We start from the raw sequence: 55,710 nt of genomic DNA on the forward strand, positions 1-55,710 counted from the left end.
CGGCGGAAGGCCTGCGCGGCCTTGTTGCCATTGAATGCCAGCAACCGCAGCGACGGTTGCGATGCCAGCAACGATGGCAATGGGTTGGCAACTTCGCTGGCGGGAATGATTGCGGTGTCCAGACTGCCTTGGCGCTCGCATTGCCCAATCACATCCCACAGACCGACGCCGGCGGCGTGCAACTCGGTAACCCGTTGCCGATACGGCAGACCGGCATCGAATCCACATAGCGCGCCCATGACCGGCCAGAACCGGTTGCGCGGATGCGCGTAATACTGCTGCTCGGCCAGCGACTGCGCCCCCGGCATCGAGCCCAGTACCAGCACCCGGCACTGGGCCGGCAGCTGCGGACCCATTCCGCGCAGCAGCGGCGATGGATTCATGCAGACGGGCCCTGCCAAGGCCGCACCACCAGCAACGCACCGCCAATCACAAGCAACGCGCCGAGCACGCGTGTCGCGTCGATGGGCTGCCGCGGATGCAGCACACCGTAATGATCCAGCAGCAGTGACCCCACCAGCTGGCCGAAAACCACCAAGCAGATGAGCGGTGCCGCACCCATCCGCGGAATCAACAATGTGGCCGCGGCGACGTACACGGCGCCAATGACGCCTCCAATCCAAGCCCACCACGGCACCTTGGCCAGTGCCTGCGGATCGAACGAGGGCCTGGAGGCCAGCCACCAGCCAACCAGTACCAAGGTGCCAACCAGGAACGACATCATCGCGGCGAACACAGGGCCAAATGTCTGTCGCCCCAGACTGGCATTGATCAGTGCCTGCAGCGGCAACATCATGCCGATCACAATCGCCAGCATCAGTCCACCTGCATTCATTGCGTCAATCCCGGGTTGGCCAAACCGGACCATACGGCAAATCCCGCCGGGTGCACATCCAGCCGGTGCCGGGTAATGGCAGCAGACCAATGCGCCCTCCGTCGTGGGATGGCCGGGGTCAGATCGCGATCGGGCGCAGCGATTGCCGGCGCAACAATGGAATCGTCAGCAGCAGCAGAGCAATCGGCAGCAGCGACAGATAGAACGCGGTCTGGCCACCGAAGCGGGCGAACACCTGGCCGGTGATGAACGATCCGGTGGTCCCGCCCAGTGCCGAGAACACCACGATCAAACCGGTCATCGCCGCTTGCCGCGGCTTCGGCAAGGCGCTCAGTACCACCGAGTTGATCGCCGGGTAGATCGGCGCCATGAACAAGCCAGTCAACGGCAGCACATACGCCACCGGCGGTGCGTGCTGCCAGCCATCCCGGGCCGGCGGAACGGTCTGCGCCGCCCACGGCAGGACCACGATGATCAGCGCCGCCGTCGCCAGCAGGCACAGGATCAGCAACCAGTGCCACGGCACGAACCGCAGCAGCACGCCCGCGCCCAGCCGGCCAAGCGCGGTGGTGGCCGCGAACAGGCTGGCCAGCTGCACGCTGGTGACCGTGGACAGGTGCAGGATTTCCTTGTTGAAGGTCGGCAACCAGGTGTTGATGCCCTGTTCGATCAGCACGTAGACGAACGCCGAGACGATGAACACCAGCACCAGCGGCAGCGACAGCAGCTTGAACATGTCGAGGAACGACTGGCCCACGCCGTGGCTGTCGCGGGCCCCGGATTCGTCCAGCGTGCTCATCGACAACAGCACGATGACCGCCACCGACAGCGCCGCCAGCAGCCAGTACACCGACAGCCATATCGGGTCCTGCGGGCTCTGCTGCAGATCAATGAAGGCGCCGAACAACCACGGACCGATCAGCACGCCGACCATGAAACAGCCTTCGACCACGTTGGTCAGGCTGGCATGCGCGGCCCGGTCGGCGGTCAGCAATCCGATGCTCGAATACACCGCCACCTTGACCAGCGCGAAGGCAACGCCGGTGGTCGCCAGCATCACCTTGACCATCCAGTAGGCATCCAGCAGCGGCATCGCCGCGCTGGCAACCGCCACCAGCGCCAGGCCCAGGATCATGCCGCGCCGGTAGCCCAGCCGCGGCAGCCACGAGGCGACCAGGAACGACACCAGCGCAATCGGCAGGTCCTTGAACGCATCCAGCACGCTGGTGGCCTGCTTGCTGGCGCCGAAGGCCACCTGTGATTGCAGGATCAAGGTGCCGACGCTGTTGAGCAGCATGGCGAAGATCATGTAGGCCAGGATCATTCCCAGGATCATCCTGGCGCGGTGGTGCTTCATTGCCACTCCTTCATTGCCAGCGGTTGCGGCCGCCGCCATTGCCAGGTGGAAACCACGCCGGCAACGGCGGTGCCGGTTCCATTACCACTTGTAAGCGGCGGACACCAGATAGGACGGACCCTCGATTGGCCGGCCCATGAACACGCCGCTGGCATCGGTGGCATTGCCGATGACGCGGGCGTTGCCTTCGGTCAGGCCGATTTCATCGCTGACATTGCGGCCGCTGAGGGTGAACTCCCAGTGGTCGCCGACATGCGCGCTGGCACCGATGTCCCAGGTCTGGTACGACGGCAGCACCTGGCCGTTGGCCGGATCCGAATAGCGATCACCGACATAGGTGTAGGTGGTGAAGATTTTCAGGTCGCCCCAGGCCATCGGCCAGTAGTAGCTTGGTGTCAGCCTGCCGCGGATCTCCGGCTGCCGCACCACTTCATTGCCGCTGTAGTCGGCGGTCAGGCTGCCAAACTCATCGTAGTTGGCCTTCAACCAGGTCACGTTCCAGGCCAGCTCGAAACCGCCGGCCGGGCGTACCGCGCCTTCGAACTCGACGCCGTAGGCAGACGAATCACCGACCAGCACGATATTGCTGCCGTCGGCCGCGAATGCCTGGAACGGCAGGCCGCTGAATTCGTTGTAGAACGCCGTCAGGTACATGTCGTAGCTGTCGCCGCCACCTTTCAGCCCCAGCTCGTACTGGTCAACCTCCTGGGTGCCGGTGACGTTGTCGCGCAGATTATCGAACGAGGGCATCTTGAAGCCGGAGTTGGCACGCGCGAACAAGCTGTAGTCTTCATTGAGGGTGAAGTTGGCGCCGACCGTCCATGACACGTCGTTGTCGGTCTGGTCGATGCCGCGTGGCGTGGTCGCGACCGAGGTGTTGTTGTCGTACAGGGTGTCGGGATTGCCATCCAGATCGACGGTTACCGGATCCAGCACCAGCCCATCGACCTGCTGGGTTTCGTAGCGGACGCCGGCATCCAGGCGCAGGCGGTCGTTGACTGTCCACTCATCGGAAGCGAACAGCGCGATATTGGTCCCGGTGTAGTCGCCGCGCAGGCCGAAGTTGGTGGTGGCGACCAGGCCATCACGACTGGCGGTCTGTCCATTGGCCAGATCGATGTCGACCCGGCGCGCGTTGTTCTCGGCGGTCAGCAACAGGTTGTTGCCCAGGTGCCAGTTGTCGTGCGACTCATAGCGTGCGTAGTAGCTGCCGACGGTGAAGGTGTTGTTGTCGGTCAGATCCAGGCTCAGGCGGAAATCGTTGGTGAACGACTTGATCTTCTTCTCGACCACCCACCAGCCGGCGGCCAGCACCTGCTGGTCGGGCGACACCGCGCCATCACCATTGCTGAAATAGCCACTGCCGGCGACCCCACCGTAGTTGTCCTCGATGTAGGACGACAGCGTTTGCGGGTTGCCGCCGGTGAACAGTGCATAGGTCGGCGCCTCGCCGTCGAGGAAGTTGAAGCGGTCACTGACTGTCCAGTTGTCTCCATACAGATCCAGCGAGCCACCGAACACCGACACTTCCACGCCACGGCCATTGCCCAGGTCACGGCCGATCATTTCCCCATCCGGGCCGATCGGCAGCGAGATGCGGCGGAAGTCATTGCTCAGCAGCGTGCCGGTAGTCGCATCCAGTCCGGGAAAATCACTGATGTCCTTGCCGTTGTTACGCGAGGTCAGCGGGATCGCGGTGTAGAACACGTTGTCGTCAGCGGTGTGCCGCGCATACAGGCTGAATTCGCCTTCGGCCCAGCGCTTGCTGAGGGTGGCGCTGAGCTGGCCACCCTTGTCGGACGGGAAGCCCGCGTCACGGACGCCGTCGGTTTCGCGATAGAAGCCGCCAACGCTGTAGTACCAGCCGGAATCGGCCTTCAACGGGCCACCGCTGTAAACATCCACGCGTTGCAGGTTGTCACTGCCCAGGGTCAGGCGCACGCTGCCTTCGGGGATGTCATCGCCTTTCTTCTGGATGAAGTTGACGGTTACCCCGGGCTGGCCGTTGGAGAAAATCGGACTGGTACCACCGCGCAAGGCCTCGACCCGTTGCACGGTGTCATCGATGCGGAACAAGGTGCTGTTTTCCAGGAATGAAAGCGTTGAAGGTGGATAGATTGGCGAGCCATCCAGCTGCAGCGTGAAGAACGGCGCATCGCCTTCGGACGGCATGCCGCGCACGAACACGTTGGCACCGGTGCTGCCACCACTGGGCTCGACCCAGACCCCGGGCACGATTTTCAACAGATCGGCGGTACTGGTCGGCGCGGCTTCCTGGATCTGCTCCGGGGTGGCGGTACTGATCGAGAAACTGGCATCACGCTTGCGCAGGCCCTTGAACTTGGCCGTGCCACTGACCACCACCGCATCCAGGGTGGTCGCCTCCTGTTCGCCGGTGGTCGGGGTCGCCTCCTGGGCCTGGACCAGTGGCGCCAGCGCGGTGGCGACGGCCACGGATAACGCGTATCGAATCAGTTTGGTTGTTTTCATGGTGTTCCCTCCACTCTCTCTTTTTTATTCACAGGTTGGTACCGCAGCGCGCGCGTCCCTCCGGCCGCGCGGGCTCAAAACGCAATCAACTGGTGGATGTCGAAGTCGGCGATGGTTGCCAGCACGCGATCGGCGTCGACCAGTTGCGCCGGCTCGCCGATGCCGATCGCGGCCATGCCAGCACGCTTGATCGCCTGGATGCCGGCGACCGCGTCTTCCACGCCGATGCAGGCCTCTGCCGGCACCGCCAGCGCCTGCGCCGCGGCCAGGAAAATATCCGGCGCTGGCTTGGGGAAGGCGACGGCGGCCGGATCGGCGACGTGGTCGAAGGCCGCCGCAATGCCCAGCCGTTGCAGCAACAGCGGTGCGTTGCGACTGGCCGAGGCCAGGCCGATGCGGATGCCGGCCTGGCGCAGATCACGCAGCAGCTTGGCCACGCCGGGAAACAGATCGTCAGGGCCAAACTGGCTGATGGCACTGACGTAATACTGGTTCTTGCGCGCGGCCAGCTGCTGCTTCTCGGCCGTGCTGTACTGGCGCTGGCTGCGTTCGAGGATGATCTCCAGCGAGGACATCCGGTCGACGCCCTTGAGACGCTCGTTGATCTGATGATCAAACGGCACGCCGATCTCGTCGGCCAGCCGCTTCCAGGCCTGGTAATGGGTATGCGCGGTATCGGTCAGCACGCCGTCCAGATCAAAGATGACCGCCTGGCACCGGCGTGGAAAAACGCTGCCAGACGCGTCTGGCGGGTGGTCGCCAGCATGGGCTGCGCGATGGGTCCTGCCCGGCTTCAGCAGCACCAGCTGACCGTGGTGATGGATCGCCAGCGCGTCACCGTCGAGCACGGTATAGAACGCTGCGTCCGCTTCCACCCGCAGCCGCAGGCGGCGACCGCGCCAGCCCAGGGTGAACGCATAAGCCGGCCACGCAGCGGGCAGGCTCGGGGCGAAGGTCAGTTCGCCATCGCGTACCCGCATGCCGGCAAAGCCCTGTACCAGCCCCAGCCAGCTGCCGGCCATCGCCGCCATGTGCACGCCGTGGCCGGTGTTGCGATGCAGATCGTCCAGATCAACGCGCAGGCTTTCATTGAAATAGTGCCATGCCTTGTCGGCGTGCCCGACCTCGCCTGCCAGGATCCCGAACACGCACGCCGACAGGGTCGAGTCGTGGGTGGTCACGGCCTCGTAATAGTCGAAGCTGCGGCGTTTGCAGTCGCCATCGAAATCATCGCCGGCCAGCACCAGCGCCATCACCGCATCAGCCTGTTTGCAGATCTGGTAGCGGTACAGGGTCAGCGGGTGGTAATCCAGCAACAGCGGCCGATGCTCACCCGGTTGCGGCGGGAACGGCCAGTGCGGTTTGTCGAGAAAGCCATCGTCCTGGGCGACGATGCCATGGCGCTCGTCATGCGGCAGGTACATATTGGCGGCCGCCAGCGCCCAGCCCGCGACTTCGTCGGCATCCAGGTGCAGGCGCGTGGCAAGTTCGGCCGCCGCCTGCGGCGCTTTCCGCTGCAGCAGTTCCCAGATCTGCACCGCGCGCCGCAGGTGTTGCTGCGCCATCCGGTTGGTGTAGAAATTGTTGTCGACCATCGCCGTGTATTCGTCCGGCCCGGTCACTTCGTGGATGCAGAAGGCACCGTTGCGGCGCGGATTGAAGTGGCCGACCTGCGGCCAGATGCGCGCGGTTTCGAACAGGATCTCGGCACCGGCCTGGCAGATGAAATCGATGTCGCCGGTGGCATCCCAGTACAGGCCGACCCCATAGGCGACCGCGGCATTGATGTGATAAGCCGCCGACCCGCTGGGGTAATGGGCCGAGCACTCACCGCCGGCAATCGTGCGCCATGCATACAGCGCGCCCGAGCGATGGTTCATTTCGCGGGCATGCGCACGCGCCGCGTCCAGCGTGGCATGCCGGTACTGCAGCATGCTTCGCGCTACCTCCGGTGCGGTAAAGACCATGACCGGCAGCACGAAGGCTTCGGTATCCCAGAAGCAGTGGCCTTCATAGCCCTCGCCGGTCAGGCCCTTGGCGGCGGTGCCGGTATGACCGTCGTGGCCGGCGGACTGCAACAGGTGGAACAGGTTGAAACGCAGGGCCTGCTCGGTACGCGGATCGCCTTCGATGTCGATGTCGGCCCGCGCCCAGAAACGGTCCAGGGACTGCGCCTGCGATGCCGCCATGCCATCGAAACCCTGCGGCATCGCCGCGTCGAGCGCCTCATCCAGGCCCGATGGCTGCGCGCCTCTGGCAGCCGCGTACGCCACCAGTTTCTCCAGCCACAGCGCCTGGCCAGGCTGCAACTGGCCGCGGTAGCGCTGGCTGACGCATTGCGCTTCCACCACCGCGGTGTCAAACGCCAACCCGTCGGCAACGCGATGACGTTGCTGACAGGCGACGCTGATGCCGCTGTGATGGGTACGCTGCAGCAGCGAGGCGGCGAGCGCATCGGCTTGTCCGGCAACCGTGGCCAGGCCACGCACCGAATGCACGCCAATCCTGGGATCATCGCCCTGCCCGGCCAGTTGCCGCTGGCCATCGATCATCGACACCAGGCTCATCGGACCGCTGTAATCGAGCGACTGCACGCGGTAGCGGATGGCCAGCAGCGACGGTGGTTGGTCGCCGGCGCCAGCTTGTCCGGTAAACGGCAGCACGCGTTCGGCGTCGACCAGCAAGCTTTGACCGCTGGCGGTGCGCAGTTGCATCCGCCGGCGCAACACGCCGCTGCGAAAATCCAGCACCCGCTCGAAATACTGGCAATCGGCGCTGGACAGCTCCAGGCATTCGCCGCCCAGCCAGATCTGGATGCGGGTCGCCTCGGCCACCGGTACCCGGGTGTCGGTGCTGCGGGCAAAGCCGGGCAGTTTCTCGTGGTAGTGAATCGGATGCTGTTCGTATACCGAGGCCATGAAACTGCCGCCGCTGTCGGCCCCTGCTTCCTCCAATCCACCACGCACGCCCAACTGGCCATTGGCCAGTGCGAACAGGGTTCCATCGCGCGCCCGGTTCCGCTCCAGCTCCGCGCAGCCTTGCTGCGACAGCTGCCAAGGATCGAGGGATTGCGGCGATTGATTGGCGGCCCACGAATCGCCTGCCATGACTCCACACCTTCTGAAAGACCCGCCCGATTCGGCGTGGTGGGCACGCTATGGCGTCAATGTTATCGATGTCAAGACATCGATAACATTTGTGCTGGCAAACACGATCGCAGCGCGCCCATGTCGGCATTGCACAGGCCAGACTGATGCGAGAATTGAGTAAAAAGTTATTTATTTACAGTAGCTTGCAATTCACTGACGTCGCGTCAGCAATCCCGGCGGCAGGCCAGCGAAGCCGCCTTGCCCATCGCATTGCAACAATCCACAGCGCGGCTGCGGGCTCAGGTCGAGCGCACTACCAGATGGGTCGGCAGCGTCGCCGACTGCACGGACTGGCCATCGATCAAATCGCAGATCTTGCGTGCCAGCAGCACGCCGGCCTCGGTGAAGTTCTGGTGCACCGAGCTCAACGGTGGCACGTACGTCGCCCCCAGCGGGGTGTCGTCATAGCCGACCACGGTGACGTCTTCCGGCACCCGGCGATGGTTTTCAATCAGCGCACGGATCGCGCCGATCGCCAGCAGGTCGCTGGCGGCGAACAGCGCGTCGGTCTGCGGCTGGGTCTGCAGCAATTGGCGCACGACCGCGGCGCCGGCGCTGACGGTGAAATTGTCGATTGCCGGCGTCAGCGCGGTGATGCCGCGCGACTGCAATACGCTGTTGAAGCCTTCCAGCCGCTCGGCGAATTCACCATGCGCCGGATCACCGAGAAACACCGGTCGTTGCCGGCCCAGGGCCAGGAAGCGCTCGGCCACCAGTGCACCGCCGCGGAAATTGTCGCTGCCGACCACCACCTGTGACTGGTGCCGGCTGACCGCGCCCCACACCACCAGCGGCCGGCCCCAGCGCTGCACGCTGTGCATGGCATCTTCATGCGCGCCCTGGCCGAGCAGGATCACGCCATCGGCGGCCTGCACGTTGGGCAGGGTCTCGCCAGCCAGCGAGGTCAGCAACACGCTGTAGCCGGCCGACGTCAGCTGCTGGGTGATTCCCCCCAGCAGGTCCAGCGGATACGGCCCCGACATCTGCCGCTCCGGGGTCGGTTTCATCTCGACCACCACCGCCACGGTCATGCTCCGCCGCAGCCGCAGGTTGCGGGCACTGGCGTTGAATGCATAGCCGTACTGCCTGGCGACCTCGCGGATCCGCGCGCGGGTTTCCGGATTGACCAGCGGACTGTCGCGCAGCGCCCGAGAGACGGTGATCGCCGACACCCCGGCGACCCGGGCCAGGTCGGCCATGGTCGGGTTGTTCCCCAGGCTGTCCTTGTCGACCGGAGTAGCGGGGGCGTCTGATGCACGGCGGGGGGGCTTCATCGGTTCAGTTTCGCATGAGCCATCGCCGGACGACACAGGCCAACAAGCCTTGAATCACATTAACGGCGTGCCGAAGACGTCCAGGGCGCCCACCGACGATGAACGAAGTGGCCTCATTTTCGATTTCCTTCAGCCTGCATGCAGATCGTTGGCGCCCACCGGACGCACATTCGTCGCCTGCATGTTCAGATTTTGTGCGTTGCCGCACGGGTTTGTCGAAGGCCGGTGAAATCCGATGACGATTGCTGAAGCCCGGACCTCACGTTTGCTCGAAATTCATTTCGCAGGGCGGGTTTCATTCATCTGTTAATCCGTACTGTGCGCTCGCCCCTGAAGGGGTTTCTATAAAAACATATGTGAAGGAGTCCCCATGAATTCGATCAATCGTCTGAGCCTGGCTCTGGTTGCGTCACTTGCGTTTGCCCCCGCCGCCTTCGCGTCCGATGCGTTCAGCTGGAATGACGGCAGCGTGCAGAAGCGTTTCGCCGTGGTCGGTGGTTACGCCGTGCAGGACAACTCGTCCGACGCGCTGAAGGAACTGAACAACGCCGACCTCGGCGGTGGCTCCGCTGCCACCCTGAGCTTCAGCTGGTACATCACCCCGGCCATCGCGCTGGAATTGTGGGGCACCGACAAGTTCGAAAATGGCGTGCGCACCCGTGACGCCGGCCACGTCGGCAACATCGACAGCCAGCCGGTCGCCCTGAGCGGCCAGTACCACTTCCGTGCACCGGACGCGACCATCCGTCCGTTCGTTGGCCTGGGCTACTACCAGACCAACTACAGCGGCGGCGGCAACCTGGACTACAGCGCCGACGGTGAAGGTGGCCATCTGGGCCTGGAAGACGGCAAGGGTGCGATCGGCACCGTCGGTGTCGACTTCAACATCAACCCGAACTGGTTTGTCCGCGCCGATGCGCGTTACATGGACTCCAACGCCGACATCACCCTCAACGGCGAAAGCATCGGTGATACCGATCTGAACCCGTGGACCGTGGGCGTGGGCATCGGCGGTCGCTTCTAAGCAACCGTCCCCGCCATACCCAGCAGCAAAGCCGGTCCGCCGGCGATGCTGCGACATTACGGGCTCTTCGGAGCCCGTAATGCTGTCTGGACCCAGTCGAGGTCCGCAGCCGTGCAGCCGGCGTCTGCTGACGCGGACCGCTGCGATGGCGTCAGGGGTGCTCGGCCTCGACGTGCACGCGCTCGCGCCGCAACAGATAGAAGCCACTGGCGACGATGATGCCGGCACCGACCCAGGTCAGGGCATCGGGCAATACCTGCCACAGCAATACGTCCAGCAACACGCCCCAGAGCAATGCCGAATACTCCAACGGTGCGATCAGCGAGGCTTCGCCGCGCCGGAACGCCTCGGTCAGTGCGACCTGGGCCAGCGAACCGGCCACCCCGACCAGGCCGATGATCCAGATGTCGCTGCCACGCAACGGCTGCCAATCGGCATAGGCCAGTGCACTGGCCCCGAGCGACAACAACACCATGAACCACAACACCATCGCCTGGTTGCTGTCATGGCGGGCCAGCACCCGTACGCTGATGGCGCCGCAGGCGTAGCACACCGCCGCCAGCAGGATCGCCAGCCCGCCCAGGGTCGCCATCCCCTGTCCGCTCGGGCGCAGGATCACCAGCACCCCACACAGGCCCAGGCCGATCGCCCACCAGCGCGCCGGTCCGACCCGCTCGTGCAACAGCGGCCCGGCCATCGCCGTGACCAGCAACGGCGCCACGAAGGTAATCGCGTAGGCGGTCGACAGCGGCAATTCGCGCAAGCCGTAGACAAAGCCGGCCATCATCGCCACCCCCAGCGCGCCGCGCAGCAGGTGCAGGCGCCAACGCACCCGCCACAGGCTGGCCAACGGCACGCTGGCCAGCGCCCAGATCACGATGAACGGCAGCGACGACAGCCCGCGCAAGGCCGCCACCTGCATCACCGGATAATGCGGCGCCAGCAGCTTCAGACCGGCATCCATCAACGCGAACAGCAGCACCGCCAGCAACATCAGCAGCATCGGTGAGGCGGGCGTCGGCAGTCGGGTCATCGCGGTATTGTCAGGCCACGGCGCGACCATCGCCAGTCGCGCTAAAATCGCAGGGCATCCCCAAGGAAAACAGCTATGCCCTCTTTTGACGTGGTCTCCGAAGTCAACCAGCACGAGCTCACCAACGCGGTCGACCAGGCCAACCGCGAGCTGTCCACCCGTTTTGATTTCAAGGGCGTCGACGCCAAGTTCGTGCTCGAGGAGCAGGTCATCCTGAAGACCGCGCCCAGCGACTTCCAGCTCAAGCAGATGGACGACATCCTGCGCGCGCGCCTGATCGCCCGCGGCATCGATATCCGCTGCCTGGAGTTTGGCGATATCGAGACCAACCTGGCCGGCGCCCGTCAGAAGGTCACCGTCAAGCAGGGCATCGAGCAGAAGCTGGCCAAGAAGATCGTGGCCAGCATCAAGGAAGCCAAGCTCAAGGTCGAAAGCCAGATCAACGGCGACAAGCTGCGCGTCACCGGCAAGAAGCGCGATGACCTGCAGGACGTGATCGCGCTGCTGAAGAAAGGCGACTACGAGTTGCCGCTGCAGTTCGACAATTTCCGCGATTGACCATGGACGCTGCCTCCACGCCAGAGCAGGACGCGCTGATCACCACCGATCCGGCCGCCGTCGAGGCAGCCACCCGGCGCTGGCTGGAACGTGCCGTGATCGGGCTCAATCTGTGCCCGTTCGCCAAGGCCGTCTACGTCAAACAACAGGTGCGGATGGTGGTCAGCGACGCCAGCACGCCCGAGGCCCTGCTTGAGCAGTTGGCCGAGGAATTGCTGTTGCTGCGCGATACGCCGGTCGAACAGGTCGACACCACGCTGCTGGTCCATCCGCAGGTGCTGACCGATTTCCTCGACTACAACGATTTCCTCGACAACGCCGATGCCGCGGTCGAAGCGCTGGGCCTGCAGGGCATCATCCAGGTCGCCAGCTTTCATCCGGATTACCAGTTCGCCGGCACCGCGGCCGAGGACATCGGCAACTACAGCAACCGCTCGCCATTCCCGACCCTGCACCTGCTACGCGAGGAAAGCATCGATCGCGCGGTCGAGGTATTCCCGGATCCGGACGTGATTGTCGAGCGCAACCTGCAGACCCTGGACCAGTTGGGCGTGGCTGGCTGGCGCAAGCTGATGGCCGACTGAGGCGCCGGGCCGGCGTCAGGCGCTGACGTTGAACAACTGCTGCAGATCCGCGGCGTCCAGTATCCGCCACTGGCCAGCGGGCAGATCGCCCAGGCCGAGGCCACCGACCGCACTACGATGCAACGCCTGGACATGGTTGCCGACGGCGGCAAACATCCGCCGAACCTGGTGATAGCGGCCTTCGGTCAAGGTCAGCCTGGCCTGCGACGGCGAGATGACTTGCATTGCCGCCGGCGCCAGCGGCGTGGTTTCCGACTCCAGCATCAGCTCGCCGCTGGCAAACACATCCACTTCCTCGCCACGCAACGGCTGCGCCAGCTGCGCTTCGTAGACTTTGGCCAGTTTCGATTTCGGCGATACGATCCGGTGCAGCAGGCCGCCATCATCGGTCATCAGCAGCAGGCCACTGGTGTCGCGATCCAGTCGCCCGACCGGCGACAGCAGGGGCGAGCGCAGGCGGAAGCGAGCCGGCAGCAGGTCGTAGATGATCCGGCCAGGATCCTTGGTCGAACAGGTATAGCCAACCGGTTTGTGCAGCATGATGATCAGGCCCGGCGCCGGGTCCAGCGGCTGGCCATCGACACGGATGTTGTCGTGCTCGACCGGATCGTCGGCGTACAGCACCTCGCCAGCGGCGTCGGTGACGCGCCCTTCGCGGAACATCAGCGCCACCTGCTTGCGACTGCCATAACCCAGATTGGCAATGTGCTTGACGATCTTCATGCGCGGGCGGCACGACCGCGCGACGGCGCAGCCTTGATCGCTTCGATGACCTTGAAGCCATCGCGTTCGCCGACCACCCGTACCTGGCCAAAGCCTTCGTTCAAGGTCTGCTCGTACGGCAGATGGCGGTTGGCGACCAGCCACAAATGGCCGCCCGGCTTCAGCGCCTCGGCGGCGACGGCGATGAAACGGCGGCCGATGTCCGGGCGATCTTCGCGCGCCGGCGTGTGGAACGGCGGATTGCTGACGATGAAGTCATAGCGCCGGGACAGGCCGGCGGTCACGTCGTGCCAGAGGAACTCCAGCGTCGTACCGGCCGCCAGCGGCTGCAGATTGGCCTGCGCCAGTTGCAGCGCCCGCGCCTCGGCTTCGTAGACATCAAGCGCACTGATCCGGCCCGCATAGCGCTGCAGCAATTGCGCCGACAGATAGCCATAACCGGCACCCAGATCCGCGCCGACACCGGCCAGCACCGGCGGCAGATGCCCGGCCAGCAGTTGCGACGCCGGGTCGATCCGGTTCCATGCAAACACACCGGGGCGACTGACAAAGCTCCCGCCCAGGATCGGCCGTGGCGCATCCAGTGCCTGCCATTGCCGCTGCAGCCCGGCATCGGCCGGGCCATCCAGCGGCGCGGTCCAGAACACCCGGCAGTGGTATTTGCTCAGTACACCGGCCAGGCCGGCCAGTTGCCTGAGATCGGATTCACCGGATTTGGCCCCCTCGTTGTTGGCCATGCTGGCCACGATCCGTCCGCCCGGCGCCAGCAGCGACAGTGCCCGCGCGAACAACGCACGCGCCTCCTCGCGCTGGCGCGGCGGCAGCAACAGGATCAGCGGATAGCGGCGGCCATCTTCGGCGGCATCGGTCACTACCTCCAGTCTTGCCTGTTCCAGGGCCTGCGCAAACGGCTTGAAGCTTTGCTCGCAGACCACTCCACGGGACGCGAATGGACGCAGTGCAGCGCCATCACGCGCGCGCAGAAACAACACCGGCGCTGGCGGCCACGGCAACTGGCCGCTGGTGAACGGCAGGAACAACGCGTCTAGCGCGGGATCGGACATGGGACTCACGGGAGAATAATCACAATTGTAGATCTTACCCGCTTGGGCGGGTCGCCGCGGCGGCGAAGGCGTCCCGATAGCCTCCGAGCCGCGGCCGGAGGCGCTTTCCCGCGTATCGCCAGCGACGGACCACACGCTTGCCTCTGACGTTATCTGATTAACATTGATAATCGACGGCAGGGTCACCCGCATATTCTGTGCTACGGTAAAAAATCATCTGCGCCGGCTCGCCCGCTGTATATGCGCGGGCATTGACCCCGTTGCCGTAAATGATCACTCCCTGCCCCGCAGGCAATATCACCCTCGTCCGGCGCGATTGATTGATCGCGCTTGGATGTCGTCCAGGAGGCTGTTTTATGGATGTATATTCGCTCTCCCAACAACTCCAGCAAAGCATCGGCACGTATCTGCCGATGGTGCTGGGTGCGGTTGGCATATTCGTCGTCGGTCTGCTGCTGGCACTGTTTACCCGCGGCATGATCCGCAAGGCGATGACCGCCAGCGGCATTGAACAGCGTATCCACCGGCAGACCGAAAGCCATCTGCCCCTGGTGAAGATCGCGTCGCTCATCGGCTACTGGTTCGTTCTGATCCTGACCTTGATAGGGGTCTTCAGCGTGCTCCGTTTCGATGCGCTGAGTGGGCCGTTCTCCAATCTGGTCGGCGAAGTCATGCTGTACCTGCCGCGGATTCTGCTGGCGGCCGGCATCGCTCTGGTCGCCTGGCTGGTGGCGGTGGCCGCGCGACTGGCGATCAACCGGATCATGCAGATGACCCAGTGGGACGAGAAGCTGTCCAACAGCGCCGGCGTCAAGCCGATCGCTTCGGTCCTCGGCCATGTCATCTACTGGCTGGTGCTGTTGCTGTTCCTGCCGGCGGTGGTCACCGCGTTGAATATCGAAGGCATCATGATGCCGTTGACGGCCATGACCCAGCAGCTGCTGGAAGCGCTGCCGCAGGTCTTTGCCGCGCTGCTGATTGGCGGCACCGGTTGGCTGGTGGCCAAGGTGGTGCGTGGTCTGGTCACCCAACTGCTGGCCAGCACCGGCGTTGACAGTCTCGGTGCCAAGGCGGGCATGGGAGAGCCGGGTTCCAAGGATGGCGGCAAGCTCTCCGAGCTCGGTGGCACCCTGGCATTCGTGCTGGTCATCGTGCCGGCGTTGATCGCCGCGCTGGACGCGCTGGGCATCAATGCCATTTCGGCACCGGCCACGCAGATGCTGGGCATCTTCATGGACGCGATCCCGCACGTGCTGGCGGCCGCGGCAATCCTTATTGTGGCCTGGTATGTCGGTCGCTTCGCCGCTGGCCTGGTTACCCGCCTGCTGTCCAACCTCGGCTTTGACGGCGTCCCGGCGCGACTGGGCCTGGGCCATGTATTCGAACAGGATGCCAACAAGACCCTGACCGGTAACGCGGCCAGCGCGGACGGCGCTGCATCGCGTGGCCTGTCCGCGTTCGTCGGCCACCTGTCGCTGTTCTTCGTCATGCTCTTCGCCGCGGTCGAAGCTGCACACCAGCTGGGCTTCACCGGTGCCCGCGAACTACTGGAAACCTTCATCGCCTTCGGTGCCGACCTGCTGCTGGGTGCGGTGATCCTGGTGGTTGGTTACTGGCTGGCCGATGTCACCGCCAGCGCCATCCAGCGCGCCAACCCGAACAAGGGCATCGGCCTGTCGCGCATCGCCCGCGTCGCCATCCTTGGCCTGGTGCTGGCGATGGGCCTGCGCGCGATGGGCATCGCCGATGACATCGTCAACCTCGCCTTCGGCCTGATTCTCGGCGCCGTCGCCATCGCCATCGCCCTGGCCTTCGGCCTCGGTGGTCGTGATGCAGCCGGCAAGATTGCCGAACGCTGGGCCCGTGATTATCTGCAGAAGAAAGACCAGCCGTAATCCAGTTGCTGGGCGCACACCAACAGAGCCGCCTCCGGGCGGCTCTTTTTCTGCGCCTTTTGTTGTCCGATTGTTGTTCGACTTCGGGATGAAGCCAGTGTCATCGCGTCCTGATTGCGTCCACTGAGGTGTGTAGCATGTGGAAGTGGAACGCTCGCCGGCATCGGCCAGGATTGGCAAGCGCAGGAAATCAGCCGAGCTGCTATTGCGGCTGGCGTTCTTGCAGTTCAATCTGGGTCGCTTCAAGCTGCGCCTGTGCGGCATGCAAACTGGCGTAGGTCTGCTTCAACAGTAGCAGCCCCCCGGCCAACAGCAATATCAGCAGCAGCGCGGTGCCGGCCACCACTTGCCAGGCCAACAGCACTTTCGGCCGCAAGGCCACTTCGGTGCGCTGTTGTTGCTGCTGGAACATGACCTGCATGGCTTGCTGCAGGCGGGCATGCTCTTCTTCGCCATGGCGGCGCCACACCGCCTGCGATTGCTCGACTTGCTGTTCCAACCGTGCCAGCAGCTTCTCAAATGCGGCGGTAGCCATGGCGGTCTGTTGCAGCCGGTCAGGTTGATTGCGCGGTTCCATCCTGCTTCTCTCCTGTTGATTCATAACTGTTGGCTCAACGCGACAGGCCGCGAGCCGTACTGATCTGTTGTTGTTCCAGCTCAAGCTGCTGTTGCGCTTGAATCTGCTGCTGGACTTCCTGCTCACGCTGCTGGAAGCTTTCCTGCAGTGGCCGCATGCCGGCAACTATCGGGTCCACCTCGATCAGATGGGTCAGCATGTCCCGGTGCGGGTGGCTGCGGCTTATCTGCAGATGGCCGTTGTCACGCAGTTGGATATCGTCGATCGCCGGCATGCCCTTCCGGGTCGCTTCCAATGCAATCACCCCGGCCACCCGCTGCATGTCGGCCAGATCGGTATAGACGGTGGGCTGCGGCCCCAGCTGTTGCAGTTTCGTCATCGCCTGCGCGAACAAAGGCGCGTCACGACTGGCTAATTGCTGTTGCTGCCCTGCCATTTCCCGCCGGCTGTCGGCCATCCATTGCTGGCCGGGCTCGGAGTCGAACAGCGCTATCGATGACTCGCGCATGCCGGCTTCGTCACCGGCCATCAACGCGCGCAGGTAGCGGTCGGTCAGCGCATCGGCCTGCTGTTGCGCGGCTGAAACCGGCACCATCTCTTCCACCGCCGATGCCACCGCATCGGGCATCGGGGGCGGTTTCTGGCCGGCTGTCGGCGTCATCGTCCGCCATTCAAACTGCTGGGCCAACGCCAGGTCCACCGGTTCGCCTCCACGGCAGAGGTCGACCACCTTGCAGTTGGCCAGCTCCTGCTGCAGGTCGCGCTCGCCATCACGGTCCAGGCGCGCTCCCCAGACAGCGGTGGCGCCTTCGACCTGGTAAATCGTGTACTGGCCAGGATCGGCCGGCAATGGCCGCGGCTGGAACAATGGTCGATCGCTCAATGCATTGAGGTAGTCGCTCATACGGTTGAACGCCAGCGACTCCAGGCCCGCCTGTGCGTTGCCGCCGCCGATATTGGAATGGCCGCCAGCGAGCGGTGCGCCCAGGAAGCGCTGGTCCGGGGTAAGTTGCGCCTCCATGATGGTCTGGTGCGCGAAGAACATGCGCTGCTCGTGGTCTGCCAGCAGCGACAAGCCGGACACCACCGACGACGGCCGGCGCGCATCATAATTGGCCGGCAGATTGGTCGCCACCGGGTCGAACAAGCCAAATGCCTGCGCCACCTGGCCCGGCTCCAGCAACGGCGGATGCGGGCTGACCACGGTGATATTGCCGAGTGCGTCGCGACCGAAGCTCAAGCCATCCGGATCAGCGATGCCGTATTCATCGACCAGCCGGGCAAAGCCAGGCACCAGTACCGCGCCTCGGCTGTAGCCGACTTCGACAACGCTGACTTTGGCCTCTTTGTCCAGTCGCTGCCACTCAGCCGTTTGATCTGCCAGTTGCCGGTACATCGCCTCGATTTTTTCGTCCCAGCTATAGGCAAAGGCTTTGTCGGTCAGCCGGACAAGCGGATTGCGCTGGGTGCCAATGCCCGCTATGTAATGACTGCTGACACGACTACGGGGATCCAGCTCCAGCTGGTCGGCCTGGACGGATAGATGCCCGATATTGGTTGGCAATTGCTTTGGATTGTTGACATCCTGGCCGGTGCCATCGAACAGGGCGAAGAACAGGTATTCGTGCGGATGGTCGTGGCGTTGCAGTAACGGCACAAGAAGATGACGCTGCTGCCGGCGCAGTTGTTCGTACAGCTCCAGATCGTCGGTTCCCGCTTGGCGATGGCTGCCGCCTGAAAACACGTCTCCCATGATTCGCCTCCTTGCTCAGTAGGTGTACGTCTTGACCAGAATCAGGTCATAGCGACGATCGTGGCGCAACTGACCGGCTATTGGAACCTGTTTCTTCAACGGAATTCGTTGTCGCATATACACACGGATAGTGTGGTCATTTACTTCAAGAAGAATGTTGGCTACTGAGCCGATTTTCCCCTCCGGTTGGTCCGCAACTTCCTCTCGCGGTACATTGTGCCGGACCATCTGGTCACGGAAGATCTCGCCGATATCAATCTCGGCCTGGTGCCATTGGCCGTCTTTGGTCTGCCATTTGACTTCCGCAGGCGGCGGAAAATTGTCGAATATCTGACTACCATTCCAATTGTCCAGATAGCCCGCGCCATACTTGGAGGAAGGCGGTGCAGCATCGTGATTGCCGCGCTCCATGCCGCCATACCAGACACTGCAGCTCAAGGTGTCATAGCAACGCACGCCAAAGTTATGCCGCTCGAACCGCAGCGGCCATTCCACCGGCTGGTAGTTCATCTGTGCCTTGATGGCGGCCTGTTGTGGGCTCATGACGGGCTCCTGCTCGGCTGGTGCGGCGGCGTGGGTGGGTGATTGGGTGCAGGCCGCCAGACCCAGGCTGGCGGCGATGGCGAAAAGATTCCATTTCATGTTCATGCATTTCCTTGTGCGACCGTCCAAGGGCTTTCCTGTCTAGTCTGTCGAGTGCCCATCTGCCAGCCCGGCCGCTATTGCCGGTCAGGCAGACATCGGCGTGGCCTGGCGCCAATTCCGTGTTCCGTGTTCCGTGTTCGAGCCTAGCAAACGCTCGACAGCGAAACCAATCCGGCAATATCTGTGACTTCCTGCTGGAACCTTGTCCGCAATCGCAGCCAAACGATGTCGTCCATTCGGTAATGCTTGAAGGAACTGCGTCAGCCCTGCAGCTCGCGCAGGGTGACCGCGGGCGGGGCGTCCAGCACTTTGCGGGTGGCAAACAGGCCGGCCAGCAGCGCGGCCAGCATGCCGAGCAAGGCGCCGGTGATCGCCATCTGCCAGTTCAGTCGCCACGGCAGATCGAACACCTGGCTGGCGATGACCGCGGCCAGCGTCGAGGCGGCAATGGCAGCCACTACGCCGGCAATCAGGCCGATGGTGGCGAACTCCGAGGCCTGTGCCAGGCGTAGTTGCCGGCGGCTGCCACCGAGTACCCGCATCACCGCGCCTTCCAGCAGGCGTTCGTCCTGGCTGGCACTGACCGCTGCCAGCAGCACCAGGATTCCCGCTGCCAGCGAAAACCAGAACACCACCTGCACCACCGTCGACACCTGATCGGCGGTGCTGCGCACCTGCTTGAGCACGGCGTCGACATCGATCACCGAAACATTCGGGAACGCTTCCACCAGCGCGCGGGTGAAGCCGCGGTTGCTGGCCGGCACGCTGACCGCGGTGATGTAGCTGGCAGGCAGATCCTGCAACGCGCCGGGCGACGCCAGCACGAAGAAGTTGGGCCGGAAACTTTCCCAATCGACCTTGCGCAGGCTGCTTATGCGACCGCTCAGGGTTTGCCCGGCCACATCGAAGGCCACGGTGTCGCCAATCTTCCAGCCCAGTGATTCGGCAAAGCCTTGTTCAACCGAGAACTCGGTCCCTGCCAGTGGACGGCTGCCCCAGAATTGACCAGCGGTGACCACGTTGTCCTCGCGCAGCTCGCTGGCGGTGGACAGATTGAATTCGCGATCGGCACGCCGCTGAGCACGCTGATCGTCGGCCTCAGCATAATCCTGGCCGCTGACCAGTTTGCCGTTGTGCTGTTGCAGGCGGCCACGGACCATCGGGTACAACGTCGGTGCGGCCAGGCCTTGTTGCTGGATCAATCTGGCAACCGGCTGCATCTGCTCCGGCTGCACGTTGATGATGAAACGATTCGGCGCCTCGGCAGCCAGCGCCAATTGCCAGCGGTCCAGCAAATCGGTGCGGACGAAGGTCAACAGCAACAGCGCCATCAGGCCCAGGCCAAGCGCCGAGATCTGGGCGATGCTGGTCGCGGCACGGCGGCTGACATTGGCCAGACCGTAACGCAGGCTGCCACGCAGTTGGCTACGCAGGCGCCGCACGCTGTAAATCAGCAGCCACGCCAGTAACGCCAGCACCAGCAAGGTGGCGGCAATGCCCAGCAGCATCGCGGTCGCCAGCACCGGCGATCCCGCCTTCCACCACAGCAGCGCGGCCAGGCCCATCAATCCGGCCAACGCGACCAGCCATGCCGAAGGCTCGGTCGGATCCAGATCCCGGCGCAGCACCCGTAGTGCCGGCACCCGGCGCAGGGCCAGCACCGGCGGTGCGGCAAATGCCAGCAACACCACCATGCCGACGCCATAACCCTGCAGCGCGGGCCACAGGCTGGCCGGTGGAATATCCAGTTGCATCGATTGCGCCAGCCACCGGCCGACACCCCATTGCAGGCCGAAGGCGAGCAGCACGCCAACACTGCAGGCCATCAAACCCAGCAATATCAATTCGCCGACATGGATGATCACCAGCGTGCGCTGGCTGGCGCCCAGGCAACGCATCACCGCGCTGGCCGACAGATGCCGCTCGCTATGGCGGCGCGCGGCCATCGCCACCGCAACCCCGGCCAGAATCACCGATACCAGCGCTGCCAGGCCGAGGAAGCGACCGGCGCGGTCCAGTGCCGAGCGGATTTCCGGTCGTGCATCCTGGATGGTTTCCAGCCGTTGTCCGCGTGCCAGCAGCGGCTTGCTGGTGGTCACGAATGACTGCACCGCGGCTGCATCGCCAGCTACCACCAGCCGGTATCGCAGCCGACTGCCTTCCTGGACCAGACCGGTGCCGGGCAGATCGGCCAGATTGATGAACAGCTTGGGCGCGACATTGAGGTAGTCCAGTGCCGCATCCGGCTCCTGTACCACCAGTGCGGTCAAGCGGAATTCCTGATTGCCGAGTCCGATCACATCACCCAACTTGGCGCCGAGAGTGTCGGCCCCGGCCTGGCTCAGCCACGCTTGGCCGGGTGCGGGAATGGCGTCGGCATCGTGATCGCCGGACTGGCCGGCGTCGATGATGCGAAAGCGGCCACGCAGCGGGAAGCCCTGATCCAGCGCACGCACATCGCCGAGCTTGAGGTCGCCACTGGCGCGGATCATGCTGGGGAACTCGACGGTTTCGGTGCGTTGCAGGCCAGCCGCCTGCGCGGCCCGGCGCAGATCATCGGCAATCGGCGCGTCGCCTCGGATGACCACGTCGCCACCGAGCAGGCGATTGGCCTCGATGGTCAGCGCGCGCTCCGCGCGGTCGGTGACGAAACCCACCGCGGTCACCGCCACTACCGCCAACACCAGCGCGGCGAACAGGATGCGTACATCGCCTGCGGCCAGGTCACGACGCAGCTGGCGCCAGGCCAGCATTAGCGCCTTCATGCCGGCACCAGCCGGCCACTATCCAGGCGCAGGGTCTGGCCGCAGCGCGCGGCCAGGTGATCATCATGGGTCACCAGCACCAAGGTGGTGCCGGCCTGGGCGTTGAGCGCGAACAACAACTCGATGATGCCCTGGCCGGTAGCGGTGTCCAGGTTTCCGGTTGGCTCATCGGCGAACAGCAGCGCCGGGCGGGTGACGAATGCACGCGCCAGCGCCACCCGCTGCTGTTCACCGCCGGAGAGCTGGCGTGGATAGTGGCCCAGTCGCTGCGACAGGCCGACATCATCGAGGATCCGGCGGGCCGCGCTTTCGACCTCGGCATCGCCGCGCAATTCCAGCGGCAGCATGACGTTTTCCAACGCGGTCAGCGAGGGCAGCAACTGGAAACTCTGGAACACGAAACCGACTTTCTCCCCACGCAGGCGGGCGCGACCATCTTCGTCCAATGCCGACAACGCGTGGCCATCCAGCAGCACCTCGCCACCGCTGGGCAGATCCAGCCCGGCCAACAACGACAGCAGCGTGCTCTTGCCGGATCCGGACGCACCGACAATGGCCACCGTCGCGCCGGCGGCAATCTCGAAGCTCACGTCCTGCAGCAGGGTCAACTTGCCATCCGGCAGCGCTACCTGCTTGCCCAGGCCGGTGACCGAAAGCGCCGGCGCAGCGGGCGGGGTGGCAACGCCGGCTTCAGCGCGCAGGGGGGAAGAATCGGCCATGATGGTCCTTGGTCTGAGGGTTCGGAGACAGCTATGAAATCAGGTTATGCGGGCAAACGCCGACCGCTTCAATGTGCCATGGGTTGGTGGGCGCTGCCGCTGATGCTGCTGGTCGCGCTGTGGCTGCCATCGCTGGCAAGCGCGCAACAGCCGGCCGCAGAGGCGGGCAACACGCACACGGTACTGGTGATGGGCGACTCGCTGTCGGCCGCCTATGGCCTGTCGGTCAAGCAAGGCTGGGTCGCGCTGACCGCCGATCGCATCCAGCAGCAACAGCCGGGCTGGAAACTGGTCAATGCCAGCATCAGCGGCGAAACCACCGCTGGTGGCGCCTCACGGCTGGCTGGCGAGCTGCAACGCCACCAACCGGCGGTCGTGGTCATCGAACTGGGCGCCAACGACGGTCTGCGCGGATTGTCGCTGAAGCAGACCCGCGACAACCTGGAACGGATGGTGAAGGCGGCGCAGGCAGCAAAGGCCAAGGTGCTGCTGATCGGCATGCGCATCCCGCCCAACTATGGCCCCGACTATACCCGTGGCTTCGAGGCCAACTACCGGGATCTGGCAGGCCAGTACCAGACCGCGCTGGTGCCATTCCTGCTCGAGCCAATCGCCAGCGACCGTGCGGCATTCCAGGCCGACAATCTGCATCCGGTCGCCGCCGCCCAGCCGCAGCTGCGCGATCACGTCTGGCCGGCACTGCAGCCGCTGCTGGATTGAGGTCAGCGGCAACGTGTGGTCAGCCATCAATCCCTGCGATGAGCGCCCGATCGGGCTCGCCAGTCCCCCTCTCGCCGCACCCGGCGAGGCGACCGGCGAGTCGATTTAGGAATTTTCCTACAGCACAGAGCGGCACCGACTGAATGTGAATCCTGGTCCGGGACGGCATCCTTGCCTGGTGCCCGGACGGGCCGCATCACAAGGGGCAAGGACATGCAACGGCTGTTATTCACCATCACCGCCAACGATCAAGGCTGGCAGTTGTACGAAGGGATCTATGGAAGTTCGTGGTTCGCCCAGTTCGGCGAAGCACGCGACAAGGCCAAGCTGCTGGCTGTGACCCTGCACGAGCATCATGGCATCCCCACCGCAGTCATCATGGACACCGGCCGTGAGTCGGTGGAGCTGAGCCGCCACGGTTGAGGCCGCGGCGACCCGCCAGCGCCTCAGGGCGAGGCTGGCGCGGCAATCCCGGACAACTGCCGCAGCGCCTGTTCGAACAACGCTACCGGCTGCCCGCCCTGGATCAGGTGGCGCTCATTGAAGATCACCGAGGGCACCGCGGTAATACCGTGCTGTTGATAGAACAGTTCTTCCGCACGCACCTGCTCGGCGTAGTCGTCCGACTGCAGGATCTTGCGGGCGCCTTCGCCATCCAGGCCCACCGCGTTGGCGCAATCGACCAGTACCTCTTCCGATGACACGTCGCGGCCGTCAGTGAAGTAGGCCTGCAGCAGCGCCAGTTTGAGGTCACGCTGCTGCGACAGTCCCTGCTGTTCGGCCCAGGCCAGCAAGCGGTGCGCATCGAAGGTGTTATGGATGCGACGGCGCTTGTCCATGTTGAAGGTGAACCCCAATGCCTGCCCGCGCTCGCGGATGGCCTGGCCGTTGTCGGCGGCCTGCTCGGCGGTGATGCCGTACTTGCGGGTCAGGTGCTCGATCGCGTCCTCGCCCTCGGCGGGCATGTCCGGGTTGAGCTCGAACGGATGGAAGCGCAACTCCACCTGCAACTCGCCGCCGATGTTGGCCATCGCCTGTTCCAGCGACTTCAGCCCGACCGCGCACCAGGGGCAGGCGACATCGGAGACGAAATCTATCTTGACTGGCTGCGACATGCGGACCTCTGCGTTGACGCCGCCCGCGGGCGGCAAACCCTATCAATGCGGGCGCGACGCGGAATCGCAAGGGTGGCGGCCACAGCCAAACCACCCTTGCCGCCAATCGGGTCAGCGCAACACGTGCAGGAAGTGCAGATGGCGCTGGTACTGATCGAGGACATCGTTGATCAGATCCTGCCTGCTCCAGCCCATCACGTCGTAGCCCTGCCCGCCTTCCTTCAGGTGTACTTCGGCGCGATAGTACTGATCGTCGGCCTTGCCCTTGCGCCGCTGTTGCAGCACGAATGATGGCGGCTCGTAGGCGCGCGGGTGCACCGAATAGAAGAAGTCCGCTTCCTCGCCCTGGCCCACGTCGACCCAGACCCGGCCGTCTTCGCCGCTCTCCACACGCGACGGCATGCCTTGCCGGTTGAGCTCGGCCGCCACTTCGGCAAGCGCCGGCTTGACCTGCTCCTGCAGGTAGGCCATCACTTCGGCGCGACGGGGATGGGCGATGACGGTTTCCAGGCGAGCCTTCCAGTGGCTGCTGTTGGGGCCACCAATCGGCATGACCCGCGCACTACGCGAGGTGGCGCGTTTCAGCACTTCGATGCGCATGGCCCGCAACATGCCCCAGCACATCAGCACCATGATGATCGAGAACGGCAGTGCGCTGGCGATGGTGCCGGCCTGCAGTGCTTTCAGTCCGCCGGCCCACAACAGCGCCGCGGCGATCCCGCCTTCCAGGCTGGCCCAGAAGATCCGCTGCCACAGCGGTGATTCCTCTTCGCCACCGGAGGTCAGCATGTCCACCACCAGCGCGCCGGAATCGGCGGAGGTGACGAAGAAGGTCACCACCAGCAAGGTGGCAATCATCGAAGTGATGCCGGCGAACGGCAGGTGATGGAAGAAGTCGAACAACGCCACCGAACTGTCCTGCGCCACCGCATCGGCCAGGCTGTGGATGCCATCGACCATCACCATGTGCAGCGCGGTGTTGCCGAAGAAGGTCATCCACATGAAGGTGAAGCCCAGTGGCACCAGCAACACGCCGACCACGAACTCGCGGATGGTGCGGCCGCGCGACACCCGCGCGATGAACATGCCGACGAACGGCGACCAGGCAATCCACCAGCCCCAGTAGAACAGCGTCCAGCCACCCAGCCAGCCGGTCGGCTTGTAGGCATACAGGTTGAAGGTCATCTCGAACAGGTTGGAGAAGTACATGCCGGTGTTCTGCACCAGGGTCTGCAGCAGGTACACCGTTGGCCCGGCCACCAGCACGAACGCCAGCAGCGACACCGCCAGGATCATGTTGAGCTCGGAGACCCGCTTGATGCCGGTGTCCAGGCCCAGTCCGACCGACAGTGTCGCCAGCGCGGTGATGCCGGCTATGAGCACCATCTGCAGCGTCACGTTGTTGGCTGGAATGCCCTCGAACAGGTAATGCAGGCCGGAGTTGACCTGGATCACGCCCAGGCCGAGCGAGGTGGCGACGCCGAACACGGTGCCGAGCACGGCGAAGATATCCACCGCGTGGCCGATCGGACCGTAGATGCGATCGCCGATCAACGGGTACAACGAGGAACGGATGGTCAACGGCAGGCCGTGGCGATGCGAGAAGTAGGCCAGCGACAGCGCCACCACCGCGTAGATCGCCCATGCATGCATGCCCCAGTGGAAAAAGGTCACCCGCATCGCCTGGCGGGCGGCCTCGACCGTACCGGGGTCGCCAACCGGCGGCGTGGCGTAGTGCATGAGCGGCTCGGCCACGCCGAAGAACATCAGGCCGATGCCCATGCCGGCGGAGAACAGCATCGCGAACCAGGACGTGTAGCTGTAATCGGGCTGGCTGTGGTCCGGGCCCAGCTTCAGCTGGCCCATGCTGGAAAACGCCAGCGCCACCACGAAGACCAGGAAGCCGGCGACCGCCAGCACGTAGAACCAGCCAGCGGTATCGATGACCCAGGCCTGCACGTTGCCGAACAACTGCTCGGACTGCTGCGGCGCGACCACCGCCAGCACCACGAAGAACAGCACCAGCACCGCCGAGGTGATGAAGACCGGTGCGTTGATCCGGTACCAGCGCTTGGGTCCGGGAGAGGTTGCCTCATTCATTGGATCGTTCCTTTGATGAGGACGGCGCCAGGGGCGCCATCGGATGACAAGAAAATGATGATGGGATGCTGCAGGAAAACCTGCTGTCAGAAATAGAACCCGACGTTGACATTGAGCCGCGAACGCCAGCGATCCGACGCTGGCTCCTCGATGCCGATGCCCGAACCACCCACGAACCACATGTTACGCCCGGCAATCCAGTCGACATAGGTGAACATGGGGCCCTTGGCAAAGCTGCAGCCGGTGACGTTCTGGTAGGAATCGCCCAGATCCGGCGTGCGATCGACAGGCCGGGTCATGCTGAAGTTGTTGTAGCAGGTCATGCCGTCGAACCAACCGCTGCGCGGCACCGCATAGGCGACATTGAATGTCGGCACGTCGGCTTCGGCGGCGATCTCGAACGGAAACAGGAATGCCGACATCGCGATGCGCGAGCCCGGCACGTCGTAGCGGTAACGCGCCCACTGCAGTTGCACCGTGGCCGGCCCCTGCTTCCATTGGCCGTGCAATGCCGCCCCGTACTGGCCGTAGTCGCGTCCGCTGTCGCGGTTCTGCACATGGCCGGCGTAGGCCGACGCACCCCAGGTCAGGCCACCGCCGTCGCTGGCATGTTCGTAGCGCAGGTTGACCCGGCGCCGCTCGCGATACGGCAGTTGTTCGGTCTGCGCCACGTCAAACGAATAGCGGTCATAACGTTTTCCGGTGCCGTACTCGTCGCCGGCAAAGTAGGCCGCGTGCAGCTGGTGCGGCCCTGATTTACGCTGCCAGACGATGCCGGCGTCGTAGTCATCCTCGATGCCCAGGTAGTAACCGGAGCCGAACCAGAAACTCTGCGACGCATACGGCAGCAGGCCGAACGGCACCTGGACCACGCCGGCTCGGATATCCGAATCCTCGCCCAGCTTGACCCCCGCATAGGCGTGATGGACGGCGTCGAAATCCTGGTACCAGCGATATTCCAGCGAATAGAACGCTCGGCCGACATGGCCGCTGGAATTGAAGCGCACCAGTTCCAGATCGAAATCGCCGTCGCCGGCGGTCGGGCCATAGTCGAGCCAGCTGTAGTTGAAACGCACTGCCCCGCCTACATCAAAATCGTAATCCTGCTCCGCCTGCGCGGTTGGAGCCGTCGCGCACAGCAGGGAAAAAGCACCTGCCAACCACCAATACCTGGACAAAAAAACACCACTAACATTAAACGGACAACAACACCCATTGTGGTGTGGATGATCCAGATAAGCAAAAACAAGCGGGATTTCCGCACAATCGCATGCAACATCATGACGCGTGATCATGGTTGTCTCCGTGTAGCGACGCGGACTCGAAACAACTGCGGCGACTGCGTTTGCGATACTGCCGGTGGCAGCTGCCGGGATTGGCATGAACCGTCGGACAATCCGATTGCCCATGTCACCCGGTTAACCATTGCCTGCGCTGGATCGGCGGCGCAGAATGTTAATCATCTCCCATATGGAGTATCACATGAAACGTCTGTTGCTTGTTTCACTTGTCCTGCTCGGCTGCCTGGCATCGGTCGGTGCCATTGCCAAAGTAGTCAAGGTCACCGATCCCTCGCTGCCACGGGCATTGCCGCAGACCCAGCCGGTCAGCGTGCAATGGAACGATCCGTCCGAGTTTGGCGAGATGCGCTACAGCGGCAACCGGCGCGAATCCGAGCGCGGCACCTGGGTCAAGGATCTGGCCCAGTACATGCAGGACAAAGCGACCAGGTACCTGCAGCCTGGCCAGCAGCTGGACATCACCATCACCGACATCACCCGCGCCGGCAGCTACCTGCCAACCGGCGCCAGCCCCAACCTGGACACGGTGCGGGTGATCAAGGATATCTACCCGCCGCGCATCAGCCTGGATTTCAAGCTCAGCGACGGCAATGGCCAGGTCATCTCGGAAGGCCAACGCAAGCTGGTCGATTCGGCATTCCTGATGGGCAGCAACTCGATGGACACCGATACGCTGCGCTATGAAAAGCGCATGATCGACGACTGGCTGCGGCGCGAGTTTGGTGAACCCAAGCGCTGAGGGCGTTTACAGCGTGTAGGCCAGTTCGTAGAAGTGCTGGCCGGCTTCGATGCGGATATCCAGCTGGCCGCGGATACCGGCCAGTTCCCCCCTGCCCGAATCAGGCACGATCTCGACCTGCAGCTGGCGCTGGTCGCCCGACATCACCCCTCTGTGGACCAGCGCGAAGCTGCCCTGGCGACCATGCAGCTGGCCGCTGACGCGCTCGATGGCCACGTAAGCGGCGGAGCCGGCAACCTCGCCCATCGCGGTCAGCATCTGGCCATCGCCGCTGGCCTGCAGATCGCCGCTGAAGGTCTTGCTCAGCAGCATGCGGCCGAGCGTGGCATCGGCGCCTTCATCGCCGGCCACCGGCTGCATTGAGACCTCGAAAGTACCGCGGGCATATTCGCTCATGCACTTCTCCTTGAAGGCGCAAATGTCATTTGGATGATAAACCGGACAGGCCGCTGGGCGGCCTTGCGTGGCCGGCCCTGCATCACCATATAAGGGGAGTATTTCACCCCGTCCAAGGAGCGTCGCATGAGCCAGTTTGATCTCAGCCCCCCCACCGCCGCCCAGCGCGAGGCACTGGTTGCCGGCCTGAGCGACGAAGAGCGCCGGGTGTTGTTGCAACACGGTACCGAGGCACCGTTCTGCGGGGTGTTCCTCGACAACAAGCTGGAGGGCGTGTACTGCTGCCGTCTGTGCGGGTTGCCATTGTTCCGTTCCAGCGCCAAGTTCGACTCGGGCACCGGCTGGCCCAGCTTCTTCGCGCCTTACGACAGCAGCCATGTGCGCGAAATCCGTGACGAGAGCTACGGCATGGTGCGCACCGAAATCGTCTGCGCACGCTGCGAGAGCCATCTGGGTCATGTGTTCCCGGATGGCCCGCCGCCGACCCATGAGCGCCACTGCCTGAATTCGGTGTCGCTGTCGTTCACCGAAAACGGCAAGCCGCTGCCCAATCCGCTACAGCGCGACGGCGCCGAGGCCCAGCTCGCCGACTGACGTTGGCCACCGCCGCAAGCACCGCGACCGCCAGGCTCTGACCTGGCGGTCGCCGTTTGTGCGCCAGCTCCGTATGCTATCGCGATGAAACTGCGCTCGGTCACCGCCACCCGCTATGTCACCCCGCTGCGCGAGGGCGGCTCGCTGCCGGCTGTCATCGAGGCCGATGACGATGGCATGTACGTGCTCAAGTTCCGTGGCGCCGGCCAGGGTCCGAAGGCGCTGGTCGCCGAGTTGATCTCCGGTGGCATCGCCCAGGCACTGGGCTTGCCGATGCCGGAACTGGTGTTCGCCGCTCTGGATGGCGAACTGGCGCGAACCGAAGGCGACCCCGAAATCCAGCACCTGATCCGCGCCAGCGAAGGCCTCAACCTGGCGCTGGATTACCTGCCCGGTGCGATCAATTTCGATCCGGTGGCCGAGCACCCGGACGCCGATCTGGCCTCGCGCATCGTCTGGTTCGATACGTTCACCAGCAATGTCGATCGCAGCGCACGCAATCCCAACCTGATGATCTGGCATCGTCGCCTGCAGCTGATCGATCACGGTGCCTCGCTGTATTTCCACCATGGCTGGGATGGCAGCAGCACCAGTGCCGGCAAGCCATTCCCGTTGATCAAGGATCACGTGTTGCTGCCGTGGGCCGATGCCATCGAGCAGGTCGATGCCGAACTGGCCGGGCGACTTGATCGCCAGGTGCTTGAAGCCATCGTCGGCCAGCTGCCGGATGACTGGCTGCAGGGGCCGGACGCCTTCGCCGATGCCACTGGCCAACGCGCCGCCTACGTCGACTATCTGTGCGCGCGGCTGGCGCAGCGGCAGGCATGGCTGCAGGAGGCGATCCATGCACGGGCATGAAAGCTACGACTACGCCGTGATTCGGGTGGTGCCGCGGGTCGAGCGCGAGGAGTTCATCAATGTTGGGGTGATCCTGTCGTGCCAGCGCCTGGACTGGCTGCAGGCTCGCATCGAGCTGGATGCCCGTCGCTTGCTGGCGCTGGCGCCGGATGCCGATGTCGAAACCATCAGCCGGCACCTGGCGGCCTATCCGCTGATCTGTGCCGGTGGACCACGCGCCGCGCCGATCGGCCTGCTGCCATCGCGCGCCCGCTTCCATTGGTTGACCGCCAAGCGCAGCGCGGTGATCCAGGCCTCGCCGGTGCACATGGGGCGCTGCGATGGCGACCTGGGCCGGATTCTCGAACACCTAATGGACCGGATGGTGCGCAGGTGAAACGCCAGCGGCGCAGGCATTCGATGAGCGCTGCGACATGAGCGTCTACGTTGACGATGCAGTAGTGCTGTGGCGCGGCCAGCGCTGGGCGCACATGATGGCCGACAGCCTGGACGAGCTGCATGCGATGGCCGCGCAACTGGGGCTGCCGCGACGTGCGTTCCAGAACAAGACCAGCGGCGCGCACTACGATCTCACCGCGGCGCTGCGCGAGAATGCCATCGCCCTGGGCGCGGTCGCGATTTCCCGCCATCGTGATCGCGAACAGGTCCGCGCGGTGATCCGCCGCGCCCGCGAACAGGGCCGCCAGGGACAGCCAGCAGCCACCGGCGCAGCCGATTCCAGCTGCCCTCGATAGCGCTGTCGGCACCGCTGCAGCTTGCCTGCGAATGTTGCGTGGTCAGCAGCGGAGCAAGCTCCGCTCTACGTGGGCAGGTTAGAACGCGTCGCTACCCGGGCGTATTTCGATCCCCAGCACCTGGCACAGCTGCTGCATGCCTTCGTCATCGCGGCTGAGCGCTATCCAGCCGGCGTGCGAATCGCTGCCGGTATCCCAGGTCCACAGGCTGTAGCCATGTTCGCGCAGGCGATCGTAGGCCACCGCCATCAGTGCTGGTACATCGGTGCGATCAAGGAACTCCTCGTCACTGATGTCGCCGCCCCAATCGATGTCCAGGTTCCAGCGCTTGATCAGCTCGTTGATCACGTCGACGAAGGTCTCGGTGTCCTTCCAGTCCACGTAGAACCCGGAGGTCCAGTCGATGGCATCCTTCAGCGCCCACTGCGGTTCTTCCTCGTCGGCATCGCCCTGGGCGATGGCGTCGCGGTAGATCGCGAACTGGCGCAACGCGGTTTCTTCATCGCCGGGGTTGATCAGCAGCAGCAGGTTCCAGACCAGCGCCTCGACATCATCGGTATCGATATCGTCGTCATCGTCGTCGTAACCGGGATCTTCGACTTCTTCGAAGTCATCGTCGGGCAGGATCATGGTCGTCTCCTCGCAGGGCAGCCCATTGTAGGCTGTAAGCGGGCATGGCCGGACGCGGCGGCCGGCATGATTTTGGCCTGGACGCGGCCCGGTTTATCCTTGGCGCCCCCGCGGTAGCCCGCATCCATCCCGAGCCTTGCCATGAGCGATACCCCTCCCGACCGCCTTGCCGCTGACCCGCGCAGCCCGTTTTACGACGAAGCCACCTTCGAACGCGGCGTCGGCATCCGTTTCAACGGCGTCGAGCGCGACAACGTCGAAGAATACTGCGTCAGCGAAGGCTGGGTACGGGTGCCGGTCGGCAAGTCCAAGGACCGTCGTGGCAACCCGATGACGCTCAAGGTCAAGGGCAAGGTTGAAGCCTACTTCCGCGATCAGGCCTGATCAGGCGGTCTGCATGTCCATCGATTGCCGCAGGTAGTCGATGAACACCCGCAGCTTGCGCGGCATCTGCCGAGCGCTGGAGTAGTACAGGTAATAGCCGGGAAATGGCGGTGTGTAGGCCTGCAGGACCCGTTGCAGGCGGCCGGCGCCGAGGTCATCGGCGACCACGGTCACCATCGCCTGCACCAGCGTCTGCCCGGTCAGGGCCGCCATCCGCAACAACGAGCTGTCGTTGACGATCAGGCGGCCACTGACTTCGACCACGAAGTCGCGGCCGTCGCGACTGAATTCCCACGCCATCAGGCGACCGCTGCCCGGCAGGCGGAAGCGCACGCAATCGTGGTCGGCCAGATCCGCCGGTGTCACCGGCGTGCCGTGCCGTTGCAGGTACGCCGGGGTCGCCACCACCACCATCTCCTGCGGCGGGCTGATCGGCACCGCGACCATCCCCTGCGCCAACGCCTCACCGAGCCGGATGCCGGCATCGAAACCACCGGCGACCAGGTCAGCCATGCTGTCGTCGGTGTACAGCTCGACCTGCAGCTGCGGATACAGCGCCATGAAACCCGGCAGCAACGGCAGCACCAGATCGCGGGCCGCGGTCCGGGCCAGATTGATGCGCAGATGGCCGACCGGCTGTTCGGACGTGCTCTCGAGATCGGCGAATGCCGCGTCGATCTGGCCCAGGCCGTCGACCACCTGCTGCAGGAAGCGCTGGCCATGCTCGGTCAAGCCAACCCGGCGGGTGGTCCGTTGCAGCAGGCGCACGCCCATTCGCTGCTCCAGGCCGCGAATGGTCTGCGACAGCGCCGACGGCGAGACCTCCAGTTCCATCGCCGCTCGGGTGAAGCTGGCATGCCGGGCGACCCGGGTGAACGCCCAGACCGCGGCATAGGGTGGCGTGGTCATTTTGAAGTCCTGCTAACAAGTCCATGCCAATCATCCGGGTTTTTCCGGATGAATCGCAACCGTACAGTGGCCGCTCCCCTCACCCGGAGACACGCATGAAGACTCGCAAGCTCGGCAACAACGGTCCCACCGTCTCGGCCCTGGGCCTGGGCTGCATGGGCATGAGCGCGTTCTATGGTGGTCGCGAAAGCGACGCCGACTCGATCGCGGTCATCCACCACGCACTTGAGCGCGGCGTCAGCCTGCTCGACACCGCCGATATGTACGGCCCGCATACCAACGAAGTGCTGGTCGGCAAGGCCATCCAGGGCCGCCGCGATCAGGTGTTCCTGGCCACCAAGTTCGGCATCCGCCTGGATCCCAGCGACCCGTCGGCGCGTTCCATCTCCGGCCACCCGGACTATGTCCGGCAGGCCTGCGATGACAGCCTGAAGCGCCTGCAGGTGGATCACATCGACCTGTATTACCAGCACCGGGTCGATGACCAGGTGCCGATTGAAGACACCATCGGCGCGATGGCGCGGCTGGTCGAGCAGGGCAAGGTGCGTTACCTGGGCATGTCAGAGGCGGCCCCGGCGACCCTGCGCCGCGCCCATGCGGTGCATCCGATCACCGCGCTGCAGTCGGAGTACTCGCTGTGGTCACGCGATCCGGAAGACAACGGCGTGCTGCAGACCTGCCGCGAGCTGGACATCGGTTTCGTGCCGTACTCGCCGCTGGGGCGTGGTTTCCTGACCGGTGCGATTACCTCGCCGGAGGATTTCGATGCCGATGATTATCGACGCAGCTCGCCGCGCTTCATCGGCGACAATTTCCAGCGCAACCTGCAACTGGTTGAACAGGTCAGGCAACTGGCCACCGACAAGGGCGTCACCCCGAGCCAGTTGGCCTTGGCCTGGGTGCTGGCGCAGGGCGAGCATATCGTGCCGATTCCCGGCACCAAGCGTCAGCGCTATCTCGATGAAAACCTGGCCGCGCTGGATGTGGTGCTGAGCGAAAGCGAGCTGGACGCGATCGCGGCAATCTTCCCCGCCGACGTTGTTGCCGGTCAGCGCTATGGCGACGGCATGATGCAGATCGTCAATCGCTGAAGCGGCACCGCCCATGCCCAGGCGCGTGCGGTGATGCGCTAGCCACAGGCCTGCGCCCGCGCCAGCATCAGTTGCCTTTCCTGCTGGTTGCGGGTCAGCGCGGCGGCGCTTTCGAACGCCGCACGCGCCTCCTGCAACCGGCCCAGCTGTTGCAGCAGATCACCGTGCACCGCCGGCAGGTGCGGATAGTCCTTGAGCGCGTCATCCCCGATCAGTGCCTGCACCAGCGGCAACGCGGCGGCGGCACCCTCGGCCTGGGCCACGGCCACCGCACGGTTGAGTTCGACGATGGGCGATGGTGTTACCTGCGCCAGTTGCGAATACAGGGCGACAATCCGTTGCCAGTCGGTCTGTTGTGGCTGCCGTGCCCGCGCATGGCAGGCGGCAATTGCCGCCTGCAGTGCATACGGCTGCCGCGCACCGCCCAGCTCGACCGCGCGATCGAGCGCGCCCAGCCCGCGCTGGATCTGCAGCTGATCCCAGCGCGCGCGATCCTGCTGCAACAGCAGCACGGGACGGCCCTCTGCATCCACCCGCGCCTTGTTGCGCGATGCCTGCAGCTCCATCAACGCCAGCAGGCCGTGGACTTCACTGCTGTGCGGCAGCAGCCCGGCCAAGACCCGGCCCAGCCGCAGCGCCTCCTCGCACAAGGCCGGGCGCAGCCAGTCTTCGCCCGAGGTCGCCGAATAGCCTTCGTTGAATACCAGGTAGATCACCTGCAGGACCGCGTCCAGCCGTTGCTCCCACTCGGCCTTGCGCGGCACTTCGAAGGCCACCTGCTTCTGCGCCAGGGTTTTCTTGGCACGCACGATCCGCTGCGCGACGGTCGGCTCCGATTGCAGGAACGCGCGGGCGATCTCGTCGGTACCCAGGCCGCCCAGCAGACGCAGGGTCAACGCCACCCTTGCCTCCAGCGGCAAAACCGGATGGCAGGAGATGAACATCAATCGCAACAGATCATCGCCGACATCGTCCTGCAGTCGGTCATCGTCGTCCGGGCCTGGCTGGGTCTGCATGTCCCACTCGTAGCTCAGGGCCGTCTGCTTCTGCTGGTGGCGCTGGCGTTGCCGGACGTGGTCGATGGCACGGTGCTTGGCCGCGGTCATCCACCAGGCGGCCGGACTGTCGGGCATGCCCTTGTCCGGCCATTGTTCCAGCGCGGTCAGCAACACGTCCTGCGCCAGCTCCTCGGCCACGCCCACGTCACCGACGATGCGGGTGACGCGGGCAATCAGTCGTGGCGATTCCATGCGCCACAACGCGTCTATGCTGCGATGAATGGCGGTCAGATCCATTGCAGGATCAGAGCATCCGCCGGCGTACCTGGCAAGCCACCCCGGTTACTGCACGTGCGCCGGGTCCATGTACAGCACTTCCCACAACTGGCCGTCCAGATCCTCGTAGCCACGCTGGTACATGAAGCCGTAGTCACGCGCCTGCATCGGTTCGCTGCCGCCGGCGGCCAGCGCCTTGTCGAGCATCGCATCGACCTGCTCGCGCGATTCCATCGACAGCGCCAGGATCGCGCCGGTACAAGCCCGCCCGTTGCACAGTGGCTTGTTGGTGAATCCCTGGAAGTACTGCTCCACCAGCAGCATCACGAAGATGCTGTCGCTGATGATCATGCAGGCGGCCTTGTCATCGCTGAACTGCGGATTGAACTGATAGCCAAGCGCGGCAAAGAACGCCTTGGACTTGTCCAGGTCCCGCACCGGCAGGTTGACGAAAATCTGTTTTTGCATTGCAGAGGTTCCTTGAGGGTGGAAAGGGTTACTGGTCAGGCGTGCAGGTGCAGTTGACCATCCACGGCTTGCCGAAGCGGTCGACGACCATGCCGAAGCGCTCGGTCCAGAAGGTCTTCTCCAGCGGCATCCGTACCTCGCCGCCCTCAGCGAGGCTGGCGAACACGCGCTCGGCTTCCTCGATGCTGTCGGTGCCGATGTTGACGAAGGTGCCGTCGCCGGAGGTCGGGCAGTTATCGTTGCCGTCGGCGCCCATCAGCAACAGCTCACCGGCGGCCAGGTTGGCATGCATTACCCGATCATGGCTGGCCGCGGGCATTTCGGCCGCCATCGGCGACTGGCCATAGGTCATCAGGTCGAGCTGGCCGCCAAAGACCTGCTGGTAGAAGGTGAATGCCTGTTTGGCATTGCCGTCGAAGCTGAGGTAGGGATTGAGTTTCATGTACTTGCTCCTTGGTTGAAGATTCTTCGCGTGACCGTACCGGCGACACGGGATTACCGGTGTCGCGGGCCAACCCAGCGCCGACAACAGTGTTTGGATGGAAGGTTCAGGATGCGAGCGGCGGTCGCTGGGCGATCGCCGCGCGCTGGCGGTCTTCCTGCTCGCGCAGTTCGGGGGTCATCGCCTCGCCGAAATCCTCCATTTCGAATATGGGGCGGATTTCGACCTGCATGCCGCCGTCGAACGGCGCCCGCTTCAGCCACTCCACCGCCTCGTCCATGCTGCGCACCTGCCACAGCCAGAAGCCGGCGACCAGTTCCTTGGTTTCGGCGAACGGACCGTCGATGACCTGCCGGCGGCTGCCATCGAACTGCACCCGCACCCCCTTGCGGCTGGGGTGCAGGCCCTCGCCGGCCAGCATCACCCCGGCCTTGACCAGTTGGTCATTGAACTGGCCCATCGCCGCCAGTTCCTGTTGTGACGGCATGACCCCGTTCTCGGAATCTTCGCTGGCCTTGACGATGACGATGACCTTCATGGGACTCTCCTGGCTGTTGTGGCTGAACGGCGGGCAGCCGTTGCGCTGCTGGTTGCCTACCCATGACGAACGGCAGACCGCGCGATCGACAAATCCGGCAAAATGAATTCCCCTGCCGCCGTCGCCAGTGCGCCGGCCATGCACGCCTGGTCATGCCATGGAGCCGTCCGATGCAATTTCTGTTGTTGGTCTACACCGATGAAAGCCTGCTGCAAACGCTGCCCGCGACCGAATACGACTGCCTGATGCGTGGCTGCCTGGAACACGCCGACGAACTGCGCGAGCAGGGTACGCTGCTGCAGTCTCAACAGCTGCAACCGGCATCGCGGGCGCGGGCCGTGCGCCAGCGCCAGGGCAGCACCCGGGTCACCGATGGTCCGTTTGCCGAAACCAAGGAAATGCTGGCCGGCTTCAACCTGATTGAAGCCGAGGACATGGATCAGGCGGTGGCGATAGCGCAGCAGTTCCCGTGGTCGCGCTTTGGCTGCATCGAGGTGCGGCCGGTGCACGACATGGATGCCGAACGGCGCCGGGTCGGCGCGCGTGCGGCGGTATCGGCTGCTGCTGTTGCTCGCGCGGTCAACGCCTGAGCGGATGGACAGCGCGCGGACGCGATAGCGTTCCGCGCACCGCCTGCGGCAACGATTAGACCGCGACTGCTTCCATCTGCGATGGCCGGAACGGCCACTCGTAGGCATTGCCCTGCAGTACCGGCTGGGTATTGCGATAGGCGCGTACGCGCTCTTCGTTGGTGGGTGCCTGCGGAGTCCTGCCGCGTTCGGTATGCTGGATCGACAGGAACGCCAGCGGACCCAGTTCCGCATGCATGGAAGCAAAGTTCTGATTGCTCATCGGGTTCACCTGTTTTATCCGGTTTGCCATCGCCACGTCGCCGCGGCATCGGCATCGACTACCAAATTCCCGCTGCCGCAGGACATCGCGATCCGCCCGCTGGTCGTCAGCACTGACCAGCCGGGTGTCACGAAGAACCGGCAACGTGCGGGGCCATTCCCCCCGTAGGAATCCTTCGCCATCGGCCGCGAAGCCTGCGTGAACATCGCGCACCACGGATCAGGACGCCTGCTACATAAGTGAAACGGACGCCATCACCGGCGGCGGCCACGGCGAACGCTCACCAAGCGACGACCCGGGACGCGTATGCTGGTATCGGCTTCACACTCACCCAGCAGCGCACACCACGCTCCAAGGAGGAACACGACATGACCCAGGCCATCTGGAAGGACACCGTCATCGCCGACAGCGAACGTACCGTCGAAGTAGAGGGCAACCCCTACTTTCCGCCGGCCTCGTTGCAGACGCGTTACCTGCGCCCCAGCGACCACACCAGTGTTTGCCCATGGAAAGGCACCGCACATTATTACGACGTGGTCGTCGGCGACCAGGTCAATGCCAATGCGGCCTGGTACTACCCGGATCCGAAGCCGAATGCAGCGCATATCAGGGATCACGTCGCATTCTGGAACGGCGTGCAGATCCGCTGAGCGGCGCACACAGGCAGCGGATCTGCGGCAGCGTTGGCACGTCTCTGGCATCATGGACCGGCACGATGCCCTCCATCCCCCGCGGAGTGATGCCATGGTTCCAAGGATAGTTGCCACGTTATTGCTGCTGTTGTGCAGCGCCACCAGCCAGGCCGCCGATGTCTGTCCGCGCCTGCGCAGCCAGCAGTACGCCCCCGACGCGGCGACCCGCATCGCCGCGGCCGCCTGCAATGAGCACATGCAGTGGTATCGCCCGTTCATCGATGATCACGGCCGAATCGCCAGCAGCACCGTCGCCGAGGGCGAAAGCAGCCGCCTTGGCAACGGCACCGAAGCCTGGCGGCAAGTCGCGCGCTACTGGCAACAGAGCGGCATGCTGCGGCAATTGTCCGGCTTTGCCGGTGCCAGTGATTGTGGAGCCGCCGCGCAGGGCAGTTTCAGTTCGCCTGCCTGCCGCGCGTTCGTTATCGACAACCCGTGGTCGGCCGCGTTCATTTCCTGGGTGCAGATGAAGGCGCGGATTCCGGGCTTCCGGCCCTCGGCCAGCCATGTCGATTACGTCCGCGATGCCTACCGCGACCCTGCCGCCAATGCGTTCGACCCGCAGGATCCGGCGATCGCCATCCCGGCCACCGGTGACATGCTGTGCTACGTGCGTCAGAGCGGCCGGATCTATGGTTATGCCGGATTGCAATCGGTGGTCCAGCGCACCGACTCGCTGCCGATGCATTGCGAAGTCGTGGTGGCCGCCAATCCGGATGGTGACGGCCAGGCTTACCTGATTGGCGGCAACGTGCAGCAGGGCGTGACCATGCGCCTGCTGGCGCTCAACCGCGCCGGCCGTTTCTGGAATCTGCCAATGCGCAGCGAGACTTCACCACCGTGCGCGCCGGACAACCAGGAAGGCTGCAATTTCAACCAGCAGGACTGGGCGGTGCTGCTCAAGTTGAAGCCGGATCAAGCGCTGGCCCGCCTGGCCGCCCCCTATCCGTTGCAGTTCGCGTCACCGGCACTGCCATCGCCGTCCAGCCAGCAGTGCTGCATCAACTGCGTGCTCGGCTCCGGGGTGCCGCGCTGCCCCAACCCACCGTCGCAATAACTGGCGACGATGCGAGGCTGGCGGCTGCCGCAGCGCCAGCGGTGCCGGCGCGCCGCGGCTGCTAGACTCATCGCTGCTCATTCCGGCTGCAGGGACCCGATGGAATCAGGCATTAAGATCCGCGCACCGTACCGTTCGCTGCTGTCATGCCGGCTGCGCGCGTTTCTGGCGGTCACCGCGCTGACCTTGTGTGCAATGACGGCGCAGGCGCAGGATGCCGCCAGCAAGGTCGAGGCGGCGGTGACGCCGGCGGCCACCACCGCCCCCGATGCCGCGCCCAGCATCATCAGCGTGATGGAAATACCCGCGCGTGCCGACGGCGACGAACAGTTCGCCGAACAGGTGCAGCTGCTGGCCAGCTCGCAAGGCCATCGTGCCCAGTTGTCGCAGCAACTGGATGTCATCAGCCGCTCGGTCAACGGCAAAATCCAGGCCTATACCCAGCAGAAGCTGCGCAGTCTGCCGGTGCTGCGGCTGGAAAGCCTGGAACGCCACTGGGCCTTTGACGAACGCCGCTACCAGCGCTGGCGCGACGATCTGAAAGATGCCACGGCGCCCTACACCGATGCCGCGGCGGGCCTGGACAAGCGCTCGGCGGCATGGGAAGCCACCCTCGCCGCCGATGGTCCCGACGCCATGGCCAGCGCCTTGCGTGACCGTGCCACGTCGGTGTTGAAACAGCTGCAGCAGGCCGAGCAGGCATTGTCGGTGCCATTGTCCAACCGCATCGCGCTGGGCCATCGCGGCAACATCGTCAGTGCCCAGATCAAGGCCGGGCGGCAGTCGGTGGTCGCGGCCATCGATCATATCGACAGCCGCCTGCTGCATGTCGACGCGGCGCCGATATGGGCGGTGCCGGCTTCGGACAAACAGCAATCAATGACCGACAGCGTGGTCGACGGCGTTGCGGTCGAGGCCAACTTCCTGCGTGACTACAACGCCTCCGGCCTGGGCAACCAGCGCGCGCGCGAAATACTGCAGCTGTTGTTACTGCCGCTGTTGCTGTGGTTGACCTATCGCAGCCGCAAGGCGCAGGCGGCCCAGCTCGCCACCAGCCCATCGCCGCCGCCCGGCGAGGACCAGCCTGACGGCGCCCGCCGGGTGTTGGCACGGCCATTGTCGGCCTGGTTGTTGCTGTCGATGCTGGTGCTGTTCCTGCTGGAACCGGAGGCACCGCTGCTGCTGCATCAGATTGCCCTGCTGGTCGCGATGATTCCGGCGATCCGCCTGCTGCCACCACGGGTCTTCCAGCTGGTCGGCCCCTGGCCGTATGCCGCGGCCGGGTTCTACCTGCTGGAGCGACTGGCGTTCCTGTTCACCGGCAGTAATTTCCTCTATCGCAGCTATCTGCTGGGGTTGACCATCACCGCGTTGCTGGCCACGGTCTGGCTGCTGTGGCGTTCCCGCCACCGGCCGATGTGCGGGCTGCAGGGCCGGGCCGGACAGGCGGTGCTGGCGGCGGCGCTCGCCTGCGTGGCGGTGTTGACGATATCGGCGCTGTGCAATGTGTTCGGCAATGTCTCGCTGGCCGAGGTACTGACCACTGCTCTGCTCGACAGCGGTTATCTGGGTCTGGTGTTGTTTGCCACCTACTTCGTCAGCATGGCCCTGCTGCGCGCGTTCACCCTGTTGCCGGGCGTGCGCCGGATGCGCATCGTACGCCTGCATTCGGAACAGGTGCTGTATTTCCTGTCGCGGCTGATGGGGGTGCTGGCGGTGCTGGGCTGGGTGGTGTTCACCCTCAACCGGTTCCGCGTATTCCGGCCGATCTACGCCGCGCTGCATGGCGCGCTGTCGCATGCGTTCGAGATCGGCGAGATCTCGCTCAGCATCGGCCACGTGCTGTTGTTCGTGGTGTCGGTGCTGATCGCGTTCTGGGCGGCCAAGCTGGTGCGGTTCCTGTTGCATGAAGAAGTGCTGACCCACTTCTCGCTGCCGCGCGGGGTCAGCAATAGTATCTCGACGCTGACCTACTACGCGATCATCATCCTCGGGCTGGTGCTGGGCCTGGCCGCGGCCGGACTCAAGATCGGGCAGCTGGCATTCGTATTTGGCGCCCTCGGCGTGGGCATCGGTTTTGGCCTGCAGAACGTGGTCAACAATTTCGTCTCCGGCCTGATCCTGATGTTCGAGCGGCCGATCCAGCCCGGCGACGTGGTCGACGTCGCCGGTGCCTCGGGCACCATCAGCGAGATCGGCATGCGTGCGACCACGCTCAAGACCTTCGAGGGCGCCGACGTGGTGGTACCCAACGGCACTCTGCTGTCCGGCAACCTGACCAACTGGACCTTGCTGGACCGCAACCGGCGCATGGAAGTGCAGGTCGGGGTGGCCTACGGTTCGCGCCCCGATCAGGTCAGCGACCTGCTGCTGGAGGTTGCCAAGGCCACGCCGGGCGTTGCCAGCTATCCGGAACCCTATGTGCTGTTCAACAACATCGGCGCCAGTTCGCTGGAATTCCTGGTCCGCGCCTGGACCCACGATTACGACAACTGGGTCATCATCCGCAGCCAGATGGTCGCCCGCATCTACAACACGCTGGGCCAGGCCGGCATAGAACTGGCGTTCCCGCAACAGGATCTGCACTTGCGCAGCATTTCCGCGGACGCTGGCCAATGGCTGGCGTCGCCGGCTTCATCGCGCACGGACGCCGGAGCCAGCCGCGGGGCCGCTGGCCAGGGCAGTGGCCAGCCACGCGCCGAGACGCCGCTGGATAAACCCGTCGACGATTAGCAGGTAGCCAGCCGGCGCCATGTGCGTGGCGGCTGGCACGAAGCTTGCACCGCGTTGTCCATCGACAGCGATGTGTGAAGGAAGCTGATGGACAGGCGAGTAACCGGTTTGCGCTCGGCCACGTGGCTGCTGCTGGCTTTGCCGTGGCTGGCACTGGCGCACAGCGGTGGCCTTGATCGCCATGGCTGTCACCACAACCGCAAGACCGGCGATTATCACTGCCATCGGCAAGCAGGGACTCGTCCGGCCAGTCCATCGCCTGCTGCCAGTCCGGCAGCCAGCGAGCTGGCCGCTCGGCCAGCCCGCGCCAGCACGACGGCCTATGCCAATTGCGCCGAGGCACGCGCGGCAGGCGCGGCGCCGGTGCGACGCGGCCAGCCGGGGTATGGCGCGCACCTGGATCGCGACAACGACGGTATCGGCTGTGAATGACCGCGGCGTTGCCTTGTTGATGCGGTGATAACACGACGGGATTACGCTGGACACCTTGCCTCCCTCCCCGTCTGGAGATGCCTCATGAAGCTGTTGCCGACCCTCTGCGTATGCTTGGCCACGTGGGCCTGTTCCGGTGCGGCAATGGCCGGTATTCCGCAGCTCAACTACAGCTGTCCGGGCAACCTGGACATCCACGCCGACGAGGGCGGCCCGGTCTACATCAATGGCAAGCAGGCGGCGCTGAAGAAATTCAGCGACAGCTATTACGAAGCTGCCAGTGGCAGCGTCACCGTCAGCCTGACCAGCAGCCCCGATGGCTCGACCCAGCTCAGCTACACCGGCGCCAACGGCAGCAATGGCATCTGCCAGCCGCAACAGGCTGGCCAGGGCGATGCCCTGGTCGGCGGCGTCGCCGATCCGGGCGGCGTCAGTGGTTTCCGCTTCGAGTGTCCGAATGATCTGACCGTCACCGGTCATGCCGACAGTGTCCAGATCAATGGCAAGGCCGCGCAGGTGAAAACCTTCAACGAGAACTACATGGAAGCGCGCAGCGGCAGCAACGTCATCAGCATCAGTCGCAACGCGGATCAGAGCATGGCGGCCAGTTATACCGGTGCCGGCGGCGCCAATGGGGTCTGCAGCGGCGGTTGAGGGCAGGACGACGAGACAGCCGCGCCAGATCGCTACACCCGCGGCCATTCACCTATCGCAGCAGTGCTGCCGCGCTCAGCTGCCGGTCTGGGCGGCCAGCGCTGATTGCCGCTGCCAGCGCGCCACGCCGTAGATCGCCAGACCGGCCAGCGCGGTGGCTGCGCCGACATACCCGGTCGAAGTCCAGCCGTAGCCAGCGCTGATGGCCATGCCGCCCAGCCAGGGGCCCAGCGCGTTGGCGGCGTTGAAGGCGGAATGATGCGAGGCCGCGGCCAATGTCTGCGCTTCGCCTGCGATATCCATCAGATAGGCCTGCAATACCGGACCCAGCGCCCCCATCGTGCCGACCGCGACCACCGCCAGCAGCAGGCTCCAGAGCTGGTGCGCGGCCAACGGGAATGCCAGCAGCAGCAACGCCGACCAGATCAGCACCACCGGCGCGGCACGGACGCCGAAGCGATCAAACAGCCAGCCGCCGGCCAGATTGCCGAGGATGCCACCGACACCGAAGGCCAGCAGGCCCAGCGGTGTCCACGCTTCGCTGACGCCGGTGACGTGGATCATGGTCGGCGCCAGATAGCTGAAGACACAGAACATGCCGGCAAAACCAATCGCGCCAACCGCCAGCGTCAACCACACCGGTGGCCGGTTGAAGTCGCGCAGCTCGCGGATCGGGTCGGTACGTGGCTCATCCGGATCCGGCGGCAGGGTCCAGGCCACCATCACCACTGTCGCGATTGCCAGCAGGCTGACCAGCCCGAATGCGTAACGCCAGCTCAGCTGCTGGCCCAGCCAGGTCGCCAGCGGGTTGCCGATCAACAACGCCACCGCCAGCCCCATCATGACCTTGCTCACCGCCATGCCGCGTTGCGCCGGCGGCGTGATGGAAGCCGCCACCAACGCGGCGACGCCAAAATACGCACCATGCGGCAGGCCGGCGATGAAGCGGAACAGCAACATCGTCGCGTAGTTGGGCGACAGCGCGCTGGCCAGATTGCCGACCGCATAGAAGCCCATCAGTGCCAGCAGCAGTGGCCGCCGTGGCAGCCGTGCGCCGAGGATCGCCAGCAACGGTGCGCCCACCACCACCCCCAGCGCGTAGGCACTGATGACATGGCCAACCTGCGGCTCACTGACACCCAGGCCGCGGGCGACGTCCGGCATCAGCCCCATGATCACGAATTCGCTGGTGCCGATCGCAAAACCACCCAGTGCCAGCGCCAGGATAATGGCGCGGCTGACCGCTGGCGGCAGCACCCGGCTGGCCGGGGCGAAGGGGGAAGAGGTCATGGCGCGGGTCGTCAAAACGGGGACCCGCTATTATTGTGCATTGCACAACCATCAGAAACCCGCCAGGCTGAACCGGAGTGTTCCGCGGCTGTCACCCGGCTGCTCTGCACCCGGTCATGTCCGCTCAGCCGGCCTTGACCCAGCGACCATTGCCCCGCGGCTGGACCTCGAAACGGGCCCAGCCGCGGAACTCGGCGACGCTGCAGCGACTTTGCTGGCCGAGGCCGTCGCCCGCCAGCACCCGGTAGCCGACGCCCTCGGCAGCGTTGACCGCTTCTTCGCCGACCTGGCGCACGCTCCACAGCTGGCCGAGCTTGCCATTGCTGTAGAACCGTCCGGGCAGGATCTCGCGCGGGTGCATGACGCTGCGTTCGGCGTGTTGCTTGGCCAGTTCCAGCAACTCGACCAGGCTCTCGCTGCTGATGTCGACATAGGAGTTGAGCTGCTCCATCGCCGCCGAAAAGTCTTCCTGGGTCAGCTCGTGCACGCGCTCGGCCGGAGCGATCGGCGGCGCGCTGGCGATCCGCTTGTGCAGGTGCGCCGGATAGCGGCGCCATGGAAAGAACGCATTGAACGCCACCGCCATCGACAGAATCGCCGCGACATTGATCAGCACCGGGGTCAGCAGGTACTGGTAGCCCAGCGCATGCACGTCGGCACCGCTGATCACCGCCGCCAATGCGGTCGCGCCGCCGGGCGGATGGATGCAGCGCAGGTAATGCATGCTGGCCACCGCCACGCCCACCGCCAGCGCACCGGTCCAGGCGTGGCCGGGGAACAGTTTCTGGCAACTGACACCGACCGCGGCCGACATCAGATGCCCGCCCAGCACTGCCCACGGTTGCGACAAGGCACCCTGCGGCACCGCGAACAGCAGCACCGCCGAAGCCCCCATCGAAGCGAGCATCATCATCCCGCCGGCGCTGCCCATGAAGCCATGTGGAAACAGGGCATGGGTGATCGCATACACCGCCAGGATGCCCAGCATCGCGCCGATGCCCGATATCCACTTTTCGCCGTGGCTGGTGGTGTTGCGTTCAATCCCCAGCCACTGGCGCAGTGGATGCAGGAGGGAAGACGGAGTATTCATGGACGGCCCGCGGAAGTCAGCGCGCGATTCTAGAGCCTGTATCGCCGTTTGTGGCCCGCCGCCGCGCTTACGGCTGGCAACGCGTCCATTGCTGATCCGCGTACCACAGCGCGCGCCGGGCCTGGTCGTAGGCGTTGTCGGCGCGCCGCGGCAGCAGTTGTTCGGCCATCACCGGATCGGCACCCTGCTTGAAGGCGTGCTCGGCCTGCTGCAGATCCTGCAGGTAGCGGCGCACCGGTGCCAGCAGCTGCTGCCGGCGCGCGTCGCCGCAAGCGCTGGCACGTTGCTGCAGGCTCTGCAGGCGGGCCAGGATGCGGCGACTGGCCTCGCCCTTCAGTCCGGGGGCTTTTTCATGGACGATCGGCGCGGCCTTGTAAGCGTCGCCAGTGGCTTCGCTGCCCAGATCCGATGCTTGCTCGTAGGCATCGGGCTTGAACCCGACATCCGGCGGCGGCCGTGCGCGGACTTCCTGCGGGTCCTCGCCAAAGATGGCCTTGGACACGGCCTGCATGCCGCGCTCCATTTTCTGTGCTGCCACTGCGCCCAGGCTGCCGTCGGTTTTCCAGTCCTTGTCGAAGCGGGTGGTTTGCACATCGATGGGATTTTCGCGCTCGAACGCGCCCGGCTTGGCGTTGGCCAGACCGGGCGGCGGTGGGGCCATGGGATCCACCTGCGCCGACGGCGGCAACTGCAGCCGGCCCTGACGGTCGTACAGGCGGGCGCCCATCGCATTGGCTGCAGCAGCCGGCCCGGTCACAGGCGGGCGAACGGTGGCGGGCGGGCGCTGGCGTGGCGGCGTTGCGGACTTTGTCGTCGTGGCAGGCGACGACGTGGGTTCGCGCTCGGCCGGCGCCACGGCTGGCACTGGCCGGCGTACAGGCGGCGGGCTGCGCGGCACCCAGCGCACGCGCATTTCGGCGCGCGCTTCGTGGGTCGGCAAAGCTGGCACCAGCATCAGCAGCCGTCCCAGCAGCAGCACGATCAGCGCGGCCACGATGGCCGCCGTCATCCTCAAGCCGATGTCGTCGCGATACGCCGGTGTCACGCTGCCTGCATCGGTCATGCCCTGGGGGATCAAACAATCGGTCACATTAGCGACGTGCGCCGTAGTAAAAAGTTATCCATCGATGGCCAGCGCTATCCAGCGCGCTGCTGTTTCAAACCGGTTCATCAGCGCAGCGAATGCGACCGAACCCTGCAGCGGTCACCGCTCCCACGCGCACGAAAAAGGCGGGCCGGAGCCCGCCTTCTGCTCGCATCTGCTGACCGACGCCAGCGACATACCCGCCGGCATCGACAGTTGCTCAGCGTGCTTACGGACGCGGGGTGATGTTGACCGCCACCGCCTCGCTGTAGGTCACCCGCAGCAGGTCGCCGACCTTGACCTTGCGCAGGGCAGCACGCAGATCCTCGCGGGCCACGTCCAGGGTCACTTCGTTGCCACGCGGGCCCTTCAGCGAAATGGTGTTGGCGCTGGTATCGACGGCGGTCACCTCGGTCACCACGGTCGCGGTTTCCGATGCGCTGCCACCCGGCTTGGCGCCGGCTTCGGCGGTGTTGCCGTCATCTTCCAGGGTCGCGGCCAGTTCGCCACTGCCGGCCGGCTGGATGTCGACCGCGATGGCACTGGTGTAGGTCAATGCAATGCGATCACCGACCTGCAACTGATCGAAATTACGCACCTCGTCGGCTGCATACACGTCGTACTCGTCGCCCTGCGCACCACGGATGGTGATCATGCGGTTGGTCTTGTCGACGTGGATAATGGAACCCTCCGCCGACTCCTGATCGGAACTGACGGTGTACGGAGTGCTGAGGTCAGGGCTGCTGCTGCAAGCGGACAACGACAACGCGGTGGCGATGGCGAGAGCGGAACAGATTCGGTTCAGTTGCATATTGGACTCCTTCCAAAAGCGCGGCACGGAATGTGCCAGCCGGTGGATAGGCTCGACAATTCACAGTTAAGGAAGTGTAAAACCCAGCGCGGCGGCGCTGCGCAGACCCCGGCGATGCGTCGCCTGCGCTACCGCGGCCGCTCAGGGACGGGCGCGCGCGCCGCCCAGTTGCGGGGCCAGGAAATCCAGCAGCCGGGTATAGAACGCGCGCCGGTGTTCCTCGGTATAGAAGCCGTGGCCCTCGTTGGCGAAATACAGGGTCTGCACCGGTACGCCCGCGGCCTTCAATGCCTTCTCCATGCGCTCGCTGTGCGCGATGGGGGCGCGCTCATCCTTGCCGCCGGCGGCCAGGAATACCGGCACCTTGATCCGATCCGCCAGCTGGGTTGGTGAACGCGGCGCCAGGGTGCCACGCTCGCCCATCCATTCCAGCGCCCAGGTCTTGCCCGAGCGGCTGCCCTGGGAGGCGTCGCGATGCATCATCTCCAGATCGTAGACACCGACATAGCCGGCCGCGCAACGATACAGGTCCGGCTCGCGTGCCACTCCCATCAGCGCCGCATAACCGCCGTAACTGGCACCGTAGATGCAGATCCGTGCGGGGTCGGCAATGCCTTGCTGGATCGCCCAGCGGGTGGCGTCGGTCAGGTCATCCTGCATCCGCGCACCCCATTCGCGTGCACCGGCCTGCTGGTAGGACCAGCCATAATTGCCGGAGCCGCGGTAGTTGACCCGCAACACCGCATAGCCGGCGGCGGCCAGGATCTGGGCGTCGTCGTCAAAACCCCACTCATCGAATATCCCGTAGGGTCCGCCATGCGGCAGCAGCACCATCGGCCTGGGCTTGGCCGACGCGGCGACCGGTTCGGTCAGGTAGCCGTGCAAGCTCATCCCATCGCGCGCGGCGAAGCTGACGTAGCGGGAACCGGGCATCGACGCCGGCGGAAACCACGAGCGGCGGCTGAACACACGTTCGGCGCTCTTGTCGACCGTGTTGAATATGAAATAGTCACCACTGTTGCGGTCACTCCACACATACAGCAGCACTTCCCTGCCATCGGCGGTGGCCGAGGTCATCGCCACCGCGTCACCGTTGAAGGCCTTGGCCAGGCTGCGATACAGCCGCGAGGTCGGCGCGTTGTCATCGAAGAAGCGCTGGTGGACACGGTCGGTCATGTAGAGCGCGCCAATCGGCGTGTGGCCATCCAGGTCGTAGAGGATGCGATACGGGTCGACCACCGGATCGCGCAGCAACTCGGTGTACTTGCCGCTGGCCGGATCCCAGGACATCAGCAGATCCGGACCATCCTCGCGCTCGACCTGCAGGTAAGCCTGGCTGCCATCGGCGCTGAAACCCAACGCGAACTCGCGATGGCCGCTGACATTCTCATCGTTGATCAGGCGCCAATCCTGATCCTGCGCCGAGCGGTAGTAAAGCTTGGACACGTTGTCGTAGCCGGCGCCCTGGGCAAACCGCACCTGGCCGCTGGCATCGGCGATGAAATCGGCGCGACGCACCGGCGCGCCGGCAATGCGCGTGCGCTTGCGGGTGTAGATGTTGAGCTTCTCGATGCGGATGTTCGGGTCGCTGGACAGCGGCACCACCGACACCAGCACGTTGTCGGGGTCGTCATGCAGCGTGTCCAGCATGTATACCGAGTCCTCCAGCTGCGAGCTGAAGCGGCCGACGATGCCGGGATCGTCATGGATCCCATAGGGGCTGGACAACAGTTTCCCCTGCCTGCCGTCGGCATTGATCGCATGCAGTTCGCCGATGGCATAAGGCTGGTCGCGCGAGCCCTGCTTGCTGGCCATCGACACCACCACCCGCTCGTCATTGGCCCACCAGAAATCCTCGACCACCGAATCCTTGCTGCCGCTGATCTTGGCCGTCGGCGTGTTGTCCGAGCGGCGCACGATGCCCAGCACGGTGCGATCTTCCATCGGCGCGGTGACCGCAAAGTAGCGGCCATCCGGCGAAATCTTGATGCGTTCGTACTGGCCCTGGCGCAGGTACGGAGTCAAGTCCAGCGTTTCATCCTGCGCCTGCGCCGAAGGCGCATGAATCCCGGCCAGCACCACGACGGCCAGACACACGCCGGCCCGCATCATTGCATGCAACATCCATCGTTCCTTGTGATTTCCCCTGCGCCCATACTGGCAAATCCCACATGCCGATGTCCATCGGTATCTGCACCCGGCTACCGGGCGGCGCCGGTGCCCTCCGGCCAGCGGCTAACAGACCCGCACCTGGCTTCGTCTGGATGGCCTTGGTGGTTTGGCGCCACCGGCAGTCGACGCCCAGACCGTTACCGCTGGTCAGTATGCAATTCGTTTCATGGCAATGGCGGGCAGATTGCCGCACGGTAATGCACTTTGTTGCCTGCTGCATACACCTGGCGCCGCATGACGTTTGCGCTTGCATCGCCAGGAAGATGCGATCTGATGCACTTCCAGGAACCCGTATCGTGATACCCGCCAGATACCCGACCCGACTGCTGCTGTTGGCGGCCATGGTTTTACCGAGCGGATGCATGATCACGCATATGGCCACACGCAACATCTACCGTGGGGTCACCACCCTGTCCAATCACGCCAGCGCGGTCGCATCGATGGACAAGGGCAATCTGAAGGCTGCCCAGCAGCTGCTGACCGGTGCGCGCTTCCAGCATCGTTATGCGGAAATAGCGCAGCAGGAATCGTGGGCACATCTGCGCTATCGCGCAGCCAGGATCGTCGTCTCAGCGCACAATAATGGCCAGGCGGTGGACCTGCCAGCGCTGTGCCTGGCCTACATCACTCTGTTCGAAAGCAGAGAAGGGCTTCCCGATGATCCGGAACGGATGCTGGGCTACATGCACGAGGCGATAAGCCTGTTACAGGCCGACCCTCATCTGCTGGACCAGAGCAATCCGGATTCACGCAGTGCTGATTTGAGCGAGACCACGCTTGAGTACTACGCACTTTGGCAATACCTCGCCGATGGCGGGGTGATTGACTGGACCACGGCGGAGTCGAAGCAGCAGGCGACTTTGGCCGGATTCGGCTATGAGGTCTGGTTCCAGAGGTTCAGACAGACCCTGCAGGGCCTTGGCGCGGAGTACCTGGAACCATTCGCCAGCTACGGCCGTGACCAGTTCGTCCATGATGCGGTGGAGTTTTCAATGTTCCCGGTCTTTGTATGCGTGGCGCAACGCAAGGGATGGAAGCTCACTCCGCCAGCGGGCTATCAGTTCGATAATTTCCGGGGTGGCGGGCCGTTCGACGTCGCCCATTGCGGGCAGGATCAGCCGGCATTGCCACCCCCGTGATCGCTGTCTGTTCCGGCAAAGCCACGCCCGGACCCTCATCGTCCGGGCAATGAACGCAGCGGCTATCGCGCCGCCTGCGGTCGGCTTTTTCATATTTGTTACATGGTCAACGTTGGCCTCGGTGAGCAGAATGACCCACCCCATCAACATGACCTGTGCCCAGCGCACTTGGCCATAGTAGCCGTGCTCCGCTACAGCCAACCTGCTCGCAACGATGAATCCGCCAGACAAGCGCACCCTGAGCTATGGAACGCTGGACAACAGCGCGCCGGATAACAGCGTGCCGGACAATGGCCTGATCGACGGTGCCATTCGCGCCGGCCTCAACCAGAGGCCGTCCGGACCAGAGGCGGTCCGTCGCCTGCCAAGCCAGCAACCGCAGGATCGCAAGCCGCGCCGGAGCAGCATGCAATGAACGGTTGGGGCATCGCATTGCCAGGGCTGGCGCTGCTGATCGCCGCGGCCTGGCTGTTGCGAGAACGCAACGCCACGGTCCGACCGACGGCCGACCCGTCGCGCGCCAGCAAGGAACAACTGCTGGCCTTCTTCAGTCAGCCCGAAAATTACGCCGACGCCTCCGTATACGATCTTCCCTCGCCGATACGCCGGTTCGACCAGGACGATGACTGGGATTGGGGACGGCGCATTTACTACTGGGTCCGCCCTGGACTGCGCCTGCGTGTACGCACCGACAGCGGACGCATTACCTGCGTCGAACTGCTCGATCCAGAGGATCACAGCCGCTCTGGCACAACCATTGCCACCTTGTGGCAGTACGGGATGCCAGCGCCGGTCACCGCATCAAACGAAACGCCGCCATGAACCTGAAATTCTTCCTGCTGCTGGCAGTTGCCCTGCTGCCCGCCCGTGCCTACGCCCAGAGCACCGATGCGCCGCCGTACTCGATCCAGCTCTATCTGTGCATGGGTGAGACCGATGGCACCGATGCCGCGACACTGGATTGCCTGCTTCGCGAGTTCCGCTATCAGGATTCGCGCATCAACGGCACTTACCAGTCACTACTTGGCGGATTGCCATTGGCCAAGCGACCCGCCCTGCAACGTGTGCAGAACCTGTGGTGGCGCTACCGCGATGCCAACTGCAGGCTGCTGCGCGATACCGCGTCCGATGACCGCATCGGCGCCATTGCCCAGCTCAACTGCATGATGGACATGACCGCCCGTCGCGCCGATGACCTGGAGTCGCAGTTGCCATGATTCGATTGTTCCGGAGCAAAACCATGAAACCTTCCGCCCTGCCACTGTTGCTGCTGCTGGCAGCCGGTGGCGTGCACGCTGCCGGCGTGCAGAATCCACTGCTGCCTTCGACGACCGTGTACTCCAACGACTACAACGCCTGCCTGCAGGCCGAAGATGGAACGCAGGACGCGATCATCCAATGCCAGCAGGCGGAGACCAAGTCCCAGGATGCCCGCCTCAACAGCGCCTACAAGGCGCTGATCGAGAAACTTCCCGGGGAAAAACAGCATCAGCTGCGCGACACCCAGCGGCTGTGGATCAAGTACCGCGATGCCAAGTGCGATTTCGTGCCGGTCTATCGCGGCGACCAGCCGGACAACAGCAAAGCCGTCGCTGACTGTCTACTGCAGATGACCGCCGAGCGCGCGCAGGCGCTGGAACTCCTGTTGCAGGTACTGCCATGAGCCGGCAACGGTGGCGCCGGCCCATGCTTGCCGGCGTGATGCTGGCCGCATGGGTGGCACTGGCACCGGCAGCGATCGCGCAGACGCCCAGCGATGACGACAGCGTCATGGACCTGAAGGATTTCAGCGCGGGTTTCATTGCCTGCATGGGCCAGAGCCGCGACTTCGCAGCCCAGAAGTTGTGCATGGAACAGGAAGCACGGCGCCAGGAAATGCGTCTGAATGGCGCCTACCAGGCGTTACGGCGGCGCCAGCCCGGGATAGCCGACGGCCTGGCCTCGGTACAGCGGCTGTGGTTGCAGTACCGCGACAGCAACTGCCAGCTGTTGGCCGTGCTGTCGCCGGACAGGGACAAGTCGACCGTCGTCACCATGTGCCGGATGAACATGTCGGCGCAGCGTGCCACCGAACTGGAAGCGATGCAGCCATAAGCACTGTCATCACGCAGGTGTAGCGAGCGGCCCGTCCACGACGGGCCGCTTTTTGTTGGCGAAGGCGCTGTTGCTTATCGGGCAATCAGCAGCAACACCGAGCGCGACTGCAGACCGTAGCGGGTGTTCTCGCCGCCGATCAGCACTTCCGAGCCGGGTTCGACGATGCTGTCCAGGCCTTCGTTCCAGCTGGCGGTATCCATCACCCGGTACCACTGCTTGCCCGGGCCCGGCCATGGCAGGTTGAACTCGACATCGCCCTGCCAGCCGTTATAGGCCACATACACGGTGTCGGAACCGACCGGGTCGCCGAACTCGCTGCCATCGATGCGCCAGGCGATGGCATGGTTGTCCGGATTCTCGAAGTACGCCGGGTCGGCCTGGGCGCCATCGGGCCGGAACCAGCGCAGCTGTTCCAGCACGTTGCCGTTGTTGTCGGCGCCGGAATAGTAGTCGGACGGGCGCAGCGAGGGATGGTTGCGGCGGAACGCCAGCAGCCGTTCGGTGAAGACCTGCTGGTAGCCTTCGAACTGGTCGCGGGTCCAGTGCAGATAATTGGCCGACGAATCCAGGTTGTAGGGATTGTTGTTGCCGAACACCGTGCGCAGCCCTTCATCGCCACCGGTCATCATCGGCACGCCGGCGCTCAGCATCAGCAGGGCCATACCGGTACGCGCGGCCTTGCGCTGCTCGGCGCCGTTGCCGGCGTGATCCCAGCTGAGATTGTTGTCGGTACCGCCATCGGACGGACCATAGGGCCACGGCTGGTTGTTCTGCTTGTCGTTGTAGCTGTACAGATCATTGAGGGTGAAGCCGTCATGGGCAACGACGAAGTTGACCGAGTTCCACGGCCGACGACCATCATCCTGGTACAGATCATAGGAACCGGCCAGGCGGGTCGCCAGTTCGCCCAGGGTCAGCGGGATCACGCCGAGCCTGTTCTGATCGGTACGCACCGCATCGCGGTACTTGTCATTCCATTCCACCCAGCCCTGCGGGAAGTTGCCGACCTGGTAGGAATTGCCGCCAATCGCCCACGGTTCGGCGATCAGGTCCACGCCTGGACCGCCGTTGATGCCACGCGGCGCGATCTCGGCGGCGATGCGGTTCAATGCGGTGTTCGGATTGTCGCGATCATAGTTGAAGCAACCGTGCTCGCAGGTATTGCCCAGCACCGAGGCCAGATCGAACCGGAAACCATCGACACCCATCTCGTCACGCCAGTAAGCCAGCGAATCGATGATCAGGTTCTGTGCGATCGGGTTGTAGCTGTTGTAGTTGCCACCGACGCCGGTGTTGTCCCAGGAATACTGGTGGTCGTCGGTCAGCGAGTAGTAGGTCGCGTTGTCCAGGCCACGCCAGGACATGATGTTGTAGGTGCTGCGGCCATCGCTGCCACCCCAGGCGCCGCCTTCGCCGGTGTGGTTGTAGACCACGTCGATGTAGACCTTGATGCCGGCGTCGTGGAACGCTTTGACCATGTTCTTCCATTCCTTGCGCACTTCGCCCGAGGTACGCGGGGTCAGGCGCGCGGCGGAGTAGCGACGGTCCGGCGAGAAATAGTTGAGGGTCGAATACCCCCAGTAGTTGTCACCGTCGGTGCTGGCCTCGAGATGGTTGGTTTCGTTCTGGGTTTCCTGCACCGGCAGGAACTCCACCGCGGTGACGCCCAAACTGGCCAGGTACTCGGCCTTCAGCGCCGCGCCGGCGTAGGTACCGCGCAGCTCCTTCGGCACGCTGGGGTCGTCCATGGTGAAGCCGCGGACGTTGACCTCATAGATGATTTCATCGCGGAATGGCCGCTGCGGCTTGTCGCCGGTCGGGGTGTTGTCGGGCTCCAGCACCAGCCCCTTGGGCGCGCAGGCGGCGCTGTCCTTGGCCCGGTGCTCGGGACCGGAGGCCAGCAGAGTGCCATCGCGGCACTGGTCGTACAGCGGGTCGCGGCGGGTTTCCAGCGCGTACGGATCCAGCAGCAGTTTGTTCGGGTTGAAGCGGTTGCCGTCGGCATCGACGTCACTGATGAACCCGATCTGGCTGCCCTTGCGCCAACCCGGCTGGTACGGCCAGTTCGGCCCCCAGGCGCGGTAGCCGTAATAGATCGGCCCCTTGATGCCCCAGCGCTCGCGGATGGCCTGCACCGAAATGCTTTGCCGCCAGATGTTGCGGGTGTCATTGTTCTTTTCCATTACGAACGTGGCGACCGGCTCGGCGTCCTTGTAGTCCTTGTACAGTTCCAGCTCGATGCGGGTGGCATTGGCCGAAAACACGCGGAAGCTGATGCGGCCATTGTCCAGATAGCGCGCACCCAGGTTTTCCTGGTTGATTGCCGCGCTGGCGCTGCCAGCCGCGCCCAGCATGCACGCCAGCAACAAGGTGGCTGGCCAGCGCCGCTGCTTCAATCGGGTAGATGTTTCCATGACGATGAATCCCTCCGAGGATGTGGTAAGTCCTGCCCCTGCGGAGTCGATTATGTTCAGTTGCATCTGGCGCTATCGTGCGCGCCATCGCCATGCATTCGTATTCATCACCGGCAACTAAATATGTGACACTGAAGATCGGCAGTGCCAGCGGCTGCCAACCGCGGGCGCACTGGCATCGCGGCAGCGATGACCACGCCACTGCTCGGCTGCCGACGACAGCCATGCCCTGTCAAATCGCTTGAAACCCGCAGCCGTTACAGCCGGGTAAACAGATAAACACCGCAGGCGGCGCAGGCAAAGCCAAGCGCGCGCAGGATAATCCGGCCGTGCTTCAACCTGAGCAGCCACCATGCACCGACCGCGCCGACAATGTGCAGCAGCGCGGTCGTACTCAGGAACCCCAGGGTATAGCTGACCTTGTCTTCCATGACCGGCATTTCATAGCCGTGCGC

57 protein-coding genes (2 of these 57 cut by a window edge) are annotated in these 55,710 nt (G+C 64.4%); 25 read left to right on the forward strand and 32 right to left on the reverse strand.

The window, feature by feature from the left end; all coding sequences use genetic code 11:
• The 6 genes from ABB29_RS02550 to ABB29_RS02575 all read right to left on the reverse strand — a co-directional run.
• Positions 1-383, reverse strand: partial view of a DNA-deoxyinosine glycosylase gene (locus tag ABB29_RS02550; RefSeq protein WP_057657039.1) — the 5' portion only. It extends 142 nt beyond the left edge of the window; only the first 383 of its 525 coding nucleotides appear in the window; its start codon is at positions 381-383; its stop codon lies off the left edge, out of view.
• Entirely contained in the window at positions 380-835 is a 456-nt protein-coding gene (locus ABB29_RS02555; protein WP_057657040.1) for a DMT family transporter, read from the reverse strand. Before ABB29_RS02555 ends, ABB29_RS02550 begins: the two co-directional genes overlap by 4 nt.
• A gap of 118 nt (positions 836-953) precedes the next feature.
• A complete protein-coding gene (locus tag ABB29_RS02560) occupies positions 954-2,192 on the reverse strand; it encodes an MFS transporter (RefSeq protein ID WP_245622518.1) in 1,239 nt (412 codons plus the stop codon).
• 81 nt (positions 2,193-2,273) lie between these two features.
• Positions 2,274-4,682, reverse strand: coding sequence for a TonB-dependent receptor (locus ABB29_RS02565; RefSeq protein WP_057657042.1), 2,409 nt, complete (start codon positions 4,680-4,682; stop codon positions 2,274-2,276).
• Positions 4,683-4,756: 74 nt separating this feature from the next.
• Positions 4,757-7,789, reverse strand: coding sequence for a beta-phosphoglucomutase (pgmB, locus tag ABB29_RS02570; protein ID WP_057657043.1), 3,033 nt, complete (start codon positions 7,787-7,789; stop codon positions 4,757-4,759).
• Positions 7,790-8,070: 281 nt separating this feature from the next.
• On the reverse strand, positions 8,071-9,105 hold the full coding sequence (locus ABB29_RS02575) for a substrate-binding domain-containing protein (RefSeq protein WP_342667040.1): 1,035 nt from the start codon (positions 9,103-9,105) through the stop codon (positions 8,071-8,073).
• A gap of 370 nt (positions 9,106-9,475) precedes the next feature.
• Between ABB29_RS02575 and ABB29_RS02580 the strand changes: the two genes are divergently transcribed.
• Positions 9,476-10,129 (forward strand): OmpW/AlkL family protein, encoded by a 654-nt coding sequence (locus tag ABB29_RS02580; RefSeq protein ID WP_057657045.1) that lies wholly within the window; start codon positions 9,476-9,478, stop codon positions 10,127-10,129.
• A gap of 151 nt (positions 10,130-10,280) precedes the next feature.
• Here ABB29_RS02580 and ABB29_RS02585 read toward each other — a convergent pair whose 3' ends face one another.
• Positions 10,281-11,162, reverse strand: a complete 882-nt coding sequence (locus ABB29_RS02585; RefSeq protein WP_057657123.1) for a DMT family transporter — start codon at positions 11,160-11,162, stop codon at positions 10,281-10,283.
• Between the two features lie 75 nt (positions 11,163-11,237).
• Between ABB29_RS02585 and ABB29_RS02590 the strand changes: the two genes are divergently transcribed.
• Both ABB29_RS02590 and ABB29_RS02595 read left to right on the forward strand, forming a co-directional pair.
• Positions 11,238-11,720 carry a YajQ family cyclic di-GMP-binding protein gene (locus tag ABB29_RS02590; RefSeq protein WP_057657046.1) on the forward strand — a complete coding sequence of 161 codons (483 nt, stop codon included), beginning with the start codon at positions 11,238-11,240 and terminating at the stop codon, positions 11,718-11,720.
• A gap of 2 nt (positions 11,721-11,722) precedes the next feature.
• Positions 11,723-12,304, forward strand: coding sequence for a DUF1415 domain-containing protein (locus ABB29_RS02595; protein ID WP_083487380.1), 582 nt, complete (start codon positions 11,723-11,725; stop codon positions 12,302-12,304).
• Positions 12,305-12,319: 15 nt separating this feature from the next.
• Here the strand turns inward: ABB29_RS02595 and ABB29_RS02600 are convergent, their stop codons facing one another.
• Together ABB29_RS02600 and ABB29_RS02605 are read right to left on the reverse strand one after the other, a co-directional pair.
• The gene (locus tag ABB29_RS02600; RefSeq protein ID WP_057657047.1) at positions 12,320-13,027 is read right to left on the reverse strand and encodes a pseudouridine synthase; all 708 of its coding nucleotides are present in this window, start codon (positions 13,025-13,027) and stop codon (positions 12,320-12,322) included.
• Positions 13,024-14,091 (reverse strand): class I SAM-dependent methyltransferase, encoded by a 1,068-nt coding sequence (locus tag ABB29_RS02605; protein ID WP_057657048.1) that lies wholly within the window; start codon positions 14,089-14,091, stop codon positions 13,024-13,026. Before ABB29_RS02605 ends, ABB29_RS02600 begins: the two co-directional genes overlap by 4 nt.
• 356 nt (positions 14,092-14,447) lie before the next feature.
• On the opposite strand from ABB29_RS02605, the gene ABB29_RS02610 reads away from it, so the two are divergent.
• Complete coding sequence (locus tag ABB29_RS02610) at positions 14,448-15,986, forward strand: mechanosensitive ion channel (protein ID WP_057657049.1); 1,539 nt, start codon at positions 14,448-14,450, stop codon at positions 15,984-15,986.
• A 202-nt stretch (positions 15,987-16,188) separates the two neighbouring features.
• Here the strand turns inward: ABB29_RS02610 and ABB29_RS02615 are convergent, their stop codons facing one another.
• The 5 genes from ABB29_RS02615 to ABB29_RS02635 form a co-directional block, all read right to left on the reverse strand.
• Positions 16,189-16,647, reverse strand: coding sequence for a hypothetical protein (locus tag ABB29_RS02615; RefSeq protein ID WP_157062461.1), 459 nt, complete (start codon positions 16,645-16,647; stop codon positions 16,189-16,191).
• Positions 16,598-18,316, reverse strand: a complete 1,719-nt coding sequence (locus tag ABB29_RS02620; protein WP_057657051.1) for a T6SS phospholipase effector Tle1-like catalytic domain-containing protein — start codon at positions 18,314-18,316, stop codon at positions 16,598-16,600. The genes ABB29_RS02615 and ABB29_RS02620 overlap by 50 nt, the downstream gene beginning before the upstream one ends.
• Before the next feature lie 15 nt (positions 18,317-18,331).
• Positions 18,332-18,964, reverse strand: coding sequence for a hypothetical protein (locus ABB29_RS02625; protein ID WP_157062462.1), 633 nt, complete (start codon positions 18,962-18,964; stop codon positions 18,332-18,334).
• Positions 18,965-19,221: 257 nt separating this feature from the next.
• Positions 19,222-21,726, reverse strand: a complete 2,505-nt coding sequence (locus tag ABB29_RS02630) for an ABC transporter permease (protein WP_057657053.1) — start codon at positions 21,724-21,726, stop codon at positions 19,222-19,224.
• Positions 21,723-22,445, reverse strand: a complete 723-nt coding sequence (locus ABB29_RS02635; protein WP_057657054.1) for an ABC transporter ATP-binding protein — start codon at positions 22,443-22,445, stop codon at positions 21,723-21,725. Before ABB29_RS02635 ends, ABB29_RS02630 begins: the two co-directional genes overlap by 4 nt.
• Positions 22,446-22,523: 78 nt before the next feature.
• Here ABB29_RS02635 and ABB29_RS02640 point away from each other — a divergent pair, with 78 nt between their 5' ends.
• The gene (locus tag ABB29_RS02640; protein ID WP_245622519.1) at positions 22,524-23,165 is read left to right on the forward strand and encodes an arylesterase; all 642 of its coding nucleotides are present in this window, start codon (positions 22,524-22,526) and stop codon (positions 23,163-23,165) included.
• A gap of 213 nt (positions 23,166-23,378) precedes the next feature.
• Complete coding sequence (locus ABB29_RS02645; protein WP_057657055.1) at positions 23,379-23,588, forward strand: hypothetical protein; 210 nt, start codon at positions 23,379-23,381, stop codon at positions 23,586-23,588.
• A gap of 23 nt (positions 23,589-23,611) precedes the next feature.
• Here ABB29_RS02645 and ABB29_RS02650 read toward each other — a convergent pair whose 3' ends face one another.
• The 3 genes from ABB29_RS02650 to ABB29_RS02660 all read right to left on the reverse strand — a co-directional run bounded on the left by ABB29_RS02650 (position 23,612) and on the right by ABB29_RS02660 (position 27,456).
• Entirely contained in the window at positions 23,612-24,280 is a 669-nt protein-coding gene (locus tag ABB29_RS02650; protein WP_057657056.1) for a DsbA family oxidoreductase, read from the reverse strand.
• 111 nt (positions 24,281-24,391) lie between these two features.
• Entirely contained in the window at positions 24,392-26,380 is a 1,989-nt protein-coding gene (locus ABB29_RS02655; protein WP_057657057.1) for a BCCT family transporter, read from the reverse strand.
• Between the two features lie 86 nt (positions 26,381-26,466).
• Positions 26,467-27,456 (reverse strand): hypothetical protein, encoded by a 990-nt coding sequence (locus ABB29_RS02660; RefSeq protein WP_245622520.1) that lies wholly within the window; start codon positions 27,454-27,456, stop codon positions 26,467-26,469.
• A gap of 406 nt (positions 27,457-27,862) precedes the next feature.
• On the opposite strand from ABB29_RS02660, the gene ABB29_RS02665 reads away from it, so the two are divergent.
• Positions 27,863-28,420: a DUF3016 domain-containing protein gene (locus ABB29_RS02665; protein ID WP_057657058.1), complete on the forward strand. Its 558-nt coding sequence runs from the start codon at positions 27,863-27,865 to the stop codon at positions 28,418-28,420.
• A gap of 6 nt (positions 28,421-28,426) precedes the next feature.
• Here the strand turns inward: ABB29_RS02665 and ABB29_RS02670 are convergent, their stop codons facing one another.
• Entirely contained in the window at positions 28,427-28,816 is a 390-nt protein-coding gene (locus ABB29_RS02670; RefSeq protein WP_057657059.1) for a DUF3224 domain-containing protein, read from the reverse strand.
• 126 nt (positions 28,817-28,942) lie between these two features.
• Between ABB29_RS02670 and msrB the strand changes: the two genes are divergently transcribed.
• From msrB to ABB29_RS02690, 4 genes are all read left to right on the forward strand, one after another.
• On the forward strand, positions 28,943-29,410 hold the full coding sequence (msrB, locus tag ABB29_RS02675; protein WP_057657060.1) for a peptide-methionine (R)-S-oxide reductase MsrB: 468 nt from the start codon (positions 28,943-28,945) through the stop codon (positions 29,408-29,410).
• A 90-nt stretch (positions 29,411-29,500) separates the two neighbouring features.
• Positions 29,501-30,268 (forward strand): HipA family kinase, encoded by a 768-nt coding sequence (locus ABB29_RS02680; protein ID WP_057657127.1) that lies wholly within the window; start codon positions 29,501-29,503, stop codon positions 30,266-30,268.
• Complete coding sequence (locus ABB29_RS02685; RefSeq protein ID WP_057657061.1) at positions 30,255-30,644, forward strand: DUF3037 domain-containing protein; 390 nt, start codon at positions 30,255-30,257, stop codon at positions 30,642-30,644. The genes ABB29_RS02680 and ABB29_RS02685 overlap by 14 nt, the downstream gene beginning before the upstream one ends.
• A gap of 37 nt (positions 30,645-30,681) precedes the next feature.
• On the forward strand, positions 30,682-31,002 hold the full coding sequence (locus ABB29_RS02690) for a DUF4031 domain-containing protein (RefSeq protein ID WP_057657062.1): 321 nt from the start codon (positions 30,682-30,684) through the stop codon (positions 31,000-31,002).
• A gap of 78 nt (positions 31,003-31,080) precedes the next feature.
• On the opposite strand, the gene ABB29_RS02695 is transcribed toward ABB29_RS02690, so the two are convergent.
• Complete coding sequence (locus ABB29_RS02695) at positions 31,081-31,626, reverse strand: DUF6630 family protein (RefSeq protein WP_057657128.1); 546 nt, start codon at positions 31,624-31,626, stop codon at positions 31,081-31,083.
• A 147-nt stretch (positions 31,627-31,773) separates the two neighbouring features.
• Here ABB29_RS02695 and ABB29_RS02700 point away from each other — a divergent pair, with 147 nt between their 5' ends.
• Positions 31,774-32,016: a DUF3297 family protein gene (locus ABB29_RS02700; RefSeq protein WP_057657063.1), complete on the forward strand. Its 243-nt coding sequence runs from the start codon at positions 31,774-31,776 to the stop codon at positions 32,014-32,016.
• Here ABB29_RS02700 and ABB29_RS02705 read toward each other — a convergent pair whose 3' ends face one another.
• Entirely contained in the window at positions 32,017-32,925 is a 909-nt protein-coding gene (locus tag ABB29_RS02705) for a LysR family transcriptional regulator (protein ID WP_057657064.1), read from the reverse strand.
• Positions 32,926-33,020: 95 nt separating this feature from the next.
• Between ABB29_RS02705 and ABB29_RS02710 the strand changes: the two genes are divergently transcribed.
• Positions 33,021-34,016, forward strand: coding sequence for an aldo/keto reductase (locus tag ABB29_RS02710; protein WP_057657065.1), 996 nt, complete (start codon positions 33,021-33,023; stop codon positions 34,014-34,016).
• 38 nt (positions 34,017-34,054) lie between these two features.
• On the opposite strand, the gene ABB29_RS02715 is transcribed toward ABB29_RS02710, so the two are convergent.
• From ABB29_RS02715 to ABB29_RS02730, 4 genes are all read right to left on the reverse strand, one after another.
• On the reverse strand, positions 34,055-35,311 hold the full coding sequence (locus ABB29_RS02715; protein ID WP_057657066.1) for an RNA polymerase sigma factor: 1,257 nt from the start codon (positions 35,309-35,311) through the stop codon (positions 34,055-34,057).
• Between the two features lie 45 nt (positions 35,312-35,356).
• Positions 35,357-35,758 (reverse strand): VOC family protein, encoded by a 402-nt coding sequence (locus ABB29_RS02720; RefSeq protein WP_057657067.1) that lies wholly within the window; start codon positions 35,756-35,758, stop codon positions 35,357-35,359.
• Between the two features lie 28 nt (positions 35,759-35,786).
• Positions 35,787-36,200 (reverse strand): VOC family protein, encoded by a 414-nt coding sequence (locus ABB29_RS02725; RefSeq protein WP_057657068.1) that lies wholly within the window; start codon positions 36,198-36,200, stop codon positions 35,787-35,789.
• A 106-nt stretch (positions 36,201-36,306) separates the two neighbouring features.
• Positions 36,307-36,738 (reverse strand): YciI family protein, encoded by a 432-nt coding sequence (locus ABB29_RS02730; protein WP_057657129.1) that lies wholly within the window; start codon positions 36,736-36,738, stop codon positions 36,307-36,309.
• 170 nt (positions 36,739-36,908) lie between these two features.
• On the opposite strand from ABB29_RS02730, the gene ABB29_RS02735 reads away from it, so the two are divergent.
• Complete coding sequence (locus ABB29_RS02735) at positions 36,909-37,328, forward strand: YciI family protein (protein WP_057657069.1); 420 nt, start codon at positions 36,909-36,911, stop codon at positions 37,326-37,328.
• Between the two features lie 55 nt (positions 37,329-37,383).
• Here the strand turns inward: ABB29_RS02735 and ABB29_RS02740 are convergent, their stop codons facing one another.
• Positions 37,384-37,590 carry a hypothetical protein gene (locus ABB29_RS02740; RefSeq protein ID WP_057657070.1) on the reverse strand — a complete coding sequence of 69 codons (207 nt, stop codon included), beginning with the start codon at positions 37,588-37,590 and terminating at the stop codon, positions 37,384-37,386.
• A 368-nt stretch (positions 37,591-37,958) separates the two neighbouring features.
• Between ABB29_RS02740 and ABB29_RS02745 the strand changes: the two genes are divergently transcribed.
• The 5 genes from ABB29_RS02745 to ABB29_RS16530 all read left to right on the forward strand — a co-directional run bounded on the left by ABB29_RS02745 (position 37,959) and on the right by ABB29_RS16530 (position 43,158).
• Positions 37,959-38,240: a DUF427 domain-containing protein gene (locus ABB29_RS02745; protein ID WP_057657071.1), complete on the forward strand. Its 282-nt coding sequence runs from the start codon at positions 37,959-37,961 to the stop codon at positions 38,238-38,240.
• Positions 38,241-38,334: 94 nt separating this feature from the next.
• A complete protein-coding gene (locus ABB29_RS02750; RefSeq protein ID WP_170185838.1) occupies positions 38,335-39,339 on the forward strand; it encodes a DUF2272 domain-containing protein in 1,005 nt (334 codons plus the stop codon).
• Between the two features lie 99 nt (positions 39,340-39,438).
• Positions 39,439-42,072, forward strand: a complete 2,634-nt coding sequence (locus ABB29_RS02755) for a mechanosensitive ion channel family protein (RefSeq protein ID WP_057657073.1) — start codon at positions 39,439-39,441, stop codon at positions 42,070-42,072.
• 87 nt (positions 42,073-42,159) lie between these two features.
• Positions 42,160-42,504: an excalibur calcium-binding domain-containing protein gene (locus ABB29_RS02760; RefSeq protein WP_057657074.1), complete on the forward strand. Its 345-nt coding sequence runs from the start codon at positions 42,160-42,162 to the stop codon at positions 42,502-42,504.
• 144 nt (positions 42,505-42,648) lie between these two features.
• Positions 42,649-43,158, forward strand: coding sequence for a hypothetical protein (locus ABB29_RS16530; protein ID WP_211260662.1), 510 nt, complete (start codon positions 42,649-42,651; stop codon positions 43,156-43,158).
• 75 nt (positions 43,159-43,233) lie between these two features.
• On the opposite strand, the gene ABB29_RS02770 is transcribed toward ABB29_RS16530, so the two are convergent.
• The 5 genes from ABB29_RS02770 to ABB29_RS02790 all read right to left on the reverse strand — a co-directional run bounded on the left by ABB29_RS02770 (position 43,234) and on the right by ABB29_RS02790 (position 49,542).
• Entirely contained in the window at positions 43,234-44,463 is a 1,230-nt protein-coding gene (locus tag ABB29_RS02770) for an MFS transporter (protein ID WP_425414717.1), read from the reverse strand.
• Between the two features lie 109 nt (positions 44,464-44,572).
• Entirely contained in the window at positions 44,573-45,538 is a 966-nt protein-coding gene (locus ABB29_RS02775) for an HPP family protein (RefSeq protein WP_057657075.1), read from the reverse strand.
• A gap of 67 nt (positions 45,539-45,605) precedes the next feature.
• Complete coding sequence (locus ABB29_RS02780; RefSeq protein WP_157062464.1) at positions 45,606-46,601, reverse strand: hypothetical protein; 996 nt, start codon at positions 46,599-46,601, stop codon at positions 45,606-45,608.
• A gap of 250 nt (positions 46,602-46,851) precedes the next feature.
• Positions 46,852-47,433: a hypothetical protein gene (locus ABB29_RS02785; RefSeq protein WP_057657076.1), complete on the reverse strand. Its 582-nt coding sequence runs from the start codon at positions 47,431-47,433 to the stop codon at positions 46,852-46,854.
• A 141-nt stretch (positions 47,434-47,574) separates the two neighbouring features.
• Positions 47,575-49,542 (reverse strand): alpha/beta hydrolase family protein, encoded by a 1,968-nt coding sequence (locus ABB29_RS02790; protein WP_057657132.1) that lies wholly within the window; start codon positions 49,540-49,542, stop codon positions 47,575-47,577.
• A gap of 215 nt (positions 49,543-49,757) precedes the next feature.
• Between ABB29_RS02790 and ABB29_RS02795 the strand changes: the two genes are divergently transcribed.
• The 6 genes from ABB29_RS02795 (at position 49,758) to ABB29_RS02820 (ending at position 52,838) form a co-directional block, all read left to right on the forward strand.
• The gene (locus tag ABB29_RS02795; RefSeq protein WP_157062465.1) at positions 49,758-50,744 is read left to right on the forward strand and encodes a transcriptional regulator; all 987 of its coding nucleotides are present in this window, start codon (positions 49,758-49,760) and stop codon (positions 50,742-50,744) included.
• Positions 50,745-50,958: 214 nt separating this feature from the next.
• Entirely contained in the window at positions 50,959-51,159 is a 201-nt protein-coding gene (locus ABB29_RS02800) for a hypothetical protein (protein ID WP_057657078.1), read from the forward strand.
• Positions 51,156-51,566, forward strand: coding sequence for a hypothetical protein (locus tag ABB29_RS02805; protein WP_211260663.1), 411 nt, complete (start codon positions 51,156-51,158; stop codon positions 51,564-51,566). The genes ABB29_RS02800 and ABB29_RS02805 overlap by 4 nt, the downstream gene beginning before the upstream one ends.
• Positions 51,563-51,961: a lysozyme inhibitor LprI family protein gene (locus ABB29_RS02810; RefSeq protein WP_057657079.1), complete on the forward strand. Its 399-nt coding sequence runs from the start codon at positions 51,563-51,565 to the stop codon at positions 51,959-51,961. The genes ABB29_RS02805 and ABB29_RS02810 overlap by 4 nt, the downstream gene beginning before the upstream one ends.
• A gap of 23 nt (positions 51,962-51,984) precedes the next feature.
• Positions 51,985-52,407: a lysozyme inhibitor LprI family protein gene (locus tag ABB29_RS02815; RefSeq protein WP_057657080.1), complete on the forward strand. Its 423-nt coding sequence runs from the start codon at positions 51,985-51,987 to the stop codon at positions 52,405-52,407.
• Positions 52,404-52,838 carry a lysozyme inhibitor LprI family protein gene (locus ABB29_RS02820; protein WP_083487390.1) on the forward strand — a complete coding sequence of 145 codons (435 nt, stop codon included), beginning with the start codon at positions 52,404-52,406 and terminating at the stop codon, positions 52,836-52,838. The genes ABB29_RS02815 and ABB29_RS02820 overlap by 4 nt, the downstream gene beginning before the upstream one ends.
• A 74-nt stretch (positions 52,839-52,912) precedes the next feature.
• Here ABB29_RS02820 and ABB29_RS02825 read toward each other — a convergent pair whose 3' ends face one another.
• Together ABB29_RS02825 and ABB29_RS02830 are read right to left on the reverse strand one after the other, a co-directional pair.
• A complete protein-coding gene (locus ABB29_RS02825) occupies positions 52,913-55,255 on the reverse strand; it encodes a glycogen debranching protein (protein WP_057657082.1) in 2,343 nt (780 codons plus the stop codon).
• A 257-nt stretch (positions 55,256-55,512) separates the two neighbouring features.
• Positions 55,513-55,710, reverse strand: partial view of a HupE/UreJ family protein gene (locus tag ABB29_RS02830; RefSeq protein WP_057657083.1) — the final stretch only. It continues 375 nt past the right edge of the window; 198 of the gene's 573 nt are visible here — the last part of the coding sequence; its start codon lies off the right edge, out of view — the gene reads right to left on this strand; its stop codon occupies positions 55,513-55,515.

Origin of the sequence: Pseudoxanthomonas dokdonensis, from assembly GCF_001431405.1 — a bacterium.
Lineage (GTDB): Bacteria > Pseudomonadota > Gammaproteobacteria > Xanthomonadales > Xanthomonadaceae > Pseudoxanthomonas_A > Pseudoxanthomonas_A dokdonensis.

Bases quoted from the DNA above. Each gene is read 5' to 3' on its own strand.
- ABB29_RS02555 (WP_057657040.1), bottom strand. From the start codon at position 835: ATGAATGCAGGTGGACTGATGCTGGCGATTGTGATCGGCATGATGTTG.
- ABB29_RS02560 (WP_245622518.1), bottom strand. From the start codon at position 2,192: ATGAAGCACCACCGCGCCAGGATGATCCTGGGAATGATCCTGGCCTAC.
- ABB29_RS02565 (WP_057657042.1), bottom strand. From the start codon at position 4,682: ATGAAAACAACCAAACTGATTCGATACGCGTTATCCGTGGCCGTCGCC.
- pgmB (WP_057657043.1), bottom strand. From the start codon at position 7,789: ATGGCAGGCGATTCGTGGGCCGCCAATCAATCGCCGCAATCCCTCGAT.
- ABB29_RS02575 (WP_342667040.1), bottom strand. From the start codon at position 9,105: ATGAAGCCCCCCCGCCGTGCATCAGACGCCCCCGCTACTCCGGTCGAC.
- ABB29_RS02580 (WP_057657045.1), top strand. From the start codon at position 9,476: ATGAATTCGATCAATCGTCTGAGCCTGGCTCTGGTTGCGTCACTTGCG.
- ABB29_RS02585 (WP_057657123.1), bottom strand. From the start codon at position 11,162: ATGACCCGACTGCCGACGCCCGCCTCACCGATGCTGCTGATGTTGCTG.
- ABB29_RS02590 (WP_057657046.1), top strand. From the start codon at position 11,238: ATGCCCTCTTTTGACGTGGTCTCCGAAGTCAACCAGCACGAGCTCACC.
- ABB29_RS02595 (WP_083487380.1), top strand. From the start codon at position 11,723: ATGGACGCTGCCTCCACGCCAGAGCAGGACGCGCTGATCACCACCGAT.
- ABB29_RS02600 (WP_057657047.1), bottom strand. From the start codon at position 13,027: ATGAAGATCGTCAAGCACATTGCCAATCTGGGTTATGGCAGTCGCAAG.
- ABB29_RS02605 (WP_057657048.1), bottom strand. From the start codon at position 14,091: ATGTCCGATCCCGCGCTAGACGCGTTGTTCCTGCCGTTCACCAGCGGC.
- ABB29_RS02610 (WP_057657049.1), top strand. From the start codon at position 14,448: ATGGATGTATATTCGCTCTCCCAACAACTCCAGCAAAGCATCGGCACG.
- ABB29_RS02620 (WP_057657051.1), bottom strand. From the start codon at position 18,316: ATGGGAGACGTGTTTTCAGGCGGCAGCCATCGCCAAGCGGGAACCGAC.
- ABB29_RS02625 (WP_157062462.1), bottom strand. From the start codon at position 18,964: ATGAACATGAAATGGAATCTTTTCGCCATCGCCGCCAGCCTGGGTCTG.
- ABB29_RS02630 (WP_057657053.1), bottom strand. From the start codon at position 21,726: ATGAAGGCGCTAATGCTGGCCTGGCGCCAGCTGCGTCGTGACCTGGCC.
- ABB29_RS02635 (WP_057657054.1), bottom strand. From the start codon at position 22,445: ATGGCCGATTCTTCCCCCCTGCGCGCTGAAGCCGGCGTTGCCACCCCG.
- ABB29_RS02640 (WP_245622519.1), top strand. From the start codon at position 22,524: ATGGGTTGGTGGGCGCTGCCGCTGATGCTGCTGGTCGCGCTGTGGCTG.
- ABB29_RS02645 (WP_057657055.1), top strand. From the start codon at position 23,379: ATGCAACGGCTGTTATTCACCATCACCGCCAACGATCAAGGCTGGCAG.
- ABB29_RS02650 (WP_057657056.1), bottom strand. From the start codon at position 24,280: ATGTCGCAGCCAGTCAAGATAGATTTCGTCTCCGATGTCGCCTGCCCC.
- ABB29_RS02655 (WP_057657057.1), bottom strand. From the start codon at position 26,380: ATGAATGAGGCAACCTCTCCCGGACCCAAGCGCTGGTACCGGATCAAC.
- ABB29_RS02665 (WP_057657058.1), top strand. From the start codon at position 27,863: ATGAAACGTCTGTTGCTTGTTTCACTTGTCCTGCTCGGCTGCCTGGCA.
- ABB29_RS02670 (WP_057657059.1), bottom strand. From the start codon at position 28,816: ATGAGCGAATATGCCCGCGGTACTTTCGAGGTCTCAATGCAGCCGGTG.
- msrB (WP_057657060.1), top strand. From the start codon at position 28,943: ATGAGCCAGTTTGATCTCAGCCCCCCCACCGCCGCCCAGCGCGAGGCA.
- ABB29_RS02685 (WP_057657061.1), top strand. From the start codon at position 30,255: ATGCACGGGCATGAAAGCTACGACTACGCCGTGATTCGGGTGGTGCCG.
- ABB29_RS02690 (WP_057657062.1), top strand. From the start codon at position 30,682: ATGAGCGTCTACGTTGACGATGCAGTAGTGCTGTGGCGCGGCCAGCGC.
- ABB29_RS02700 (WP_057657063.1), top strand. From the start codon at position 31,774: ATGAGCGATACCCCTCCCGACCGCCTTGCCGCTGACCCGCGCAGCCCG.
- ABB29_RS02705 (WP_057657064.1), bottom strand. From the start codon at position 32,925: ATGACCACGCCACCCTATGCCGCGGTCTGGGCGTTCACCCGGGTCGCC.
- ABB29_RS02710 (WP_057657065.1), top strand. From the start codon at position 33,021: ATGAAGACTCGCAAGCTCGGCAACAACGGTCCCACCGTCTCGGCCCTG.
- ABB29_RS02715 (WP_057657066.1), bottom strand. From the start codon at position 35,311: ATGGATCTGACCGCCATTCATCGCAGCATAGACGCGTTGTGGCGCATG.
- ABB29_RS02720 (WP_057657067.1), bottom strand. From the start codon at position 35,758: ATGCAAAAACAGATTTTCGTCAACCTGCCGGTGCGGGACCTGGACAAG.
- ABB29_RS02725 (WP_057657068.1), bottom strand. From the start codon at position 36,200: ATGAAACTCAATCCCTACCTCAGCTTCGACGGCAATGCCAAACAGGCA.
- ABB29_RS02730 (WP_057657129.1), bottom strand. From the start codon at position 36,738: ATGAAGGTCATCGTCATCGTCAAGGCCAGCGAAGATTCCGAGAACGGG.
- ABB29_RS02735 (WP_057657069.1), top strand. From the start codon at position 36,909: ATGCAATTTCTGTTGTTGGTCTACACCGATGAAAGCCTGCTGCAAACG.
- ABB29_RS02740 (WP_057657070.1), bottom strand. From the start codon at position 37,590: ATGAGCAATCAGAACTTTGCTTCCATGCATGCGGAACTGGGTCCGCTG.
- ABB29_RS02745 (WP_057657071.1), top strand. From the start codon at position 37,959: ATGACCCAGGCCATCTGGAAGGACACCGTCATCGCCGACAGCGAACGT.
- ABB29_RS02750 (WP_170185838.1), top strand. From the start codon at position 38,335: ATGGTTCCAAGGATAGTTGCCACGTTATTGCTGCTGTTGTGCAGCGCC.
- ABB29_RS02755 (WP_057657073.1), top strand. From the start codon at position 39,439: ATGGAATCAGGCATTAAGATCCGCGCACCGTACCGTTCGCTGCTGTCA.
- ABB29_RS02760 (WP_057657074.1), top strand. From the start codon at position 42,160: ATGGACAGGCGAGTAACCGGTTTGCGCTCGGCCACGTGGCTGCTGCTG.
- ABB29_RS16530 (WP_211260662.1), top strand. From the start codon at position 42,649: ATGGCCGGTATTCCGCAGCTCAACTACAGCTGTCCGGGCAACCTGGAC.
- ABB29_RS02775 (WP_057657075.1), bottom strand. From the start codon at position 45,538: ATGAATACTCCGTCTTCCCTCCTGCATCCACTGCGCCAGTGGCTGGGG.
- ABB29_RS02780 (WP_157062464.1), bottom strand. From the start codon at position 46,601: ATGACCGATGCAGGCAGCGTGACACCGGCGTATCGCGACGACATCGGC.
- ABB29_RS02785 (WP_057657076.1), bottom strand. From the start codon at position 47,433: ATGCAACTGAACCGAATCTGTTCCGCTCTCGCCATCGCCACCGCGTTG.
- ABB29_RS02790 (WP_057657132.1), bottom strand. From the start codon at position 49,542: ATGCGGGCCGGCGTGTGTCTGGCCGTCGTGGTGCTGGCCGGGATTCAT.
- ABB29_RS02795 (WP_157062465.1), top strand. From the start codon at position 49,758: ATGCAATTCGTTTCATGGCAATGGCGGGCAGATTGCCGCACGGTAATG.
- ABB29_RS02800 (WP_057657078.1), top strand. From the start codon at position 50,959: ATGAATCCGCCAGACAAGCGCACCCTGAGCTATGGAACGCTGGACAAC.
- ABB29_RS02805 (WP_211260663.1), top strand. From the start codon at position 51,156: ATGAACGGTTGGGGCATCGCATTGCCAGGGCTGGCGCTGCTGATCGCC.
- ABB29_RS02810 (WP_057657079.1), top strand. From the start codon at position 51,563: ATGAACCTGAAATTCTTCCTGCTGCTGGCAGTTGCCCTGCTGCCCGCC.
- ABB29_RS02815 (WP_057657080.1), top strand. From the start codon at position 51,985: ATGAAACCTTCCGCCCTGCCACTGTTGCTGCTGCTGGCAGCCGGTGGC.
- ABB29_RS02820 (WP_083487390.1), top strand. From the start codon at position 52,404: ATGAGCCGGCAACGGTGGCGCCGGCCCATGCTTGCCGGCGTGATGCTG.
- ABB29_RS02825 (WP_057657082.1), bottom strand. From the start codon at position 55,255: ATGGAAACATCTACCCGATTGAAGCAGCGGCGCTGGCCAGCCACCTTG.